Origin of the sequence: uncultured Lactobacillus sp. (assembly GCF_947367125.1) — a bacterium.
In the GTDB taxonomy this organism is placed as follows: domain Bacteria; phylum Bacillota; class Bacilli; order Lactobacillales; family Lactobacillaceae; genus Lactobacillus.
Map to the genome: position 1 here is coordinate 1 of NZ_CANBCQ010000022.1, position 42240 is coordinate 42240.

Below are 42240 nucleotides of genomic sequence, written 5' to 3' on the forward strand. Positions count from 1 at the left end.
TGTCAAGAACTTTTTTGATTTATTTTTTCGTCGTCTCACTCAAGCTTTCTTGCTCTCGCCTGACGACATTTAAATATGTTACCAGCTTATTTATGACTTTGCAAGTACTTTTTGAATTTTATTTCTTTTTTCTTCCTCACAAGCCTTTTTATAAGCTTCTGCCGCATTCCTTAACGCGACTTTATTAATATATAATACTTAAAACTTAATTGCAAGCATTTTTTTATTAATAAATATCTCGTCTACTTAAAAACGCGACTTCAATAATATACCTTATAATTTCATTTATGACAAGCAAATTTTTAAATGAATATTTGTAAAATTCATGTTAAAGTTGTTACATCAGTATTTCGAGGGGGTTATTAAAATTAGAAAATTTGATCTTACTATAATCGGCGCAGGGCCTATTGGATTATTCGCTGCGCATTTTGCTCATCTTCACGGTTTAAAAACTGTACTATTTGACTCATTGTCCGAAACTGGCGGACAACCGCAAATGCTTTATCCTTTTAAAAAGATTAAGGATATTCCTGCTTATGATTCTATTACTGGAGCTAAATTAATTAAGAACTTGCAACATAAATTAACAAATGAAATAACTATCTTAACTAATCATAAAGTAAAAACAGTTACTAAAGAAGACGACTATTTCGTTATTGATAATCTTGTTGCATCCCGCAGCATACTTATCGCCACAGGAGCTGGAGCTTTTAAGCCTAAAGAGCTCCCCCTTTCAATGAGTGAAAACATAAAAAAGAGAATTCATTATTTTATTAAAAATCCCCAAGACTTTGCAGGGCAAACTGTCGGCGTTTTTGGCGGTGGTGATTCTGCGCTAGATCTAGCCTTAGAATTAGCAAATTACGCTAACGTTAAACTTATTCATCGACGAAACCAATTCCGCGGTCTTGAATCTAATGTTAAAAAGCTTAAGACTTTAAAAAATGTTGAAATTTTAACTCCTTATCTTCCTAAAAAAATTAATTTAGTTGATAATCATCTAGATGTTAACTTAAAAGAAATGGGAGAAGACAATCTAACAAATATTGTGTTAGATCACGCTGTTGTAGCCTATGGTTTTAAAGCCAACAACCGCTTCGTTAAAAAATGGGGGATTGATTTGACAGGGACTCAAATTAAAGTTAATTCAAGCATGCAAACCAATATCCCTGGAATTTATGCAGCTGGTGATGTTGTTACTTATGCTGGACGCGTTCCCTTGATTGCACTTGGATTTGGCGAAGCTCAAATTGCAATCACGGCGATTATGCGCGATCTTTTCCCTGAAAAAACTTTGACCATTCATTCAACTAGTTTTTAGGAGTGCTTCATGACTTTAATTGATTTCATTTTACACATTGATGACCACTTAATAACCATTGTTAATCAGTTTGGCGGTTGGTCATATTTAATTCTCTTTGCCATCATTTTTATCGAAACTGGATTGGTAATCTTTCCGTTTCTTCCAGGTGATTCACTTATTTTCGCTGCAAGCGCCATGGCAGCCAATCCCAAATATAGCTTAAATATTTGGCTAGTTTATCTTGTAGTTGCTCTAGCCGCCATAATTGGTGATACTGCTAACTATGAAATTGGAGCCTGGTCAGCCAGAACTGGTGAAAAACATAATTGGTTTAATAAATTAATTAATCAAAATAATCGTTTAGCAGCTGAGAAATTCTTCGAACGCCACGGAGCAATTACGATTGTTATTGGGAGATTTATTCCATTTATTCGTACTTTTGTACCATTTATTTCTGGCGGCAGCAAAATGCACTATGGTAAATTTCTTACTTACAATGTTTTAGGTGGCCTACTTTGGACAAGTCTCTTTACAGTAATTGGTTTCTTCTTTGGTAATATTCCATTTGTCAAAGATCACTTCTCAATGATCGTGATTGCCATTATCTTAGTTTCCGTTGTGCCAATTGCTATCGTAGCTTTAAAGAAAAAAATTTCACTCAAAAAAGAGTTCCACTAAGGAACTCTTTTTTATTTGCGCAATAATTTTTCAGCAAAATATAACTCGTAAATGACTCCCGCAATCGCAAAGCAAGATGCAAAAAAGCCTTCAGTCAACACATTAATAATCGGATCCGTATTAGGATCAAATAGCCAGTCACTATTATTAAATAAAATGTGATGAAAGATCACAAAAAAGCTATCAAAATTTGTTACTGCAAATGGAAAAATAATAATTGGCAATAGCAATAAAATAAGCGCTACTGATTTATCCAAACTAAGAATCATTTTCTTTCTTTGCTGCTTAAAAACAAAGTGCAGGATAAGGCAAATATTAAAAACTAGTACTGTCAAAATAAATAAATGCTTACATTCTGCAAAATGTTCTGCTGCATTTGCAGAGATGGGAAAATTATCCATTTTAAACTGCTTTTTAAAAGGCCAGAGCAAATAAAACATCAACTGGTTATAATTATGCATTACCTTAAATAAAGACATGTGAACCGTCTCATATGTCTTTTGCACAATCATAAAAATAAATAATAAAGGCCAACTTGCTACAATAGCCCCAATGACACTGCTAGAAACGGCAAACAAAAAGTGATAAGTTAGCGAAAAAATATTATCTTTAGTAATCATAATTCAAATTCATCTAGATTATTAACCAAAATTGTTGGTTGACGTTTATCAGCAATATCTGCCTTGGTTGTTACGCCTGTCAAAGTTAGCAATTGATCTACTCCACTATTGAAACCAGCCTTGATGTCAGTATCGTAATTATCTCCTACTAAAAGGGCATCTTCTTTACTATAGCCAACTTTTTCCAGAGCCATTTTAACAATGATTGACTCGGGCTTGCCGATATATAACGGCTCAACTCCACTTGCGGCAGCTACAAACGCGCATTGCGAGCCATTACCAGGAATCAATTCATTTTCTGCTGGCAAATTCATATCAGCATTCGTCCCAATAAAGGTGGCACCACGTCTAATTGCACGTGAGGCCACGCGCACCTTATGATAAGTCAAATCAGTATCCATCCCCACAATTACATAGTCAGGATTTTCTTCATTGAGCTCAAATTCAGGATGTTGCAATAATTCACGCCAAAGGCCAATCTGACCAATAATATACAAGCCAATTTTTGACTTGTTTTCTTTTTGCAAAATATAGCTAGCAGTAGCCATACTTGGCGTATAAACATGAGCCGTATCTGTTTCAATCCCATGACCTTTTAGTTTATCAACTACCATTTGTGGTGTTCTAGTCGTATTATTGGTCAAAAACAGATAATCTTTGCCTGCTTTAACCAAGCGATGAACAAATCTTACTCCTGATTCAACGGTATCTTTACCACGATAAACAGTGCCATCTAAATCAATTAAAAATACCCGGTAATCTTTCACTAGTTTCCCTTTCTCTTCTTAATAATAAATGAATGATGCCGGCCAAATTCTTTTTTAACCGCAATCGATTGCTTTTTCTTAAACTTAGTTTGGTGAACCCGCCTTTTTTTAAATGGATTATTTTCATTCTTGCGATGATTGTACCGCCGCCGTGAACGATAACGCTCATTCTTAGCTAAATCACGTTCACGACGTTCGTGTGGTCGACGCGATTTAGTACGCTGATGCTGATAATGATGAAGCGGATTGGTTAACTCCAAAATAAAATATGGTCCACCTGGATTACAATATTCCGTTAAATAGTCAACAATTGCCATTTCTTTTTTATCAATTGCTGTCCTAGCCCCATCTTTATAAAAGCCTTTCAAGCGTAAATGCTCACTTGAAACATCCCCTACTAAGTAATCATATTGATCAAGATAAGGATCATATTTTTTACGCAAAGTTTCTAAATCAAGTGCATCCCGCTCATTGACCACCAAACTATACAGTTGATCACCAATTTTAATACTCTTGCCATCTTGCACCACATCAGCTAATGGGTGCCTAAGTGGCTGCTCTTGTTCAAATTTATTTTCTTCACTCATCTGTTTCACTTCTCGCTGTTAAAGGATATTTTTCGGCTAAGTAGTTGCCAACAACTTCACGTAAAAATTGTGGAAATAAAAATTCATTATCACCAACAATTGCTAAAGTTGGGAAAAATGGAACCAAAACATAGTGGTCTAAACAGGCAATTCGATATTCTTTTTGCGGATCAATTTCATGCCCATTAACATAAACCATCCGTCTACGTATATCAACCTTAATTCCTTTGTAATACATTTGACCAAAAATCTTACCGCGAAAGCTCATTCCTTGTAATGGAAAATGATCTAAATAGTGTCGATTCTTTTCAATCTCCATTACCAGCCGCCACAAGTCACTGCCTTTCAAGGTCGAACGCACAACATGCATGGGATGTGGTAATGCTTTTTGCAAATCATATTGGGTAATCACGCCGCTCTTAAATGGCGTCAAGAATAACCCTGAACTCAAAATTGCCAAATCTGTCTTAGCAAAATCAGCAATCGCATCAAGAGAAACCTGAACAGCCGCTACCTTGTCATCGGCAAACTTCTCAGGCAGTTTAGCGACTTTACGTTCTGATAAAAGACGTTTTCCTTCATCATAGTAGTCTTGAATAAGTACCTTATCTCCTGGCTCTTCTGGCATCGAAGCTGTAGGGACAGTCTTAGGCACAATTTTAACCACATGATGATCCTCTAGCTGCATCTGAATATCACCAACATAATTGCCCCATTTACCAGTTTGCGTAATCCAAGTATGACCAACTTTTTCCCCATGCTCAATTAAATCGTGACTATGACCACCTACAATTAAATTAATTTGCGGATAATGTTTAGCCAACCAGCGATCCATTTTTAAGCCAACATGAGTCAATAAAATTAATACATCATATTTGCCTTCGATTTGAGCCAATTCTCGATCCATGCTATCGCCCAACATTTTAACATGCCAATGATTAGGACCATAAGTCATCGGATAAGCAGCAGTCAATCCGATTAAGGCAATCCGGGTCTTTTTTTGGGTAGTTATAAACATATGCCCGACTGCCCACTTAGGCATCGACTCATCTTCTTCACGCAAATTTGCCAAAACTGTTGGAAAGTTTGCATGATCAAACAAATGCTCCAATACCCAGTGCGGATTAGAAATCCCCTCATTATTGCCAATGGTAATTGCATCGTAATTAAAGCCATTCATCAACTTAATATTTGCTTGACCTTCTGTGGCATCAGTCAATGGGTGTGAACGATCCATAAAGTCGCCTGCATCAAAGGTATACACATCATCAACTGAATTATCAGCTTGCGCTTTTTGCAAATAGCGCCCAATTTTAGGAAAATGTTCAAAATGTGAATGAAGATCATTGGTATGTAAAATTCGCAATTGTTCCATTTTTTATGCCACTTTCTAACCAATTCGATTGGCTTTTAAGATCATATTATACGCGTCTAGGATTTTTCCTTTAGGCTTATCCCATTCTACCCATTGAGGATTTTTCCAGTCATTTTCATCAGTCAAAGTCTGCAAATCATATGTATCATTAATATATTTTTCGTAAACAACTAAAGCTTTAGTCCGTGGAATATTCAACTGCAATATTCTAACTTTTTTAATTAATCCATGATCTGCCGCCAATTCTGCAATCCCATTTTGATCAATATTGGAGATTTCATAATAACGACTGCCATCATTTCTGGTAACTTCTTCAATTAAGTCCAATTGTTCCATTAAATCTCATCCTTTAGATTCTAATCTACGTCAAGACTACTAATAAAAGAATCGTACTATAAATAGAAAAAAATGTGTAACCATGCTATTGTTAAGTATGCGATGGAGGTATACACATGAATTTTAAAAGTCGGCTTGTTTGGGCCTTTTTCTTTAGCTTAATTTTTTTCTTAAATAGTGGTTTTACTGTTGTTGGTCACCGAGGCGATCCCATCAAATATCCTGAAGAAACAATTCAGGCTGATGATTCTGCCTTTAATTCCGGTGCCGATTACGTTGAACTCGATCTCCAACTTTCAAAAGATGGGGTTCCGGTCATTGCACATGATGATGACCTCTTTCGAGTTACTCATACACATGCAATTGTATCACAAAATAATTTTACAGCACTTAAACAACTGCGATATGACAATGGCGAACATGTAATGTCACTAGCTGAATTATTTAAGCACTACCAAAACAAGCCCAATACTAAGTTTGTTTTAGAAACAAAAATTGATCATAGCTTAGACCCATCTTATGAATTAGAAGATAAGATAGCAGCGGTAGTTAAAAAATACCATATGCAAAAAAGGATTATGATTCACTCATTTTCAGCCGCTAGTTTATTTCATTTTAGAAGAATTATGCCAGATGCATATTTAATTCTAATTGTGGGCAGTCTAAAACGAATTAATTTTAGCAATTTACCCCAAGTTAACGCCATCAATGCCTCTTCTGATATTGTGCAAGAGCATCCCTTCCTAATTCATTGGCTCCATAAATTACATAAACAACTATTCGTTTGGGCCGAAATGAATGAATCGCCTGCCCTTTGGCATTGGCTAATCAACCGGAATGTCGACGGCGTAGTCACCAATTATCCTGCGACAGGATTTAAATATAAATTAGCCAAAAGCGGTACTAAAAAATATGCTATCAATCGAACTGGTATCTACTTTGGACAAAATAAAACTGCTACTATGATGAATCCTTATGTCCGCATTAAAGAAAAGAGGTATATCTACCCAGGCCAAAAAGTCAAGATCACGTACGCTGTTCGCGTAGATGAACGGCTATTTTACCAAATTGCTGAAAAAACCTTTATTTCAGCTGAATTTGTCAACTTAGATTTATCAAAGCAAGACATTGCTCCTTACCAGGATAAAAAAGTTATTGCTAAACCAAATAAAAAGGTTACAATTTATCGTTATCCTGATAACCAAGCCAAAACACAAAAGACATTGCCAGCCAAACAACTATTAAAAATCAAAAACTTTAATGGTACGCCTAAAAATATGTGGCTTTACACTAAATTAGGTTGGATCAAAGCAAAAGATATCTTATTTTATGGCTTTTTTAAGCAAAATAATTTTAAAGCTTATCAGTCCTTGCCACGAGTTAGCCAGCATACTAACTTAGTGCTTTTGCCTTACAATCCTAATCAACTAATTACCCCGATTACCTTTAAGCAAAAACTGCAACAAACCAATAAAATTATCTACTAAAAAAGACCAGCTCAAACTGGTCTTTTTCTTATTCACTCAAATTATTGGTTCAAAGTACTTTGCTTCTTAACTAATTCATATGGCAAAGTAATATGAATATCATCAACTTCTTCATTATTCATCAGCTTAGTCAACATTCTCATTGCAACTGCACCCATATCATAAAGTGGTTGCTTAATTGTAGTCAAAGCTGGACGAACAACAGAAGCCAATTGAGTAGCACTAGCAGTAACAATTTCCAAATCTTCTGGCACTTTCTTGCCTGCATCCATTGCAGAATTCAAAATACCAACTGAGGAAATATCACGAGTAACGATTACCCCATCAACACCATCTTTAACTAATTGTGGATACAAATTGTAACCATCTGAATAATCCTTAATATCGGTGTAAATACGTGGAGCGCCTAAATCATTTTCTTCCATGAATTCTTCATAAGCCGGGATTCTATTTTCCCCGTTAACTACTGCATCTTGATCGCCAACTACGATTCCCAAGTGCCTCTTGCCATCATGAAGCATCAAATTCAAAGCTTCAGTATCAGCCTTCTTGTAGTCAATTGTAACCGAAGCAAAATCATCACGATTATCCTTAGTACCTGCCAAAACTACAGGCGTTTTAGTCCGCTTAAAGGCTTCTGCTGCTTTATCTGACAGGCGGTTTGACATATAAATTACACCGTCAACTTGTTTATTCAACAAACTTTGAATAACTTGATCTTCCTTCATTAAGCGGTTTTCAATACTAGTAATAATGATGTTGTACTTGTACAAAAGCGCAATATCATCAATCCCCTTAGATAATTCTGCAAAATATAAATTAGTTAAATCTGGAACAATTAACCCGACTGTAGTAGTTCGCTTGGAAGCTAAACCTTGAGCCACAGCATTTGGTTGATAATGAAGTCTTTTAATAACTTCGAGGACACGATCACGTGTCTCCTTTCTAACGTTGCTATTACCGTTAACTACACGAGACACGGTTGCCATTGAAACCTTAGCTTCGCGAGCTACGTCATAGATTGTAACTTCTTGTTTATGCATCTCTTATCTCTCAGTCCTTCCAAAAAATCCTTCACTTAAAGATAGCACGATAATGCACAAAATGCAAGCGTTTACAGATTTTCTTTCATTTTTTCATTATAAAACGTGATATACTACATTAAAAATCGCTTATCAGAAAAGAGGACAATATGAACTTAGATAAATTACAACAGTGGTTGCAGGATTCCAATAATGATCTTGCTTATATTTCTAACCCAATTACTATTTCATACTTTACCGGCTACTCAATGGACCCACATGAAAGAATCTTTGCTTTAGTCGTCTTTAAAGATGCAGAACCATTTATTTTCTGCCCTGCTTTAAACGTCGAAGAAGCTAAAGCCTCCGCATGGGATGGTGACGTTATTGGCTACCTTGATTCAGAAAATCCTTGGAGCATCATTGCTGGCAATGTAAAAAAGAGAACCCAAGATACTCATAGTTGGGCCATCGAAAAAGATGATTTATCCGTTGCTCATTATCAACTTTTACGTGGTGAATTTCCAAATTCTAGCTTTACTAATGATGTTTCAGCTTTCATTGAAAAATTACGCCTTTACAAAACACCAGAAGAAATCAAAAAATTACAAGCTGCTGGTGCAGAGGCTGACTTTGCTTTTAAGATTGGTTTTGATGCAATTAGAACTGGCGTTACTGAAAGAAGTATTGCCGGTCAAATTGATTATCAACTAAAAATTCAGAAAGGTGTCATGCACGAAAGCTTTGAAACCATCGTGCAAGCTGGTAAAAATGCTGCAAACCCTCACCTCGGTCCAACCATGAATACAGTTCAACCTAACGAGTTGGTTTTATTTGACTTAGGCACTATGCATGATGGCTATGCCTCTGACTCAAGTCGAACTGTAGCTTACGGTGAACCTACAGCTAAGCAACGTGAAATTTACGAAGTTGACCGTGAAGCTCAACAAGCTGCCATTGAGGCTGCTAAACCGGGAATCACTGCCGAAGAATTGGATAGCGTAGCCCGTGATATCATTACCAAGGCTGGCTATGGTGAATACTTCATCCACCGTCTAGGTCATGGTATTGGTAAAAATGTGCACGAATACCCATCAATTGTCCAAGGTAATGACTTGGTTCTTGAAGAAGGAATGTGCTTCTCAATTGAACCAGGTATTTACATCCCTGGCTTTGCCGGCGTTAGAATCGAAGACTGTGGTGTTGTTACTAAAGACGGCTTTAAGACATTCACCCATACCGATAAAGACTTGAAGGTTTTACCACTTAAAGACTAATTAATTTAGGCATCAAAAAAAGCTGACTTACGTCAGCTTTTTTATTTTACAATAATTAGGCTTTTGGTTGTTCTGAAGCATCAGTGTTATCTTTTTCAGCATTATTTAAGTCGTTAACTGATTCTTCAGTGTTTTCACTAGTATTGTCATCCTTGTTTGAATCATCGATTACGATGTCATCAAAGTCTTTTAACTCTGAATCGTCTTCAACATTCTTAGGGAATGAAGCCAATTGATTCTTAACGATTTCAGTACCATTATCATACTTCTTCTTTAAATCTTGAAGCTTGTCATTATCCTTAATCTTGTTCTTAACATCGTCAACTTGTTCATCACTAACAAGTAATGAGCCTGCAATAAAGCCTGCTGTACAACCAGCAATAGCACCTAATACAAAACTTACAAATTTTTTCATGGTGAATTCCTCCTTTTATTAATTTTCACCTTTGCGACGCCTGCGTCTTGCAAAAGCAGTCGCGGCAATTGAAGATACGAGACCAGTACGGCTAAAATGATTACTACTAAAGCGCTTAGCAATTTTCTTAGATGAATCGTTTAATTCAGAAACGCTTTCACCTAAATCTGCTGCAGCTTTAACCACTGGATCTAACGTCTTCATTTTACCATTAATATCGGTCATTAGGTCATTAGTTTTATCTAACAAATCAGAAGTTTGATCCATCAAGCCGTCCATATCTTCAGAAAGCTTCTTCATTGATTCGTTAGTCGTTTGAATAGTTGCACTAGTCTTTTTTAATAACTTCGCGGTCCGAACCAACATCGGAATCGTAAATAATACTAAAATTAAGAATGCAATCGCAGCAATTAGGCCTGCTAAGGCACCATAAGAAATTGTCATTTTCTACCTCCATTATTACCTAAAAAAAGTTTAGCATGAATATCCTTTATTCTCAATTAATAGCTTGTTATCCTTAATTATACCCGTAAAAAATAGAAAGGACACTACATGAAGATCCCTACTCACATAAATATGCAGAAAATTGAAATCGATTGGGGTAAAATTAGCCAAAACTTATTGTCGATTATCTGGCAATTAGCTATTACTTCACTCATTTTTTATCTTTTATCTCACTTTGGTCATAAAATAATTAACAATTATTTAGCCAAACATAACACGGTTAAAAATAAACGAACGCGAACGATTACCGCTTTGATCAACAGCGTTTTCCAATATACATTAATCTTCTTTTATTTATTCGGTATTCTCTCTATTCTAGGTATACCGGTTGGCACTTTGTTAGCCAGTGCTGGGATTTTTTCCCTAGCTTTAGGGATGGGCGCGCAAGGCTTTGTTAGCGACTTAGTTAACGGCTTCTTTATTTTAAGTGAAGATCAATTTGATGTCGGTGACTTGGTACAAATTGGCACTAATGTTGGTACTGTCGTCCAATTAGGTCTTAGAACTACGCGGCTGAAAGGTTCAGATGGCTCAATTATTTATATTCCTAACCGTAATATTACGATCGTGCAAAATCTTGCTCATGGCGGTGTGGCACTGGATATTAATCTCGATCTTGCCACTAGCAATGACATTGAAGAAGTCACAAAATTAATTAAAGACTGCAACCGAAAGATTCAGCCTGAGAAAAAGACGATTGTATTAGGTCCTACAATCATTGGGATAACCGAACAAACTGGACAAAAGTTTGTTTACTCAATTCATTTTCAAGTCAAACCTGGTAAGCAAGCCGCGGTGCGAAACTTATATTTAAGCAAGTATATTGAAGTCTTGCAAAAAAATAAGATTGAATTTGCAAGTACTAGTTCACCGGCAAAAACAACTGTACATAAATAAAAGGCGTTGAACATCAAGGTTCAACGCCTTTTAATTCTCTTTCACCTTAATTAAATTGCTCTAACCAAGCTGGCAATTCTTCTAACAACTTACGCACAGCATTACCTCGGTGAGAAATCTCATTTTTTTCATCAGTTGTCATTTGGGCAAAAGTTTTATCTTTTTCTGGAATGTAAAAAAGTGGATCATAACCAAAGCCATCTTCTCCTCGTGGCGCAGCTAAAATTCGCCCGCTACAAGTTCCCGACACAACCAAATCTTTATCAAACTTACCAGGCATTGAAACCACAATCGTCGTCCAAAACTTGGCTGTTCTTTTTTCATCAGGAACTCCACCTAATTCTGCCAATAATTTTGCATTATTCTTAGCATCATTATGAGCTTCACCGGCATAGCGCGCACTGCGTACTCCAGGTTCACCATTTAGAGCGTCGACCATTAACCCCGAATCATCGGCAATCGTTGGCAAATTGCTAAAGTCTGCCAATTCATGGGCTTTAATTTTGGCATTTGCTTCAAAAGTACGACCACTTTCAATGGGATGAGGTGGATTATCTAAGTCAGCATTAGTTTTAATTTCTACGTCTACCCCAGCTTGTTTAAAAGCTTCTTTTAATTCTCTAGCTTTACCTTGATTGCCGGTCGCAAATAAAATCTCTTTCACCATTATTCATTCTCCGTATCTACATGCTTTGAAGTTAATGTCTTGTCAGCCATAAAGGTTCTTGCTAAATGATCAAAACTAGTTGGATCACCTGTCGTGTAGTATTCATGAACTACCTTTTCATTGTCATCACTAAATAAACCATCACGGCGCATCACGTTAAAAGTATATTGAGCAACCTGGTCTGCTGGATCCAAAATAGTGACATCCTTATTGTTAATCGCTTCTTCAAATTCAGTTTGAATCAATGGATAATGCGTGCATCCCATAATCAAGGTATCAAAGTCTTGCCCTTGTAAAGGCGCTAAACTTTCCTTAACTACTTTAAGATTAGTTGCAGAATCTCTTTGTGCTTCTACTAGAGGAGCAAGTTTAGGTGCAGCCAATTCAGTTACTTTAATTTCTGGATCACGAAAGTGAATTTCCTTGGCATATGCATGAGAATCGGCAGTGGCTTTTGTAGACACGACTGCTACTTTTTTATTTTTAGTTGTTCTAGCTGCAGCTAAGCTGCCTGATTGAATAACCCCGATAATTTGTGGATCAATTTCTGCTTGAATTGTACTCATTGCCATTGCTGTCGCCGTATTACAAGCAAAAATAATTAACTTAACGTCTTTAGCTAGTAAAAAATGCACTGATTTTCTAACTAACTCAATAATCTCTTCTTTAGTTCGATCGCCATACGGCATATGAGCGTTATCACCAATAAAAACGGTTGATTCATTAGGCAATTTTTCAATTACTTTTTTTGCAACAGATAGGCCACCTAGCCCGGAATCCAATAATCCAATCGGACGATTATCCATAATAAAACCCTCTTAAAATCAAAAATTTATTTTCTACTTCTACTAGTTTACGGTAAAATAAAAAAGAATAAAAGGGATGAACAAGTTTATGACAGAAAACACAGAACACACAAACGAACACGTATATTTTATTAATCAACTTTACCGCGACTTCCTTTTGCCAACTATTTTAGGCGATGATGATGCTGCTATTCTTTATTGGGCTGGTAAAAGAATTGCTCGCAAATATGATCTCAGCGATTTCGATGATTTAGTTGAATTCTTCTCAATGGCTGAATTTGGCAACTTAGAAAAGGTCAAAGAAAGACGCTCTCATACCATTTATGAATTAAGTGGTCAAACTGTAGAAGACCGCTTAAATAGTGACAGCAAAGAATTCTCACTTGAAGGCGGCATGATCGCTGAAGCTGTGCAAACTGCTACCGGCCGAACTACTGAGAGCGAAATTAATATTTTAGATAAAGAAAAGAAAGTTCAATTCATTGCTCGTTTTGGCTAAGAGCAAATTAATCGACTATAAATAATTACTCCTATACACTTTAAATAAAACTAGATTTTAGATATAGGAGTAGTGACATGATTAAAGAATTTAAGGAATTTATTTCACGTGGCAATGTAATGGATATGGCAGTCGGTGTAATCATCGGTGCTGCTTTCACTGCGATTGTCCAATCTTTAGTTAAAAACTTGATCAACCCTCTACTTGGGATTTTTGCAGGCAAGATTGATTTCTCTGACCTAGTTTTTAAAGTTGGAGATGCTACATTTAAATATGGTAGCTTCATCAATTCTGTAATTAATTTCTTGATCATCTCATTTGTAGTCTTCTTGATGGTCAAAGCTTTAAATAAAGTAGTGCCTAAAAAAGAAGTTGGTCCAACTGAAACTGACTATCTAGAAGAAATTCGCGACTTACTTAAAAAGCAGGTAAATCAAAATAAATAATATCAAAAAAGGCTCGAGGCAATAACACCTCAAGCCCTTTTTATATCTAATTAATCAGTATATTGATCCAAAATTTGGTTCAACTTTTCTTTAGGAGTGTAGCCTGTAATTCGGTCTACAATATTGCCATCCTTCTTCACAATCAAAGTTGGAATAGCCATAATTCCTAAGTTCTTAGCTGTATTTTGATTTTGGTCAACATCCATCTTGTAGAAGTTTACGTCTTGACGTTCTTCTGACAATTGTTCAATCACTGGTGATTGCATCTTACATGGACCACACCAAGTTGCCCAAAAGTCTACTAATGACACACCATTTTTAGTTTCTTCTTCGAAGTTTTGATCGTTAATTGCATCAACCATAATTCTTACCTCACAATTTTTATCATTTGTTTTTATAATATAAGTATATGTGCTCTACTTACTTTTTGCAAGTGAAATACTTACTTTAATTGGACAATTGTAGCACCATTTCCGCCTTCGTTTGCTGGAGCATAGTTAAAGTTCTTCACATGATTGCTGCTTCGGAGATATTGCCAGACCCCTTTTCTAATCGCACCAGTACCAATTCCGTGAATAATGGTTACCGTATCAAGACCCGCCAATAAGACGGAATCAATATAACGATCCAAATTAGTCATTGCTTCATCATAGCGCTGACCCCGCAAGTCTAATTCACTGTGTGCATTACTTCTTCTAACTGCACTAGTAGCTCTAACAATCTGCTTAGGCTTAGCACTAGTTCCTGGTTCAATTCTTTCAATATCACGATCACTAACTTTAACTTTGATGATTCCCATTTGAACTTCATATTCATGTTCAGCTAATTTCTTAGTAATCGTACCTGTTTGCCCATATGAGAGGACTTTTACGCGGTCACCTACACTTACACGGTGACGACGTTTTTCTCGTTGTAAGACCTTATTATGAGCCAAATTATTAGCTTGACGCTCTAAAATGTTTAACTCACCTTTAGCCTCAATAATTTTATTTTCTTTAACGCCCATACCTTTTTGTTTTTCAAGTTGAGCAATAATTTCATCAGCCTTTTTGCGGCGCTTAGCTACCACTTCATTAGCTCGCTCTTGAGCAAAATCGAGTTGCTTTTGTACTCGTTGGTTATACCAATCAAGTGCTTGTTGCAACTTTTGTTCTAATTTTTGGCTGCGGTCCAGACTTGTCTGCAAACGATCACGGGCTACAGTAGCAGCCTTTGTTTGAGTATTTAACTTGGTAATCATCTTATTAATATCAGAATCCTCATCTGACATTAAATTCTGGGCATTTTTAACTACGTCTTCACGCATCCCTAATCTGCGAGCAATGGCAAAGGCATTACTATGACCCGGAATACCAATTTGCAAATGATAAGTTGGCGATAAATTCTTTAAGTCAAATTCCATTGAAGCATTGGTTGTTCGTGGACGGTTATAACCATAGAGTTTCAATTCTGGATAGTGCGTAGTAACCATAATCTTAGCTTGCTTTTTACGCAAGAAATCCAAAATACTAATGGCTAAGCTGGCACCTTCTTCGGGATCAGTTCCGGCACCAATTTCATCAATTAAGACTAAGGTATCAGCATCAACATTTTTCATAATGGCAATAATATCATTGATATGAGATGAAAAAGTACTCAATGATTGCTCAATTGATTGTTCATCACCAATATCAGCATACACTTGCTTAAAGACGCCAACTTGACTGCCTTCTTCAGCTGGAATAAATAAGCCTGATTGGGCCATCAATTGCAACAATCCTGCCGTCTTTAAGGTAATAGTCTTACCACCTGTGTTAGGTCCAGTAATCAGCATTGTGTCAAATTCGCCACCCAAGCGAATATCATTAGGCACCACTTTTTCTGGATCAATCAATGGATGGCGAGCATTACGCAAACTCAATGAATGATCTTGTGTCAATCGTGGCTCACTAGCCTGCATTTCTTTAGCTAATTTTGCCTTAGCTTGCAAGAAGTCTAATTTAGTTAATGCTGCCGCAATATCATTCAGACTACTGATTTCTTCACGAGCCAAGTTTGATAAATGCTTTAAAATATTGTGAATTTCTTGCTTTTCTTGAGCAATCAAATTTTGTTGTCGATCGTTAAGATTCAAAACCGCTTCTGGTTCAACAAATAAAGTTTGACCACTTGCACTTTGATCATGAACTACCCCACCAAATTTTGCCCGGTATTCTTGTTTAACCGGAATAACATAGCGGTCATCACGAATCGTCACAATTTGTTCAGATAAATACTTACTGCTATTGCCTTTAGTATAAGCATCCATCTTATTTTTGATCTCTTCTTCATTAGAACGCATATCATGACGCAAACGAGCAAGCTCATGTGAAGCTGTATCTAATACTTCGCCATCATAATCAACTGATTTCTTTAATTCTCTAAATAAGAGATCTAGCACATCTAATTGATCTAAAATTGCATCGATTGCGGTCAAATCCAATTTATTTGGATCTATTTCTGCCAAGAAATCATTAATTTCATGAGCTAAACTTAATACCAATAATAAGTTGCCTAACTCCTTAGCATTTAGATTAGCTTTTACGCCTAACCGTTTAGTGCTTGGTCGAACATCCTGGAAATCTGTTAAAGGAAGCTGACCTTTAATTCGTAATAAGTTAGCTAAGGCTAAGGTTTGTTTTAATTCACTTTGAACTTGGTCAAAATCACCACTAGGCACTAATTTTTCCGCTTCTTCTTTAGCAGGAGCAGTAATTGCCAAATGGCTTAAGCGTTTAGTAATTTCGCCAAATTCTAAAATTTCTAAAATTTTTTTATTCATTTTGATCTTTTTCTAAAACTAACAAAAAGGACCAGCCACAGCCAGTCCTTTTTTATTACTTACCACTTAAGCGGTCATCATCCAAGAAAGTATTCAAAACTCCTTGAACCATGTCCCACTCATCATCAGATTCAATTTCATGCAAATCGCTACTTGTTACATCACCAGCATCATCGGCATCGTAACTGAAAGCTTGCACTTCAATATCTTCATCATCGCCTACAGCGGCTGGATAAAGAAGCACATAAGATTTGTCATAATCATCTGAATGAAAAGTAAATAATATCTCATACAATTCTTCATTACCTTGATCATCAATCAAAGTAATTTGACGATCTTGATCATCGCCGTTAACTTGTGCTGCCATTTTAATCCTTTCGGTGTAAATCTAAATAATTTTGCAAGATGAGCACCGCTGCCATCTGATCGATCACTTGTTTACGCTTTTTGCGATCATGGATACCTGCATCCTCAACAAGTACTCGTCGTGATTCAATTGTTGTTAATCTTTCATCAGAATAATGCACCGGCAAGCCAAACTTCTCTTCTAGTCTTTTACCATATGTTTTACTTCGAGCAACAGATGCACCAGAAGTGCCATTCATATTCTTAGGTAAACCTAAGACAAAGCCATCAACATCGTATTGTCTGACTAGCTTTTTTAATGGACGCATGCCAAAGTTATATTTGCTCTCATCAATCTGGATCGTCTCTAACTTCTGCGCAGTAATCCCTAGCTCATCACTAATCGCTACTCCCACAGTTTTAGAACCTACATCTAAACCTAATAAGCGCATTATTTGTTCTTACCAAGATAGCTCTTAACAAGTTCTTCAATAATCTCATCACGTTCGTGCTTAAGAATCAAATTACGGGCATCATTATGCCGTGGAATATAAGCAGGATCGCCAGAAAGTAAGTAACCTACAATCTGGTTAATAGGATTATAGCCCTTTTCTTCAAGCGCATTGTAAACATCTTGCAGAGTATCATAAACATTTTTTCCTTTATTCTGATTAAAGTCAAAATGCATAGTCTTATCTAGCGAACTCATAATTATTCCTCCTGTCAACAATTTTACTTGAAAAAAAGCTCAAACACAATTAATTAATTCTTAGTTCTTAGAAATTTCGTCAATAACTGCCTTGATAGCATCGTTCAAACCTGCTGGATTCTTACCACCAGCTTGAGCCATATTGGGACGGCCACCACCGCCACCACCAAAGATTGGAGCAGCAATCTTGATCAAGTTACCAGCCTTAAGTCCCTTATCTAATGCCTTTTGACCTAAAGCAATGATCATGTTAGCCTTGCCATCATTTTCAGCAGCTAAGACCAAGACATCGGACTTAGCACCACTCTTCCAGTTATCAGCAAGTTCACGCAAGTCGTTCATGCCGTTAACATCTGCAGTAGCAGCAATTACTGTCAAGTCACCTGCTTGCTTAACATCGTCAAAGATTTGACCAGCCTTAGCAGCATTGATCTTCTTGTTCAAAGTTTCAACTTGCTTTTGAGCATCATGCAAATTGCTTTCAAGTGAATCAATCTTATCAAGGATATTATCTGGCTTAGTTGCCTTAACATCTTCTTGAATTTCATCAAGTAATTCTGAACGGTTAGCTAAGTATTCGTAAGCTTTCTTAGAAGTTACAGCTTCGATTCTACGCATACCGGCACCAACAGCTGATTCTGAAGTAATCTTGAAAATACCGATTTGGTTAGTGTTGTCTACGTGGGTACCACCACAGAATTCACTTGAGAAGTCACCCATTTGAACCACACGAACCTTGTCGCCGTACTTGCTGTCAAAGAGGGCCAAAGCACCCATCTTTTCCCCCTCTTCAGGAGTAGTGATGGTGGTTTTAACTTGAATAGCTTCCCAGATCTTTTGGTTAACTAATTCTTCAACTGTTTTAAGTTCGCGCTTAGTCATTGGTTCCATCGCAGTGAAGTCGAATCTCAAGTAATCTGGATCAACTAATGAACCAGCTTGGTGAGTATGTTCACCTAAAACTTGACGAAGGGCTGCATGAAGTAGGTGAGTTGCTGAGTGAGAGTGACGCAAGCCTTCACGCCGTTCCTTATCAAGCTTCAAAACATATTCTTGACCCTTTTCAACTGGCAAAATCAAATCAACAAAGTGCAAGTTTTGGTCATTAGGAGCGTGTTGTACGTCAGTAACCTTGGCAACCAATTCACCGTCTTGATTGTAAATGTCACCGTGGTCGGCAACTTGACCACCACGTTCTGCGTAAAATGGTGTCTTATCAAAGACCAAAGTAGCGTGTTCGCCATCGGCCTTGTCAACTAACTTATCATCAACCACGATATCAACTAACTTAGCATGTGGTTCTTCGTAAGTATCACGTTCAAAGACTGACTTGTCCTTAATGTTCATCAAGGTTACATCTTGACGACCCATTGATTGCAAATCACCACGAGCCTTACGAGCACGCTCTTTTTGAGCAGCCATTTCTGCATCAAAGCCCTTCTTGTCCACCTTAAGACCAGCATCTTGAGCTGATTCAAAAGTCAATTCGTAAGGGAAGCCGTAAGTATCAAACATCTTGAAGGCATCCTTACCTGAAATGGTCTTATCTGCGGAATTCTTAGCCTTGTCAATTAAGTCATCAAGCAAAGTCAAACCAGTATCAAGAGTTGATTGGAATCTTTCTTCTTCGTTTTGGATAACGTTTTCGATAAAACCGCGTTGATCCATTACTTCTGGATAGTGGCTTTCCATAATCTTGCCCACAACTGGCACAAGCTTATATAAAAATGCGCCCTTAATGCCCAAACGTTGACCGTTTAAGTCGGCACGACGGATCAAACGACGAAGAACATAACCACGACCTGAGTTTGAAGGAAGTGCACCATCAGCAATTGCAAAACTTACGGCACGAACGTGGTCAGCGATAATCTTGAAGGCAGTAGTGTCTTCCTTGTTAACGCCGTATTTCTTGTCAGCAGTCATTTCTTCAGTAGCGTGAATAATTGGCAAGAACAAGTCGGTTTCAAAGTTGGTTGGTGCATCTTGCAAAATAGAAAGCACACGTTCAAGCCCCATCCCAGTATCGATATTCTTGTGTGGTTGGTCTACATATTTGCCATTTGGCAAGTGGTTGTATTGTGAAAATACGATGTTCCAAATTTCAAGGTAACGGGCATTTTCACCACCAGGAAAGTTTTCTGGATCGTCTTCAGCTACGTCGTTGTTTTCTTGACCACGGTCATAGAAGATTTCAGTATCTGGACCACATGGACCTTCACCAATATCCCAGAAGTTGTCTTCTAATTTAACAATATGGTCAGCTGGCATCCCTGCCTTTACCCAAACGTTGAATGAGTCTTCATCCTTTGGGTAAACAGTACAGTAAAGCTTTTCCTTTGGCAAACCAAGCCAGTCAGGACTAGTTAAGAATTCCCAAGCCCAAGGAATAGCTTCATCTCTAAAGTAGTCACCAACTGAGAAATTACCAAGCATTTCAAAGAAAGTTTGGTGACGAGCAGTCTTACCAACATTTTCAATATCGTTAGTTCTGATTGACTTTTGAGAAGAAGTAATTCTGTGGTTCTTTGGTACAACTGAACCATCAAAATATTTCTTCATAGTAGCAACACCAGAGTTAATCCAAAGAAGAGTTGGGTCATCTTGTGGAATAAGTGATGCACTTGGCATAATCATATGGCCATGATCCTTGAAGAAGTCAAGGAACATTTGGCGAAACTCTGAACTAGATAGTTTCTTCATTTAAATAAAATCTCCCTAAAAATAAATAAAAAACACCATTGCTTATTCAAGGACGCTCCGCGCGCGGTACCACCTTGATTGCAACAGTGTTTGTTACCTCTTAATATTCTTAATTATGAAACTTAAAGGAGCATCTATATAAAGCGAATTAAGCCCTCTCACCAATTGGCTTTCTCTTTGAAATTCAACTTTAATAGACATATCTTAAGCTGAAAATAATTGTACTACAAAATCCTCGTCTGTCAACGTCCTTGTTCACGACCAAAGTCTAATATTATCTTGAAATATTGCTCTTTTTTAAGAACAGCCCTTGGTGATCTACCAGCTGTTTTATTATATTTAGACATTCAACACTAATATTGAAAAACAATGTTTGATAGCCATCTTCTATTCGCATTAATGAATGGGTATTATCAGCATGAGTAATAATAATGTTAAGTCCAGAGCTATTTTCAACAACTAATTTATGAATGAATGCATCTAAGATATCTAAACCAATATTTCTTAAATTCTTTTTCTCAAAATTAGAAAAAGATTCACTCATTTCTTCATCCAAGTAAACGTGACAATCATAGTAATACATCAGCGAAAAAGCAATGAAGATTATTTTTTTGCGTATGTTTCTTTATAATGTGTTTCTAAATAGTCATCAAGTTCAGCATAATTTCTATCTGGAAAAGTAAATGGCACAAAGTCAACATAATAACGTTTCTTTTCCACTAATTTTTCTACTAATTTAACAGCTTCTTTATAGTTCATTTACTCACTTTCATCAAGCCACAGTGATAATCCTTGCTTATTTACCTGTGCTTCAACGTATTTTTTAGTTTTTTCCGTCATATTACAAAAGCCAATTGTGGAATCACCATAGATATACATCAGGAATTCTTCTGCTTCATCATCTTTAAATAAAAAATGAATGTATCCTTTATGATGCATACTGCCTGAAATTAATTTGACTAAAATATCTACATCCTCTGCAGTAAACTCTTTATCACTATACTTGTATAATTCAGATTCTTCATCATCTGCATGAAAAGCAATTTTTACTGAATACCAAGACATGAGTAACATACTAATAAGAGTTATTTTTTCTACATATTTAGGTAAATAATAGTCATCAAAGTAACTATAGTTATCAGCTATAGAGTTATAACCATCTACCCCTATTACTACCGTATATGTAGTAGTTTTATTTTCAAAATAATCTATAGTTTTATTTTCAATCATTAGTTATAGTATTTCAAAATCTTTCCGTTCTTATCTAAAGAAGCTAACTTACCTTTTCGATCATATAATTTCCAATAACTACCTTTAGCTCCTCCATTATGAGCACTAGGTTTTCCAGCCGCACGGTCCTTTTCTAAATGATAACTTCCACCAGGTCCTTTTTGGTACTGATGATTTCCCTTAAATTTATCTAAATCAACATGATTTTTATTCTTTAAAATCTTCTTAGAAATTTTTCTTGCCGCATAGTTTATTTGTACGCCGTTTCTATAGGCCTTACCGCCAATATAAACAACTGCGGCTCCTCCAGCAGCAGCTCCTAAACCTCCCCAATTAGCTCTTCCAGAACCACCAGCTCCAGCCATTCATATCTCTAGCAACCGAAGCTACGGTTTTGTTATCCAAAAAAGCATGGCTAGTAACACTATTCTTTGGAACAGTAAAAAGCGTTGTTTCTTGCGTAGTTTCCTTATTATCTTGTTGTAATTTAGAAACTTTTTCAATATTAGTTACTGGATTGGAATCTTTACTCGTATCTGCTAAAACCGGTGTAGCGGTATTAAGAGCAAATACAGCTACTAAAAACTCCTGAAATTCCTTTGATCTTATGTCTAAAGCGCATATGCTATTCCTCTTTTGTTAATAATTTTAATATTGTTTAATTGAAATTATAATATTTGTCAATGCTTTTTAATAAATTCAAAAGTTATTCTACTATGATTACCAGAATATAATGATTTATGGTCAAAGCCTTTTTAATAAAAATATAATAAACAAAAATAGCAGAGAAAAACTCCCCGCTATCATTAAAATATTGCTTTAACGTCCTTGTTCACGCTTGCGTTTTCTCAAGCGCTTAGCTTTTCTAATTTCATGACGTTGTTCAATCTTACGCTTTTGGCGGTTGTCTTCTTGAATCGCGCGCTTGATCTTCTTCTTGTAGCCCGGCTTACGTTTTCTCTTTTCTTTCTTAACGTACCCCACCATCTTAGTATCAAGCTTACGACTCTTGCCTTGACGATTTTCCCGGCTGCGATAGTGCTTACGTGGCACTAATTCACCATTCTTAATCTCAACAAAGTCAAAATGAACACCCATTTTTTCTAGGTCTTCAACCCGGTTCATTTCTTCTTCACGAATCAAAGTAATGGCGTGACCTGACAAACCATTACGGCCAGTTCTACCAATCCGGTGAATTACAAACTCAATATCACGTGGAATTTCATAATTAATCACCAGGCTAACGCCATCAATATCCAAGCCACGTGCAGCTAAGTCAGAAGCAACAACATATTGATATTGTCCTTGCTCCACTCGACGCAAAGTCCGCTTACGTTCACGTTCAGTTACCCCGCCGTGAATCTTAGCTACCTTTAAGCCCTGATCTTGCAAATACTTGGTCAATTCATCAACCTTTTGCTTTGTATTAGCAAAAACTAAGGCCAAATATGGCTGCCCCATTGTTAGCAACTTGTACAAAACATTCTTCCGGTCCTTAGAACCAATATCCAATAAATCATTCTTGATCGTTGGCGCAATAACGCTTGGATTATCAATTACAATTTCATCTGGATGAGCCATGTACTTACGCAAAAAGTTAGACAATTTAACTGGAATAGTGGCCGAAAAGGCCGAAAATTGGACATCCTTAGGCAATTTAGCTGCAACTTGATCAATATTATTCAAAAAGCCCATGTCTAGCGTCATATCAGCTTCGTCAATGACAAAAGTTTTCACTTGATCAACAGCAAAAATTTTCTTTTGCACGAAATCTAACAAACGACCTGGTGTGGCAATTACTAATTGCGGCGTATTATTTTGGTACTTCTCTAGTTGTCGCTCACGGTCAGTTCCGCCGGCCAAGTGCGCAATTGAAAAATGCATCCCTGCCGCATCACGAAGTTGCCGGGCTACTTGATAAAGCTGGTCAGCTAACTCATGACTAGGCAAAGTAACAATCGCCTGAACAGTATGTTTTTCTTCTTCAATTTCATTAAGAATTGGTACTAAATAAGCATGAGTTTTACCTGAACCGGTTGCAGCTTGAACTACGACACTCAAGTCAGACAACATTGCTGGAATAACCTTTTCCTGCACTTTAGTCGGCTTTTCAAAATGAATCTTTTTTAAACCAGCTTGAATCGCCGGCTTAATTCTTGAATCTCCAAAAATATTATTCATGATCTTCTTTAAATTTCTTAGTTACTTCAACGACTTCCGCAAACACTTGCTCTACTTCGTCCATGTCTTTAGCATTAGCCCCACTAGCTAAAGCGTGACCACCACCATCGTGCTTAGCAGCTAATTCATTGATTACCGGCCCCTTTGAACGGTAGTGAACGCGGAAAGTACCATCTGGTTTTTCAACAAAGACGTTCCAAGCTAAAACATCCTTGATACGCCCTGGAGTTGAAACGGCAACGTTAGCTTGATCATCAGTTAAGCCAAGCTTTTTCAAATCATCTTGCATCAAGATAGTGTAAGCTGCGCCAACTGGATCAATCTCCATCTTGTCCATAGCTAGTGCCTGTAATTTAGCTTCATTAAAAGTTACATCGGCAATATTACGTGCAATTTCAGTAATATTAATACCAGTTGCAGCAAGTTGTGCCGCTACCTTAAAGGTATGTTCTGAAGTTTCTGGATACATGAAACGACCAGTATCACCGACAATTCCAGCATAAAGTGGATAAGCAATTTCCTTAGTAATCTTGAAGTCTTCCTTATTTAAGAAATCAACGATAATTTGACAAGCTGCTGGAGCATCGGGATCAACATAGCTCATATCAGCGTAGGGATCAACGTCGGGGTGGTGATCGATCTTGATTAAAAAGTCACCTTTTTCATAAAGCTTGTTTGAAATTCTTGGAGTATTAGCAGTATCAGTAGTAATTACTAATGCACCTTCGTAATCAGTTGCCTTAACTTGATCCATATGGTTAATCCAAGCTAAATCACCTTCGTCATTTTCACCAGCACAAAGAACGCGCTTGTCTGGAAACTTTTCCATAATCGCACGAGCAAGTCCAGCTTGTGAGCCGATAGCGTCTGGATCTGGACTAGTGTGACGGTGCAAGATAATAGTTGGATATTGTAAGATTTTTTCATAAATGTCGTCAAAACTACTCATTTTTTAATTCTCCTCGTATTGTAAAAAATATCTGTATCTAGTTTAACAGAAAAATAGGCTTGATTAATAATCGAACAGGCTGATTGACTGATATTTTTTCTGTTCAAAATCAGTCACGGTAACTCCTAATAAACGAATACCATCATCTAAAAAAGAAGTTGTTCTTTCAAATAAGTCGCGGGCAACGTCATAAAAATCAAATCGACTATCTGATGGATATTTTAATTTTTTGCGTTTAGTCACAGTATCAAAATTATTATTTCGCACTTTAATTACAATCGTTCCTGCTTTAAAATTGCGCCGCTTCACTTCTTCTTCCAAATGATTACAATAGTTACGCAGATTAGTTAAGGCCTCATCTTCAGTATAAATTGCCGGTTCATAGGTCCGCTCCATGCCAATTGACTTACGGTTAGTTTCTGAATCAGTCACAACCGGATTTAAATCAATCCCACGTGCATGTTGCGCCAAGACATACCCCTGCTTTTTGAATTTTTGCAGTAAAGTAATTACTTCAGCCTTTTGCAAATCAGCGCCCGTATAAACACCCATTTTGTGTAATTCTTCTTGCGTCTTAGGACCAATACCAGGGAATTTTTCAATCTTTTGTCTAGCTAAAAAACTCTGTGCCTCACTAGGCAAAATCACAGTTCGACCAAAAGGCTTCGCATATTCTGAGCCCATTTTAGCCAAAAACTTATTATAAGAAACACCAAATGAAGAATTTAATCCTACCTCTTGTTTAATTCTTTTTTGCAAATCTAATGCGATCTGTACAGCAGACTCCTGATTTACTTTAGGATGCGTCACATCTAAATAAGCTTCATCTAAAGCAACCGATTCAACTTGATCAGTTATTTCATGCATAAAGGCATGAATTTTCGCGGAAACAGCGCGATATTTTTCAAATCGTGGTTTAGTAAAAACTAACAATTCTTTAGGCACTAAGTGTACCGCTTGAATGGCGGCCATCGCTGAATGAACGCCATATTGCCGTGCCACATAATTACAAGTAGCAACAACGCCATGACCGCCATTTCTTCTTGGATCTTGACCCACAATTAAGGCCTTATTTTTCCATTCAGGGTGTTCCTGCATTTCAACTGAAGCGTAAAAAGCATCCATATCCAGATGAATAATCCGGCGATGGATGTCATTTTGCGGCAATAAATTGTCTTTATTCATAAATCCAATGCTCAGTTGGAGACTCAAAAATGTTATCAGCCTCTTTTGGTCCCATGCGATATGGCAAATATTGTGCAATATCTGGATTGCCAGCTTCATTTTCTTTTTGCCAAGCATCTTCAACAGCATCGATGAATTCCCAATAACGTTTCAATTCACTCCAATGAGTAAAGTTGGTTGAATCGTTAACGAACACATCATGAAGCAATCTTTCATAGCCATCTGGTACTTTAGCCATTTCAGCTTTAGAAAAAGCATAAGCCAAGTTTTCCCGACGAATTCCAGGCTGATCGATTCTCTTCCCGTTAATTGTGAAGTAAATCTCACTAGTTGGGTCAATTACAATCGTAATATTGTTGGAATGTGCTTGACCATATGGGTTATTAATGTGCTTCAACACAATATCGATTCGGTTCTTCTTTTCCTTAAATTCTTTACCAGTTCTAAAGTAAATTGGCACGCCAGCAATTGGACCTGCATTAAACTTAACCTTACCAGCAACAAAAGTTTCAGTAGTTGATTCAGGATCAACATTAGGTTCTTGTTTATAAGCAAAAGTAGTATCACTGCCTAAATATTGGCCACGCACAAAGTCTTGCTTTACTTCATCTGGACTAGGAATAATCAAACTCTTCAGCAAATCTTGTTTAGCTTGGTGAATACTTGCAGAAGAAAGATCCTTTGGTTCCGGCATAGCTAACAAGGTAATAATTTGGAAAATATGATTTTGAACCATATCACGCAAAGCACCTGAAGTATCATAGTAGCCCCCACGTGCTTCAACCCCAAGTCGTTCTGCCAAAGTAACTTGAATATTTTTAATATAATCACTGCACCAAATATTTTTGACCATTGAGTTAGTAAAACGCATTGGCATGATATTTTGAATCATTTCTTTACCTAAATAGTGATCAATTCTAAAAATATCATCTTCAGCAAATGAGGCGGTAATTTGCTTATTTAATTCCTCAGCCGAAGCTAAGTCACGGCCAAATGGCTTTTCAACAACAATTCGGTTAAAGCCGCTTCCAGTCAAATGTTGGTCATTAATGTGCGTAGCAATTGTGCCGAAGAATCTTGGTGCCATGGCCATGTAGAAAAGCCGATTACCTTGGGCACTATAGCGATCATCAAGTTCTTGAGCCAAATTCTTTAAAATCTCATAGTGTTCAACGTTAGTTACATCATGAGATTGGTAATAAAAGTGACTTGCAAAAGCCTTTAAATCATTTTCATCGACTGTATCGTGGGTTTCATGAACAGCATCACTAACCTGTTCACGCAAATATTCATGTGACCAAGGCCGACGAGCTGTACCAATCACAGCAAAATTATCACGAATTAATCCTTGTTCATACAGATTAAATAAAGCTGGATAAAGCTTACGATGGGCCAAATCGCCGCTACCACCAAAAATAATCATTACAACGGGAATATTTTTCATTTTTGATCCCTTTCTCTAATTTAAAATCATCACCTTTATTTTACAACAAGCTATTTTTTAGCAAAACAAAAAGCGTCAAAAATGACGCTTCTTTAAGTTAACAAATTACTTATCTTCGTTTTTAGTTTCGTCTGTCTTTTCTTCAGGCTTTTCTGCTGGAGTTTCTTCCTTGCTTTCGGCTGGAGCTGCTGGAATCACACGACGAACAGCCATTCTTTCAAAAGTTAAGTAAATGCCATCTGCATCAACAACGATCGTCTTATCACTGTTGATCTTATCTACTTTACCATGTAAACCGTCAACTAAGATAACTTCGTCACCCTTCTTTAATTGGTCCATCATTTGCATTCTTTGTTGTTGTTGCTTCTTTTGGGGACGAATCATGCCAAAGTAAGTAAAAGCAATCAAAATAATAAATAAAAGAATCATCATCCAGTTGCTGTTAGCTGCAGCACCGGCATTTGCTAAAAATAAAATATTCAAATTTTCCACCTCATTAAACTTAATTTGCTAGATATTATAACCATTATACAGAAAACCAAACTATTTATCACCTGGAATTGGCAATCCTAATTGTAAATATGCTTTATCAGTTACCATTCGCCCACGCGGAGTTAACAAAATAAAACCGTGCTGCAATAAATATGGTTCATACAATGATTCGATTGTCTCCATATCTTCCCCAACATTGGCCGCTAAAGTGCGAATTCCAACCGGTCCGCCATTATAGCCTTCAATCATCGTTCTCAAAAGTCGACGATCAGTCTGATCAAGCCCTTCATCATCAACTTGCAGCTGCTTTAGTGCATTTTCCGTAGTCTCAAGTGAAATTGTCTTTTCACCCTTTACTTCCGCAAAGTCACGCACTCTCTTAAGTAAACGATTAGCTACCCGCGGCGTTCCGCGCGAACGACGAGCCAATTCATGAGCTGCTTCTGGCGCAATTGAAGTATGGAAAACATCACTGGAACGCAGGACAATTTGCTCCAATTCCTCAATGGTATAGTACTGCATATGTTCAACAATGCCAAAGCGATCACGTAGTGGCGCCGACAATTGTCCTGCCAAAGTCGTAGCTCCGATTAATGTAAATGGCGGCAACGGCACATGGACTGCATGCGTAGTTTGCCCTTCACCAATTACAATATCAATATAATAATCTTCCATTGCCGAATAGAGCACTTCTTCTACTGGCTTAGCCAAACGGTGAATTTCATCGATAAATAAAACATCCCCTGGATCTAAGTCAGACAACAGTGCCACCAAATCGCCTGCTTTTTCAATAGCAGGGCCACTGGTACTCTTTAAATGTACTCCCAACTCATTAGCTATTACAAAAGCTAATGTTGTCTTCCCCAAGCCTGGTGGGCCATAAAGTAAGACGTGATCGAGCGCTTCATCGCGCTGTCTAGCCGCCTTGATATAAATATTCATTTCTTTTTTGACCCGTTTTTGACCTAAATACTGGTCGAGCGTTTGTGGGCGTAACGAGAGTTCCATTTGTTGTTCTTCAGGATTTTCAATGTTGCCTGAAGTTACTTGATCTTCTTCTGCCACCAGCTTCACTTCCTTAAAAAATAATCATCTGTTCTATTATACCAAGATCTATTTTTTAAGCAGTAATGCTAAGCCTTTTTTAATATATTGATCTGCAGTGTCAGCATCAATTTTTTCGAGTTTTGGTGTAATTCGATCAACTTCTTTTTGCGTATAACCTAATGCAATTAGTGCTAACAAGGCATCATTCAATGCTGGTGGAATTTCCTTGCCGTTATCTGGACGATCAAGCCGGGCAACATAATCACCTAACTTGCCTTTAAGATCAAGTACAATTTGTGAAGCGGTCTTTTTGCCCACTCCCGGAAAACGGGTTAAATATTTTACTTCGCCTTGCTCAATTGCTTCGGCTAAAGAATTGCTGTCTTCAGCTGCCATAATTGCTAAGGCACTTTTAGGACCGATGCCGCTAACGCTGAGCAATTTTAGGAATAGGCCTTTATCATCTTGGCTCTTAAAGCCGTATAAAGTAATGCCAGTATCACGCACTACTTGCTCAACAAAAACTTTAGCTTTTTGCCCTTGAGTGTAGGCAAAAGGTGTCGGACTATAAACCTTGTAACCCATGCCGCCAACATCAACTACGACATAACTCGGTGTAATTACAGTAATCACGCCTTCAAAATATTCGTACATTATTCATCCTTCTTAAACATTTTTCTCAGTTCGTTTTGACTCATTCTAACTAAAACTATCCGGCCATCAGCATCATGATAGGGATCAGTACATTTGCGCAAATCAAGCAAAATTTGCTCTGCTTCTGCTGCTGATACTTTAATTTTACCAGTTACTTCTCGCCTAGCTTGTTCAGCTGCTATTCGGGCAAATAGTTTATCAGCTTGACCTTGGTCAATATTCAAGTAGCTATCCAAAATTTTGCGTATTGAATCTTCAACATTATCATGAATCCAAGTAGGGTATGAACGGACAATAAAACTATTTTGTCCAAAATCTTCTAAATAAATTCCCACTCGCTTAATCTGGTCAATTTGCGTCTTAATTTGCATAAAATCAAGATTGCCAAATTCTAAAATGATCGGTGTTAACAGTCCCTGCTGGATCACTTTTTTAGCTGTGATCATTTGCAAAATTTGCTCAAATTGTAAACGACGTCTTGCCGCAACTTGATCAATTAAAAACAGATCACCATTATGCTGAGCAATTAAGTAAGTATCTGTTTGCCCAACATAACTTAATGCCGGCATATTATTGGCCAGCGTTTCATCCCCACTTGAAATAACTTCTTGATCAGATTTAGTAGTAGGAAAAGGGGTTAAATTCTGCTGCAAGGCAACATTTTGATTCCAAGTTTTAGTAATGACATATTGCTTATCTTCACGCGGTAAATTAAGGTCAACATATTTTAGTTCATTACTATCTTTATCTGGCTCAACGGAAGCAACGTTCACTGAAGAATCAGACTTAGTGGTCAAAAAATCCGGTCTTTCTTGTTCTCGAATCTCAGGATCTTTTTTACGAGCTGTATTTACTACATCTTGATTCAAATTAAAGCTAAGTTGATCAACTAAAGTTTCACGTTTATTTTCTAAATTGGCAAAAGCACTGGTTTGTTCGACTTTTTCCACCAGTGCATTACTAATTGCACTGGTGATTAGTCGACCTAATTCTTTTTCTTTTGAAAGCCGCACCTCTTGCTTAGTGGGATGGACGTTAACATCAACTAGCAAAGGATCAACTTTAATTGCTAGCACAATAATTGGATAGTGCCGAGCTGCTAATTTTGAGCCATAGCCATCCATAATTGCCGTATTCAACTGAAAGTTTTTAATATAGCGACCATTTAGCAAAATCGAAATAAAGTTACGCGTCGACCTAGTTAATTCCGGCTTTGACATTAATCCCTCAATTTTGAAATCACTATCTTTAGCCGAAAATTCCTGCATTTTTTCCGCAATATGCCGACCGTAAACATTAGCTACGGTTTGTTTCAAATTGCCATTGCCAGTTGTTCTAAGCAAAACTTTGCCAGTATTCGACAAGGTAAAAGACACATATGGATAACCCAAAGCTAGGCGATTAATGATATCCACAATTTTCATTATCTCAGTTCTCGGACTACGCAAATATTTGAGCCGGGCTGGTGTATTAAAGAACAAATCTTTGACGGTAATTTTAGTTCCTTGTCGTGCCGCCGCATCTTCTTGCCCTTTTTTATTGCCACCACTAAAGTTGGCGCGAATACCAATTGCACCTTCGGTTGCTGTCAAAATTTCCACGTGACTAACAGCAGAAATTGAAGCCAAAGCTTCCCCACGGAAGCCTAAAGTAGCCACTTTAAACAGGTCATGTTCATTAGCAATTTTGCTTGTCGCATGACGGGTAAAGGCTAAATCTACTTGATCTCGCGCAATTCCCGTACCGTTATCTTGGACTACAATTTGTTTTAAACCTGCATCAACAAAATCAACCCGAATCCTTGTTGCACCAGCATCTAATGAGTTTTCCACCAATTCCTTAACTACGCTAGCTGGACGCTCAATCACTTCCCCAGCAGCAATTTGATTAGTTAAAGTCTCTGATAACTCATGAATTTTATTCATTAATGGTCATCCTTTAAATCTTTTTGCCAATCGGCCACCATTTGCATAATTTGCAGTGGTGTTTTATCAGCCAAGTAAAGATTAGAAATATCGTCTAACACATCTTGCTCGGCATCAGTTAAGCCTGAACTGTCATTTTGTGTTTCGACTTCTTCATCGTCGTTTTCCACAGGTGCAGCAAATAAGTCTAATTGCTGACTGACCGGAGCAAGTTCACTGCCTTGAGCTTCAAGGCGTTTCAACAACTTAGTTGCTTCGCGCAATACATTCCGTGGTAAGCCAGCTAATTGAGCTACGTGAATCCCATAACTTTGATCAGCTGGACCTGGCAAAATCTTGTGCAAAAAGATCAACTTGCCATTTTCCTCTGTAGCGCCAACGTGAATGTTCTTTAAATGATCCAGTGTCTCATCCATTACTGTTAATTCATGATAGTGGGTCGCAAATAACGCTTTGGCACCAACTTTATCATGTAAATATTTAACAATTGCTCCAGCTAAAGCCATCCCATCATAAGTAGCAGTTCCACGGCCAATTTCATCAAACAGGACTAGACTACGTTTAGTAGCATACTGCAAAGCTTCATTTGCTTCACTCATTTCCACCATAAAAGTACTTTGCCCAGAAATTAAGTCATCAGCTGCCCCAATTCTGGTAAAAATTTGATCAAAAATTGGCAAATCAGCACTATCAGCTGGGACAAAAGAACCTACTTGTGCCATGATCGCAATCAAGGCCATTTGCCGCATATAAGTACTTTTACCAGACATGTTAGGACCAGTAATCAGAAAAATATTAGTTCCTTCATCCATTTTGACATCATTAGGAATATATGACCCTGCTGTCATAACTTTTTCCACAACTGGGTGGCGTCCATTAACCACATTAATATCCTGATTATCCACATGAAAAGCTGGACGACAATAATTATTTTGTTCTGCCACCGTAGCAAAGCCGCAATAAACATCCAATGCAGCTAGTTGTCCACCTAATTTTTGTAAAGCAGGAATATATTTCTTTACTTCTTCACGTAATTTAACGAACAGATCATATTCCAAATCAGTGGACCGGGTCTGAGCTTCCAAAATAAGGTTTTCATGCTCTTTAAGCTCAGGAGTAATGTAACGTTCCGCGTTAGTCAAAGTTTGCTTACGCGTATAACGGTCAAGCGGCACTTTCGGTTTATTACCGTTTGAAACCTGAATATAATAGCCAAAGACCTTATTGTAACCCACTTTTAGATTTTCAATACCCGTCTTTTGCCGTTCATCAGCTTCCATCTCAGCTAACCATTTTTTACCATTATTCATAGCATCCCGATAGCGATCAAGCTGTTGGTCCACGCCGTCACGAATCAAGCCACCTTCGGTTGTTAAAATAGGCGGATCTTTAACCAAAGTCGAAGTAATTGTTTCAGCAACGCCTTTTAATGGATCAATCTGCTTGGCAAAATCAACCAAAATATCAGCATCTGATTGCGCTAAAGCATCCAAAATAACTGGTACAGCCTGTAGCGACCGTGATAATTGCAATAATTCACGGGCATTGACATTGCCAAAAGCAATCCGTCCGGTTAAACGCTCTAAGTCATAAACGCCCTTTAAAGCATCAACCACATTCTCACGAGTAAAGTAACCATCAAGCAAGGCTTGCACCATTTCTTCACGGTGATTGATTTGCTTCATATCTAACAAAGGTCGTGCTAGCCACTGCTTAAGCAAACGTCCACCCATCGCAGTGTGCGTTTTATCTAAAACCCAGAACAACGAGCCCATCTTTTTGCCAGTCTTAGCAGAAGCAACTAATTCTAAATTGTTTTGGACAGTATGCGACATTTGCAAGTATTGATTCACTTCATAGCTTTTAGCGATCTGCAAGTGAGCTAAGCTGCGCTTTTGCGTTGAAAGCAAATAGCCAACTAACTGTCTAGTAGCTTCCTTTTCAGCACTATTAGTCAAATTCTGTTCAACATATGATATTTCAGCATGTTCCCCTTCAATTGGTGTAGGTGTCGAAACTATAATATTTGCCTTGTGCATAAAGTCTTTATTTTGCTCAGTCAAGGGACCATTATACACAACTTCCCGCGTTCTCAGTGACAAAAGTTCATTTGAAACGGCGTCAAAGCTCTTCAAATGGGTAGCGTAAATTTTACCTGTTGATAAGTCACTATATGCTAAACCAAAACCACTCTTAGTTGTGACTACTGAGGTTAAATAGTTGGCGTCTTTGGCATCATTTGGGCCTTCATTCATCATGGTTCCGGGAGTTACCAACTGAATGATTCCGCGCTTAACCATTCCCTTAGCTTTTTTCGGATCTTCAAGTTGTTCACAAAGAGCTACCTTATATCCTTTTTCAACCAAAGTATTCACATAAGTATCCACAGCCATATGTGGCACACCAGCCATTGGAATAGGATTCTTAGTTTTATTTGAGCGATGAGTCAGCGTTAATTCAAGGATTTGCGCTCCTTTAACTGCATCATCTTCAAAAAGCTCATAGAAATCTCCGACGCGATAAAAAAGAAAGGCATCAGGATATTGCTTTTTAATTTCGTAATATTGCTCCATCATTGGAGTTGTTTTCTCAGCCATTTAAGTCTCTTTTCTATTCTTAGTTAGAGTTACGTAAAATATTATACGCTATAAAGGAAGGTAAAAGAAAAACTTCGAAGCTAAACTTTTTGTTTAACTTCGAAGCCTTTTTAATTATATTTGTTTTTGAACTAGAGTGAGAGTTTATGCATAATTTTTCCTTGTTAAGGAACCTGGTCATAGGATGATCAGTAATTGTATCTCTAAATGCTAAAGCATTAAGAGTTATAATTACATTCCCATGCCTGGAGCGCCTGCACCTGGGGTAGCTGGAGCAGCCGGCTTTTCTTCAGGAATTTCTGCAACAACAGCTTCAGTAGTAAGAAGAAGAGCAGCAATTGAAGCAGCGTTTTGCAAAGCAGTTCTAGTTACCTTGGTTGGGTCGATAATACCTGCGTCAACCATGTTTTCCCACTTGTCAGTAGCAGCGTTGTAACCAATTTCGTTTTCTTGGTTTTCAAGCTTGTTCAAAACAACAGCTCCGTCTTTACCTGCGTTTTCAGCAATTTGACGTACGGGTGCTGAAAGTGCTCTTAAAACAATGTTGATACCAGTTTGTTCGTCAGCAGTTTCACCCTTAAGGTCCTTAATAGACTTTTCAACGTCAACTAATGCAGTACCACCACCAGCTACGTAGCCTTCGTCAACAGCGGCACGGGTTGAGTTCAAAGCATCTTCAATTCTGTAACGACGTTCCTTAAGTTCAGTTTCAGTAGCAGCACCTACGTGGATAACAGCTACACCACCGGTTAACTTAGCCAAACGTTCTTGTAACTTCTTCTTGTCAAAGTCTGAAGTTGATTCTTCGATTTGCTTTCTGATTGAGTCTTCACGTTCTGCAATAGCATCCTTTGAACCAGCACCGTCAACAATAGTAGTTGAGTCCTTGGTTACAGTAACACGACGTGCTTGACCTAATTGATCAATCTTAGTGTCCTTCAATTCAAGACCTAAGTCATCAGTGATTACAGTACCACCAGTAAGAGCGGCAATATCTTCAAGTTGAGCCTTACGACGGTCACCAAAGCCAGGTGCCTTAACAGCTACAACGTTGAAAGTACCACGAATCTTGTTCAATACAAGAGTTGGAAGAGCTTCACCAGTAACATCGTCAGCGATAATCAATAAGCTCTTGCCTTGTTGAACGATTTCTTGAAGAAGTGGCAAAATGTCTTGAATGTTTGAAATCTTCTTGTCAGTGATTAAAATGTAAGGATTATCAAGGTCTGCTTCCATCTTGTCGTTGTCAGTTACCATGTATTGTGATAAGTAACCACGGTCAAATTGCATACCTTCAACTACTGAAAGTTCAGTGTTAATACCACGTGAGTCTTCAATAGTGATAACACCATCATGACCAACCTTTTCCATTGCATCTGCAATTAAGTCACCGACTTCTTTTGAAGCTGATGAAACAGCAGCTACGTTAGCGATTTGGTCTTTGGATTCAACTTGGTGGCTGATCTTGTGAAGTTCATCAACAGCAGCCTTAGTAGCCTTTTCAATACCGCGACGAATACCAACTGGGTTTGCACCAGCAGTAACATTCTTCATACCTTCACGAGCAATTGCTTGAGTTAAAACAGTTGCAGTAGTAGTACCGTCACCAGCAATATCATTAGTCTTTTGAGCAGCTTCAGCAACAAGCTTAGCACCCATGTTTTCGTAATGGTCTTTTAATTCAATTGACTTAGCAATAGTAACACCATCGTTAGTAATGTCTGGGTTGCCGTAGCTTTGTTCCAAAACAACGTTTCTACCCTTAGGACCAATAGTAGTCTTAACAGTATCAGCTAACTTATCAACACCCTTTAAAAGAGAACGTCTTGCATTTTCTGAGAATTTAATATCTTTTGCCATAGATTTTATGCTCCTTTATTTGTATTTGATTGCTAACTCAAATTACTTAGCAATTGCTAAAATATCTTTTTCATGAAGGACTAAGTACTTTTCACCTTCGTATTCAACGTCAGTGCCAGAATACTTATCGTAGAGAACTACGTCGCCTTTCTTAACAACCATAGGAATCTTTTCACCGTTTGAAGCATAAGCACCTTCACCTACGGCTACAACTTCACCTTCAGTTGGCTTTTGCTTAGCGTTTGATGCTAAAACAATGCCACCAACAGTCTTTTCTTCTTCATCTTTAACTTTTACGATCACGCGATCACCGATTGGTTGTAACACGTTTAGTCCCCCTTATAATTAATTTTTTCATCAATTGTTTAATTACTTTATTAATCGTTAGCACTCTTATTTATCAAGTGCTAACTTACAAATATGATAATAACCCGTTTACTAAAAAAAAGCAAGAAAAAATTAGCACTTTTTGCAAAAGAGTGCTAATTTTATTTTTATCTGATTTTTAATTCAAAACCGTAGTTAGTAAACCATCAATAATGCCATAGGTTAAGCCCATCACATAATACTGCTTGCATGCATCCCAAAAACTACTACATTCCTTTTTATCTTTATCATCAATGAAATAATATTTATCATTTTTCTTGTTTCTAATAGTTTTAATTAATGCATAAAATACTGCTATAATTGCCATCAAAACAAAAAGAATGATCGGAAAGAAATAGCCAATAATGTCTTGCAAGTTATATGCCATCCCTGCCGCAATTACGACTAGCAAGTAAATTGTAGCAACCAATGGATTACAAATCAGACGTGGCGGCTTTACCTTTAGAGACAATAAGATTGAAAAAAGTAATGGCAAAATCAAAATAATTAGCAAAGCTAGAGCATATACGTTGTTGATTTCTTTTAATTGATAAGCAAAAATATGATCTAACTTACCCCAAAACATGCACAATAAACCAACTACCCAATACACGGCAGTCATGGTCCAAGTAATTCTAAGTGTTTCATTTTTCTTCTTTTTCACTCTCATCATCCCCTTTAATTAACCAAAATTATAGCATGCTGTTACGATGTAACACCACCGATAATCAAAATCTAATTAACTTACATCTTTACTATATTTCAGCATAAAAATCCATTTAGTTGGAATCTTTTTGTGATTTTCATAAAAGATTGAAGTTAATTAGATTCTTGTTTTAAATAGGCATACTAAAAAAGCCCGCAATTGCGAGCTTTTTTACTTGTTCGTCTCCCTTTGCGAACTAACTTTCAATATAATTATTTCCGCAGAAAGTTTTATGAGCGGTGGTCGTTTTACCTCCCGGAGGTGAGGCCTATGGTCAATAAACTAGAGAAAGGGTTCAACCATGTCGGTTTACGATTGCATTTCTTTGATGCTTTTGTTTAGGATGTTTGTGTTGGCATTGCTGACCTACATCGATCACCACGACAAAAAATAAAAACGCCGCTCAATTTGATAACTTTGGAAGAGTTATTGAGCAACGTTTCTAACGTCTAAATAATATCGACCACCGCTCTTAAAGCAGGCTGCATAGGAGACCTTTGTGTCTTCTTTTTCTTTACTTAAATTATAACATATTTTGTCCATTCACATATTAATTACACAAAAAAGGCACCAAGAAATGATCTTTCTTCGTGTCTTCTTTAATTTTATCTATCGTTTTAATTTTTTAGATTTCTAGAGAAGTGTAAGTTATGTAAATTAATGATTAATTATGAGCTGTAACAGCGATCAACTTATCACCGTGTTTGTCGCCAGCATCAGTAATACGTTGAACGTTTGCGTAGTTAGCAGTGTTAGTAATTACTACCATCACAGTAGTATCATAGCCTGCCTTCTTTATAGCATCTAAGTCAACCGTGCCAAGCTTATCGCCTTTGTTGATTCTTTGGCCTTGCTTTACAAAACTTTCAAAGTGCTCACCCTTAAGGTTTACAGTATCAAGACCGATGTGAATCAACACTTCAGCACCATTATCTGACTTAATGCCGTAGGCGTGCTTAGTTTCATAAGCAATAGTTACCGTACCAGTAACTGGTGAGTAAATTGTACCATCGCTTGGAACAACTGCAGCACCGTCACCCATTAACTTAGCTGAGAATACTTGATCATTAACCTTAGTCAAACTTTCAGGAGTACCATCAACTGGTGAAGCAATAATTTCGTCCTTTAATGCTAATTCTTCTTTACCAATCTTTTCGGCTTTTTGAGTTTCTTCAGCATAATCAGTTGCATCGTTAACTGGAACATCTTGTTCAGCAACTTCTTCCTTCAAGTGACCCTTACCATAAACGTAAGTAAGAATGAAGGCAACTGCGAAACTGATTAAAACAGATACAACCCACATTGGGATAGTCTTAGGATAAATTGAAAGGAAGCCTAAGAAACCAGCTGAACCAAGAGCAGCTGCAGTAACATGCATCAAACCGGCAAATGCAGCGGCTACACCTGAACCAATCAAGGCACAGAAGAATGGAAACTTGTACTTCAAGTTAACACCGAAAAGTGCTGGTTCAGTAATACCAAGAAGTGCTGAAACACCTGATGAACTAGCCAAGCCCTTCATCTTCTTGTTCTTAGTCAAGAAGTAAACTGCGAAAGTTGCAGCACCTTGAGCTACGTTAGCCATACATGCGGTAACAAAGATAAAGTCACCGGAGCTGGCAGGATTCTTAGCAAAAGCTGCCAAAAGTTGCGTTTCAACAGCTGGAAAACTTTGGTGAAGTCCAGTAGTAACAATTGCAGAATAAGTAAGACCGAAGATACCCATACCAAAGGCACCAGTAGTATCGTAAAGCCAAACAATTGCATTAGTAATTGCGTCTGAAACGCCTTTGAAAACTGGTCCAATAATTGTAAAGGTTAAGAACCCAGTAATCATAATTGAAAGTAATGGTGTAAAGGTAAAGTCAACTGCAGATGGTAAATGCTTATGGAAGAATTTTTCCAAAATTGACAATACCCAAACAGCCACTAAAACTGGAATAACTTGGTATTGGTAGTTAGTTTGTGCAACATGCAAACCAAAAATGTTCCAGAAGTGATTTGCGCCAAGAAGTCCTGGTGTCGTCATAATCATTCCGATTGTCGCACCTAGGAATTGGTTAGCACCAAACCGCTTAGCTGCCGACATTCCGACCAGAATTGGCATAAAGATAAATGGCGCTGCCGACATCACTTGTATCATGCTTGAGATTCCGGCAACGTTTGGCACCATTTGAACAACTGACTTCGGTCCAAACAGACCTGGTGAAGTCAAGAAGTTGTTCAAAGCCATCAACAAACCACCAGCAACTAAGGCCGGAATGATTGGTACAAAGATGTCAGACAAAAGTTTAATGAAGTCCATAATCGGATTCTTCTTTTGACCTTCAGCTGCTACCTTCTTCAAGTCATCAGTTGATAATTCTTTTAAACCAGTAATTTTAATGAATTCATCGTAAACGTCATTAACATCCCCCGGCCCAATGATTACTTGATATTGACCGTTGGTCTTAAAAGTACCTTTAACATCTGGATCATTGTCCAATGCTTTTTGGTCAACCTTTGAATCATCTTTTAATACTAAACGCAGACGAGTAGCACAGTGAGCACCGGCAATGATGTTGCCACGGCCGACGTCTTTAATTACTCGTTCAGCCACTTTTCTGTGGTCCATATCGATTCCTCCTATGTAAACGCTCTATTTTCAATCCACTAATTATGATAGCGCATTCAAAAAATATGTCAATCGTTTGACATAAAATTCTTTATTTATTTTATAGCCTTATAGATTAATAAGCTATATGTGCCTATTTAGAATATGATAAGCGTTTGACACATCTTACATTATTTAATAAAATACAATTACAAGATAACGCTTACACGGAGGCATAATTATGGAATGGACAAGAGAAAAACGTTACTTACCTTATGATAAATGGGATGCAGAAACATTGCTTAACTTGCAAGCAGAAGCTGCAAATTCTGCTTATCAAATGCACTATCATTTGCACCCTATTTCTGGCTTAGTAAACGATCCAAATGGCTTTTCTTATTTTAATGGTGAATATCACCTCTTTTATCAATCATATCCATTTGGCGCAGTTCACGGTTTAAAGTCTTGGGTACACTTCAAATCACAAGATTTAGTTCACTGGATTAATCTAGGCTTAGCAGTTAAACCTGATACAATGGCTGATTCTCATGGTGCTTATTCAGGTTCTGCTCGTGAAATTGATGGCAAACTTTTCTTAATGTACACAGGTAATCATCGTGATGAAAACTGGATTCGTACCCCTTATCAAATTGGCGCATGGATGGATAAAGACGGCAAAGTTAGTGATAAAACAATTCTTTTTAAGAATCCCGATCACATCACCGAACACTTCCGTGATCCTCAAATCTTGAAGCAAAATGATACTTATTATGCAATTTTAGGTGCTCAAGATAAAGCTGAAAAGCATGGTCATATTGATGTCTGGAAATCACAGGATCTTAAGAATTGGGAAGAATTGGGTTTTTTAAACTTATCAGAACATGATTTAGGCTACATGATTGAATGTCCTAACATTGTTCGCGTTGGTGATAAAGTCGTAGTTATTTTTTGTCCTCAAGGCTTAGATAAAGATATCGCAGACTATGACGATATTTACCCTAATATGTATGTGATTGCTGATGACATTGATTTTGAAAATCATAAATTAATTAATCCAGGTCAATTACACAACCTTGACGAAGGTTTCGATGTCTATGCTACTCAAGCCTTTAATGCTCCTGATAGTGCTGCATACGAAGTCAGCTGGGTTGGTTTACCAGACACTGCTTATCCTACTGATAATGAAAACTGGGCTAACTGCTTAAGTCAGGTCAAAAAATTAAGCATTCGTGATGGCAAGCTAATTCAAGAGCCAGCTGAAACAATTAAGTCATTACGCCGTAATGCAGAAAAAATCAATAGTAAAGTAATTAAAGAAAATACTACTGGTCAATATGAATTAAAATTAAACATTGGCGCTAACCAAAATGGCTGTTTGCACCTTGCGGCAAATAATGATTTAAGTCAAAGTTTACAAATCAAATTTGATACAAAAGATGGAAAATTAACTTTAGATCGTGCTCAAGCTGGTAAACAAGTAGCAGTTGACTACGGAACTACTAGATCTACTAGCTTTACTCCACATGAAGACTTAAAATTAAATATTTTTGTTGATCATTCTTTAGTAGAAATTTTCGTTAACGACGGTGAACATGTTTTAACTGGCAGATTCTTTACCGATCCAGTTAACCAAAGAATTGAATTTGATCAAGATATAGATTATCAAGGAAAGTTCTATAATATGGAAACGATCCTTTAATAAGGTGATAATATGGCAATAAAATTGACAGATGTTGCAAAAAAAGCTGGTGTTTCAGTAACAACTGTCTCTCGTGTGATTAATAATCACGGCTATTTAAGTGATAAAACTAAACATAAAGTTTTCACAGCTATGAAAGAATTAAACTATCAGCCTAATTCTCTTGCGCGATCACTCCAAGGCAAAAAAATGAAACTAATTGGATTAATCTTCCCTGGAATTACTAATCCATTTTTTGCAGAATTAGTCCAAGATATCGAAAGCATTCTCTTTGCTAAAGGCTACAAAGTAATTCTTTGCAACGCACAACAAAATAAAGAAAAAGAACGTGCCTATCTCAGGATGCTGCTAGCCAACCAAGTTGATGGGATTATTGCTGGTGCACATAATCTGGGAATAAAGGAATATCAAGAATTAGGTCTCCCCATTGTTTCTTTTGATCGTAAATTATCAGATAACGTTCCAATTGTTAGTTGTGATAACTACCAAGGAATTAAATTTGCCGTACATGATTTAATTCAGAGTGGCTGTCAAAGAATTTTCTTTTTAGGAAATAAACAATTAAAAGGTAACCCTACTGATCAACGTCTTAGAGCATATTTGAATGAAGCAAAAGAGTTAGATTTTATTCCTCATATTTGTTCAGTAGCATTTTCTGATTCTATACTGCTTAAAAATATGACAATCCATGAAATGCTACAAAAAGATCATCCCGATGGCGTTGTTTGCACCGATGATCTAACTGCAATCCTGGTTTTACAAGAGGCACGTAAATTAGGCTTAAAAGTACCAGATGATTTAAAAGTTATTGGTTTTGACGGTACCAAAGAGATTCAAACTTACCATTCTGAATTATCCACTATTGCTCAACCAATCAATGATATTGCTATCTTATTGGTTAAGTTACTCTTGCAGCGCATTAGTCATCCGCAACAGGAATTGACTAAGATGCACTATATTTTGCCAGTCAAATTAATTAAAAGTACTACAACCGCATAAAAAGTGTCTGGGAAAAAACTAACTCCTGGACCATAAAAAAGAACGATGATTTCCATCTGGATTTCATCGTTCT

Annotated in this window: 43 protein-coding genes; 10 read left to right on the forward strand and 33 right to left on the reverse strand. The window is 37.3% G+C overall.

All coding sequences use genetic code 11. The annotated features are described in order from the left end of the window. The first annotated feature begins 325 nt into the window (after window positions 1-325). Window positions 326-1321: an NAD(P)/FAD-dependent oxidoreductase gene (locus Q0Y84_RS07005; RefSeq protein ID WP_297952061.1), complete on the forward strand. Its 996-nt coding sequence runs from the start codon at window positions 326-328 to the stop codon at window positions 1319-1321. 9 nt (window positions 1322-1330) lie between these two features. Continuing rightward, entirely contained in the window at window positions 1331-1981 is a 651-nt protein-coding gene (locus Q0Y84_RS07010) for a VTT domain-containing protein (protein ID WP_297952063.1), read from the forward strand. An 11-nt stretch (window positions 1982-1992) separates the two neighbouring features. Here Q0Y84_RS07010 and Q0Y84_RS07015 read toward each other — a convergent pair whose 3' ends face one another. Genes Q0Y84_RS07015 through Q0Y84_RS07035 form a run of 5 tightly spaced genes read right to left on the reverse strand, consistent with a single transcriptional unit; the run spans window position 1993 to window position 5666 of the window. Beyond that, on the reverse strand, window positions 1993-2601 hold the full coding sequence (locus Q0Y84_RS07015) for a TIGR01906 family membrane protein (RefSeq protein WP_297952065.1): 609 nt from the start codon (window positions 2599-2601) through the stop codon (window positions 1993-1995). Continuing rightward, window positions 2598-3368, reverse strand: a complete 771-nt coding sequence (locus tag Q0Y84_RS07020; protein WP_297952067.1) for a TIGR01457 family HAD-type hydrolase — start codon at window positions 3366-3368, stop codon at window positions 2598-2600. Before Q0Y84_RS07020 ends, Q0Y84_RS07015 begins: the two co-directional genes overlap by 4 nt. Further along, window positions 3368-3955, reverse strand: a complete 588-nt coding sequence (locus Q0Y84_RS07025) for a YutD family protein (protein ID WP_297952069.1) — start codon at window positions 3953-3955, stop codon at window positions 3368-3370. Before Q0Y84_RS07025 ends, Q0Y84_RS07020 begins: the two co-directional genes overlap by 1 nt. After that, entirely contained in the window at window positions 3948-5330 is a 1383-nt protein-coding gene (locus Q0Y84_RS07030) for a bifunctional UDP-sugar hydrolase/5'-nucleotidase (protein ID WP_297952071.1), read from the reverse strand. Before Q0Y84_RS07030 ends, Q0Y84_RS07025 begins: the two co-directional genes overlap by 8 nt. Before the next feature lie 15 nt (window positions 5331-5345). Then, entirely contained in the window at window positions 5346-5666 is a 321-nt protein-coding gene (locus Q0Y84_RS07035) for a hypothetical protein (protein WP_297952073.1), read from the reverse strand. A gap of 116 nt (window positions 5667-5782) precedes the next feature. On the opposite strand from Q0Y84_RS07035, the gene Q0Y84_RS07040 reads away from it, so the two are divergent. Continuing rightward, window positions 5783-7153, forward strand: coding sequence for a glycerophosphodiester phosphodiesterase (locus Q0Y84_RS07040; protein ID WP_297952075.1), 1371 nt, complete (start codon window positions 5783-5785; stop codon window positions 7151-7153). A 41-nt stretch (window positions 7154-7194) separates the two neighbouring features. On the opposite strand, the gene Q0Y84_RS07045 is transcribed toward Q0Y84_RS07040, so the two are convergent. Beyond that, on the reverse strand, window positions 7195-8196 hold the full coding sequence (locus Q0Y84_RS07045) for a substrate-binding domain-containing protein (protein WP_297952077.1): 1002 nt from the start codon (window positions 8194-8196) through the stop codon (window positions 7195-7197). A 149-nt stretch (window positions 8197-8345) separates the two neighbouring features. Between Q0Y84_RS07045 and Q0Y84_RS07050 the strand changes: the two genes are divergently transcribed. After that, complete coding sequence (locus tag Q0Y84_RS07050) at window positions 8346-9452, forward strand: Xaa-Pro peptidase family protein (protein ID WP_297952079.1); 1107 nt, start codon at window positions 8346-8348, stop codon at window positions 9450-9452. 55 nt (window positions 9453-9507) lie between these two features. On the opposite strand, the gene Q0Y84_RS07055 is transcribed toward Q0Y84_RS07050, so the two are convergent. Then, complete coding sequence (locus Q0Y84_RS07055; RefSeq protein WP_297952081.1) at window positions 9508-9867, reverse strand: DUF1269 domain-containing family protein; 360 nt, start codon at window positions 9865-9867, stop codon at window positions 9508-9510. An 18-nt stretch (window positions 9868-9885) separates the two neighbouring features. Continuing rightward, window positions 9886-10311 (reverse strand): DUF948 domain-containing protein, encoded by a 426-nt coding sequence (locus Q0Y84_RS07060; protein WP_297952083.1) that lies wholly within the window; start codon window positions 10309-10311, stop codon window positions 9886-9888. A 108-nt stretch (window positions 10312-10419) separates the two neighbouring features. Between Q0Y84_RS07060 and Q0Y84_RS07065 the strand changes: the two genes are divergently transcribed. Continuing rightward, window positions 10420-11268, forward strand: a complete 849-nt coding sequence (locus tag Q0Y84_RS07065; protein ID WP_297952085.1) for a mechanosensitive ion channel family protein — start codon at window positions 10420-10422, stop codon at window positions 11266-11268. Window positions 11269-11314: 46 nt separating this feature from the next. On the opposite strand, the gene Q0Y84_RS07070 is transcribed toward Q0Y84_RS07065, so the two are convergent. After that, window positions 11315-11935, reverse strand: a complete 621-nt coding sequence (locus Q0Y84_RS07070) for an XTP/dITP diphosphatase (protein WP_297952087.1) — start codon at window positions 11933-11935, stop codon at window positions 11315-11317. Beyond that, complete coding sequence (gene murI / locus Q0Y84_RS07075; RefSeq protein WP_297952089.1) at window positions 11935-12741, reverse strand: glutamate racemase; 807 nt, start codon at window positions 12739-12741, stop codon at window positions 11935-11937. Before murI ends, Q0Y84_RS07070 begins: the two co-directional genes overlap by 1 nt. 76 nt (window positions 12742-12817) lie before the next feature. Between murI and Q0Y84_RS07080 the strand changes: the two genes are divergently transcribed. Further along, window positions 12818-13240, forward strand: coding sequence for a YslB family protein (locus tag Q0Y84_RS07080; RefSeq protein WP_297952091.1), 423 nt, complete (start codon window positions 12818-12820; stop codon window positions 13238-13240). A gap of 77 nt (window positions 13241-13317) precedes the next feature. Then, window positions 13318-13686, forward strand: coding sequence for a large-conductance mechanosensitive channel protein MscL (gene mscL, locus Q0Y84_RS07085; protein WP_297952093.1), 369 nt, complete (start codon window positions 13318-13320; stop codon window positions 13684-13686). A gap of 50 nt (window positions 13687-13736) precedes the next feature. Here the strand turns inward: mscL and trxA are convergent, their stop codons facing one another. The 22 genes from trxA to Q0Y84_RS07195 all read right to left on the reverse strand — a co-directional run bounded on the left by trxA (window position 13737) and on the right by Q0Y84_RS07195 (window position 36843). Beyond that, window positions 13737-14048 (reverse strand): thioredoxin, encoded by a 312-nt coding sequence (trxA, locus tag Q0Y84_RS07090; protein ID WP_297952095.1) that lies wholly within the window; start codon window positions 14046-14048, stop codon window positions 13737-13739. An 80-nt stretch (window positions 14049-14128) separates the two neighbouring features. Beyond that, window positions 14129-16486 carry an endonuclease MutS2 gene (locus Q0Y84_RS07095; protein WP_297952097.1) on the reverse strand — a complete coding sequence of 786 codons (2358 nt, stop codon included), beginning with the start codon at window positions 16484-16486 and terminating at the stop codon, window positions 14129-14131. Between the two features lie 55 nt (window positions 16487-16541). Further along, the gene (locus tag Q0Y84_RS07100; RefSeq protein ID WP_005720531.1) at window positions 16542-16853 is read right to left on the reverse strand and encodes a DUF1292 domain-containing protein; all 312 of its coding nucleotides are present in this window, start codon (window positions 16851-16853) and stop codon (window positions 16542-16544) included. 1 nt (window position 16854) lies between these two features. Further along, window positions 16855-17283 (reverse strand): Holliday junction resolvase RuvX, encoded by a 429-nt coding sequence (gene ruvX, locus Q0Y84_RS07105; RefSeq protein WP_297952104.1) that lies wholly within the window; start codon window positions 17281-17283, stop codon window positions 16855-16857. Then, a complete protein-coding gene (locus Q0Y84_RS07110; RefSeq protein WP_003549189.1) occupies window positions 17283-17540 on the reverse strand; it encodes an IreB family regulatory phosphoprotein in 258 nt (85 codons plus the stop codon). The genes ruvX and Q0Y84_RS07110 overlap by 1 nt, the downstream gene beginning before the upstream one ends. Before the next feature lie 60 nt (window positions 17541-17600). Then, window positions 17601-20240 (reverse strand): alanine--tRNA ligase, encoded by a 2640-nt coding sequence (alaS, locus tag Q0Y84_RS07115; protein WP_297952114.1) that lies wholly within the window; start codon window positions 20238-20240, stop codon window positions 17601-17603. Between the two features lie 274 nt (window positions 20241-20514). After that, window positions 20515-20784, reverse strand: coding sequence for a hypothetical protein (locus Q0Y84_RS07120; protein WP_297952117.1), 270 nt, complete (start codon window positions 20782-20784; stop codon window positions 20515-20517). Window positions 20785-20843: 59 nt separating this feature from the next. Next, the gene (locus tag Q0Y84_RS07125; protein ID WP_297952119.1) at window positions 20844-20999 is read right to left on the reverse strand and encodes a hypothetical protein; all 156 of its coding nucleotides are present in this window, start codon (window positions 20997-20999) and stop codon (window positions 20844-20846) included. Continuing rightward, window positions 21000-21470, reverse strand: coding sequence for a hypothetical protein (locus tag Q0Y84_RS07130; RefSeq protein WP_297952121.1), 471 nt, complete (start codon window positions 21468-21470; stop codon window positions 21000-21002). It lies immediately after the preceding gene. Beyond that, complete coding sequence (locus tag Q0Y84_RS07135) at window positions 21470-21835, reverse strand: hypothetical protein (RefSeq protein ID WP_297952122.1); 366 nt, start codon at window positions 21833-21835, stop codon at window positions 21470-21472. Before Q0Y84_RS07135 ends, Q0Y84_RS07130 begins: the two co-directional genes overlap by 1 nt. A 454-nt stretch (window positions 21836-22289) precedes the next feature. After that, window positions 22290-23651 carry a DEAD/DEAH box helicase gene (locus tag Q0Y84_RS07140; protein ID WP_297952126.1) on the reverse strand — a complete coding sequence of 454 codons (1362 nt, stop codon included), beginning with the start codon at window positions 23649-23651 and terminating at the stop codon, window positions 22290-22292. Continuing rightward, window positions 23644-24600 (reverse strand): bifunctional oligoribonuclease/PAP phosphatase NrnA, encoded by a 957-nt coding sequence (locus Q0Y84_RS07145; RefSeq protein WP_297952128.1) that lies wholly within the window; start codon window positions 24598-24600, stop codon window positions 23644-23646. Before Q0Y84_RS07145 ends, Q0Y84_RS07140 begins: the two co-directional genes overlap by 8 nt. 63 nt (window positions 24601-24663) lie before the next feature. Beyond that, a complete protein-coding gene (gene dinB / locus Q0Y84_RS07150) occupies window positions 24664-25785 on the reverse strand; it encodes a DNA polymerase IV (RefSeq protein WP_297952131.1) in 1122 nt (373 codons plus the stop codon). Beyond that, window positions 25778-27229 carry a glucose-6-phosphate dehydrogenase gene (gene zwf, locus Q0Y84_RS07155; protein WP_297952133.1) on the reverse strand — a complete coding sequence of 484 codons (1452 nt, stop codon included), beginning with the start codon at window positions 27227-27229 and terminating at the stop codon, window positions 25778-25780. The genes dinB and zwf overlap by 8 nt, the downstream gene beginning before the upstream one ends. A 105-nt stretch (window positions 27230-27334) precedes the next feature. Continuing rightward, window positions 27335-27712: a preprotein translocase subunit YajC gene (gene yajC, locus Q0Y84_RS07160; RefSeq protein ID WP_297952135.1), complete on the reverse strand. Its 378-nt coding sequence runs from the start codon at window positions 27710-27712 to the stop codon at window positions 27335-27337. A gap of 60 nt (window positions 27713-27772) precedes the next feature. Continuing rightward, window positions 27773-28789: a Holliday junction branch migration DNA helicase RuvB gene (gene ruvB, locus Q0Y84_RS07165; protein ID WP_297952156.1), complete on the reverse strand. Its 1017-nt coding sequence runs from the start codon at window positions 28787-28789 to the stop codon at window positions 27773-27775. 45 nt (window positions 28790-28834) lie between these two features. Continuing rightward, on the reverse strand, window positions 28835-29422 hold the full coding sequence (gene ruvA, locus Q0Y84_RS07170) for a Holliday junction branch migration protein RuvA (RefSeq protein ID WP_297952137.1): 588 nt from the start codon (window positions 29420-29422) through the stop codon (window positions 28835-28837). Next, on the reverse strand, window positions 29422-31347 hold the full coding sequence (gene mutL / locus Q0Y84_RS07175) for a DNA mismatch repair endonuclease MutL (RefSeq protein ID WP_297952139.1): 1926 nt from the start codon (window positions 31345-31347) through the stop codon (window positions 29422-29424). Before mutL ends, ruvA begins: the two co-directional genes overlap by 1 nt. Further along, on the reverse strand, window positions 31347-33944 hold the full coding sequence (gene mutS, locus Q0Y84_RS07180) for a DNA mismatch repair protein MutS (RefSeq protein ID WP_297952141.1): 2598 nt from the start codon (window positions 33942-33944) through the stop codon (window positions 31347-31349). Before mutS ends, mutL begins: the two co-directional genes overlap by 1 nt. 231 nt (window positions 33945-34175) lie before the next feature. Next, window positions 34176-35804, reverse strand: coding sequence for a chaperonin GroEL (gene groL, locus Q0Y84_RS07185; protein ID WP_297952143.1), 1629 nt, complete (start codon window positions 35802-35804; stop codon window positions 34176-34178). A gap of 42 nt (window positions 35805-35846) precedes the next feature. Next, window positions 35847-36131 (reverse strand): co-chaperone GroES, encoded by a 285-nt coding sequence (gene groES / locus Q0Y84_RS07190; RefSeq protein ID WP_297952145.1) that lies wholly within the window; start codon window positions 36129-36131, stop codon window positions 35847-35849. A gap of 178 nt (window positions 36132-36309) precedes the next feature. Next, window positions 36310-36843: a hypothetical protein gene (locus Q0Y84_RS07195; RefSeq protein ID WP_366791613.1), complete on the reverse strand. Its 534-nt coding sequence runs from the start codon at window positions 36841-36843 to the stop codon at window positions 36310-36312. A gap of 376 nt (window positions 36844-37219) precedes the next feature. Between Q0Y84_RS07195 and Q0Y84_RS07200 the strand changes: the two genes are divergently transcribed. Then, complete coding sequence (locus Q0Y84_RS07200) at window positions 37220-37270, forward strand: hypothetical protein (protein WP_324170368.1); 51 nt, start codon at window positions 37220-37222, stop codon at window positions 37268-37270. Between the two features lie 270 nt (window positions 37271-37540). Here the strand turns inward: Q0Y84_RS07200 and Q0Y84_RS07205 are convergent, their stop codons facing one another. Then, window positions 37541-39490, reverse strand: coding sequence for a sucrose-specific PTS transporter subunit IIBC (locus Q0Y84_RS07205; RefSeq protein ID WP_297952147.1), 1950 nt, complete (start codon window positions 39488-39490; stop codon window positions 37541-37543). A 220-nt stretch (window positions 39491-39710) separates the two neighbouring features. Between Q0Y84_RS07205 and Q0Y84_RS07210 the strand changes: the two genes are divergently transcribed. Next, window positions 39711-41168: a sucrose-6-phosphate hydrolase gene (locus tag Q0Y84_RS07210; protein ID WP_297952149.1), complete on the forward strand. Its 1458-nt coding sequence runs from the start codon at window positions 39711-39713 to the stop codon at window positions 41166-41168. Between the two features lie 12 nt (window positions 41169-41180). Further along, the gene (locus Q0Y84_RS07215; RefSeq protein WP_297952152.1) at window positions 41181-42167 is read left to right on the forward strand and encodes a LacI family DNA-binding transcriptional regulator; all 987 of its coding nucleotides are present in this window, start codon (window positions 41181-41183) and stop codon (window positions 42165-42167) included. The last annotated feature ends 73 nt before the right edge of the window (window positions 42168-42240 follow it).

Bases quoted from the DNA above. Each gene is read 5' to 3' on its own strand.
- groL (WP_297952143.1), bottom strand. From the start codon at position 35,804: ATGGCAAAAGATATTAAATTCTCAGAAAATGCAAGACGTTCTCTTTTA.
- Q0Y84_RS07010 (WP_297952063.1), top strand. From the start codon at position 1,331: ATGACTTTAATTGATTTCATTTTACACATTGATGACCACTTAATAACC.
- trxA (WP_297952095.1), bottom strand. From the start codon at position 14,048: ATGGTTGATGCAATTAACGATCAAAACTTCGAAGAAGAAACTAAAAAT.
- Q0Y84_RS07035 (WP_297952073.1), bottom strand. From the start codon at position 5,666: ATGGAACAATTGGACTTAATTGAAGAAGTTACCAGAAATGATGGCAGT.
- Q0Y84_RS07080 (WP_297952091.1), top strand. From the start codon at position 12,818: ATGAACAAGTTTATGACAGAAAACACAGAACACACAAACGAACACGTA.
- Q0Y84_RS07095 (WP_297952097.1), bottom strand. From the start codon at position 16,486: ATGAATAAAAAAATTTTAGAAATTTTAGAATTTGGCGAAATTACTAAA.
- Q0Y84_RS07040 (WP_297952075.1), top strand. From the start codon at position 5,783: ATGAATTTTAAAAGTCGGCTTGTTTGGGCCTTTTTCTTTAGCTTAATT.
- Q0Y84_RS07195 (WP_366791613.1), bottom strand. From the start codon at position 36,843: ATGATGAGAGTGAAAAAGAAGAAAAATGAAACACTTAGAATTACTTGG.
- Q0Y84_RS07110 (WP_003549189.1), bottom strand. From the start codon at position 17,540: ATGAGTTCGCTAGATAAGACTATGCATTTTGACTTTAATCAGAATAAA.
- mscL (WP_297952093.1), top strand. From the start codon at position 13,318: ATGATTAAAGAATTTAAGGAATTTATTTCACGTGGCAATGTAATGGAT.
- Q0Y84_RS07025 (WP_297952069.1), bottom strand. From the start codon at position 3,955: ATGAGTGAAGAAAATAAATTTGAACAAGAGCAGCCACTTAGGCACCCA.
- alaS (WP_297952114.1), bottom strand. From the start codon at position 20,240: ATGAAGAAACTATCTAGTTCAGAGTTTCGCCAAATGTTCCTTGACTTC.
- ruvA (WP_297952137.1), bottom strand. From the start codon at position 29,422: ATGTACGAATATTTTGAAGGCGTGATTACTGTAATTACACCGAGTTAT.
- Q0Y84_RS07030 (WP_297952071.1), bottom strand. From the start codon at position 5,330: ATGGAACAATTGCGAATTTTACATACCAATGATCTTCATTCACATTTT.
- zwf (WP_297952133.1), bottom strand. From the start codon at position 27,229: ATGAAAAATATTCCCGTTGTAATGATTATTTTTGGTGGTAGCGGCGAT.
- Q0Y84_RS07145 (WP_297952128.1), bottom strand. From the start codon at position 24,600: ATGAGTAGTTTTGACGACATTTATGAAAAAATCTTACAATATCCAACT.
- Q0Y84_RS07005 (WP_297952061.1), top strand. From the start codon at position 326: ATGTTAAAGTTGTTACATCAGTATTTCGAGGGGGTTATTAAAATTAGA.
- mutS (WP_297952141.1), bottom strand. From the start codon at position 33,944: ATGGCTGAGAAAACAACTCCAATGATGGAGCAATATTACGAAATTAAA.
- Q0Y84_RS07060 (WP_297952083.1), bottom strand. From the start codon at position 10,311: ATGACAATTTCTTATGGTGCCTTAGCAGGCCTAATTGCTGCGATTGCA.
- Q0Y84_RS07215 (WP_297952152.1), top strand. From the start codon at position 41,181: ATGGCAATAAAATTGACAGATGTTGCAAAAAAAGCTGGTGTTTCAGTA.
- murI (WP_297952089.1), bottom strand. From the start codon at position 12,741: ATGGATAATCGTCCGATTGGATTATTGGATTCCGGGCTAGGTGGCCTA.
- Q0Y84_RS07140 (WP_297952126.1), bottom strand. From the start codon at position 23,651: ATGAATAATATTTTTGGAGATTCAAGAATTAAGCCGGCGATTCAAGCT.
- dinB (WP_297952131.1), bottom strand. From the start codon at position 25,785: ATGAATAAAGACAATTTATTGCCGCAAAATGACATCCATCGCCGGATT.
- mutL (WP_297952139.1), bottom strand. From the start codon at position 31,347: ATGAATAAAATTCATGAGTTATCAGAGACTTTAACTAATCAAATTGCT.
- Q0Y84_RS07130 (WP_297952121.1), bottom strand. From the start codon at position 21,470: ATGATTGAAAATAAAACTATAGATTATTTTGAAAATAAAACTACTACA.
- Q0Y84_RS07205 (WP_297952147.1), bottom strand. From the start codon at position 39,490: ATGGACCACAGAAAAGTGGCTGAACGAGTAATTAAAGACGTCGGCCGT.
- Q0Y84_RS07125 (WP_297952119.1), bottom strand. From the start codon at position 20,999: ATGAACTATAAAGAAGCTGTTAAATTAGTAGAAAAATTAGTGGAAAAG.
- Q0Y84_RS07045 (WP_297952077.1), bottom strand. From the start codon at position 8,196: ATGCATAAACAAGAAGTTACAATCTATGACGTAGCTCGCGAAGCTAAG.
- Q0Y84_RS07015 (WP_297952065.1), bottom strand. From the start codon at position 2,601: ATGATTACTAAAGATAATATTTTTTCGCTAACTTATCACTTTTTGTTT.
- Q0Y84_RS07135 (WP_297952122.1), bottom strand. From the start codon at position 21,835: ATGGCTGGAGCTGGTGGTTCTGGAAGAGCTAATTGGGGAGGTTTAGGA.
- Q0Y84_RS07100 (WP_005720531.1), bottom strand. From the start codon at position 16,853: ATGGCAGCACAAGTTAACGGCGATGATCAAGATCGTCAAATTACTTTG.
- Q0Y84_RS07055 (WP_297952081.1), bottom strand. From the start codon at position 9,867: ATGAAAAAATTTGTAAGTTTTGTATTAGGTGCTATTGCTGGTTGTACA.
- Q0Y84_RS07050 (WP_297952079.1), top strand. From the start codon at position 8,346: ATGAACTTAGATAAATTACAACAGTGGTTGCAGGATTCCAATAATGAT.
- Q0Y84_RS07120 (WP_297952117.1), bottom strand. From the start codon at position 20,784: ATGAGTGAATCTTTTTCTAATTTTGAGAAAAAGAATTTAAGAAATATT.
- ruvX (WP_297952104.1), bottom strand. From the start codon at position 17,283: ATGCGCTTATTAGGTTTAGATGTAGGTTCTAAAACTGTGGGAGTAGCG.
- Q0Y84_RS07210 (WP_297952149.1), top strand. From the start codon at position 39,711: ATGGAATGGACAAGAGAAAAACGTTACTTACCTTATGATAAATGGGAT.
- Q0Y84_RS07065 (WP_297952085.1), top strand. From the start codon at position 10,420: ATGAAGATCCCTACTCACATAAATATGCAGAAAATTGAAATCGATTGG.
- Q0Y84_RS07070 (WP_297952087.1), bottom strand. From the start codon at position 11,935: ATGGTGAAAGAGATTTTATTTGCGACCGGCAATCAAGGTAAAGCTAGA.